Annotated in this window: 58 protein-coding genes (2 of these 58 running past the window's edge); 24 read left to right on the top strand and 34 right to left on the bottom strand. The window is 69.1% G+C overall.

Annotated features, from left to right (window positions below; all coding sequences use genetic code 11):
* The 6 genes from AC1HFH_RS05970 to AC1HFH_RS05995 form a co-directional block, all read right to left on the bottom strand.
* Positions 1-312, bottom strand: partial view of a methylated-DNA--[protein]-cysteine S-methyltransferase gene (locus AC1HFH_RS05970; protein ID WP_480246429.1) — the 5' portion only. 219 nt of this gene lie to the left of the window's left edge; the window shows 312 of its 531 coding nt (coding positions 1-312); the start codon lies at positions 310-312; the stop codon falls past the left edge of the window.
* Positions 313-353: 41 nt separating this feature from the next.
* Entirely contained in the window at positions 354-1841 is a 1488-nt protein-coding gene (locus AC1HFH_RS05975; RefSeq protein ID WP_480246430.1) for an AlkA N-terminal domain-containing protein, read from the bottom strand.
* A 35-nt stretch (positions 1842-1876) separates the two neighbouring features.
* Positions 1877-2299 (bottom strand): VOC family protein, encoded by a 423-nt coding sequence (locus AC1HFH_RS05980; protein ID WP_480246431.1) that lies wholly within the window; start codon positions 2297-2299, stop codon positions 1877-1879.
* A gap of 59 nt (positions 2300-2358) precedes the next feature.
* Positions 2359-3162 carry a hypothetical protein gene (locus AC1HFH_RS05985; RefSeq protein ID WP_480246432.1) on the bottom strand — a complete coding sequence of 268 codons (804 nt, stop codon included), beginning with the start codon at positions 3160-3162 and terminating at the stop codon, positions 2359-2361.
* A gap of 94 nt (positions 3163-3256) precedes the next feature.
* Positions 3257-4096 carry an AraC family transcriptional regulator gene (locus tag AC1HFH_RS05990; RefSeq protein ID WP_480246433.1) on the bottom strand — a complete coding sequence of 280 codons (840 nt, stop codon included), beginning with the start codon at positions 4094-4096 and terminating at the stop codon, positions 3257-3259.
* A gap of 10 nt (positions 4097-4106) precedes the next feature.
* Positions 4107-5258 carry a serine hydrolase domain-containing protein gene (locus tag AC1HFH_RS05995; RefSeq protein WP_480246434.1) on the bottom strand — a complete coding sequence of 384 codons (1152 nt, stop codon included), beginning with the start codon at positions 5256-5258 and terminating at the stop codon, positions 4107-4109.
* Between the two features lie 238 nt (positions 5259-5496).
* Here AC1HFH_RS05995 and AC1HFH_RS06000 point away from each other — a divergent pair, with 238 nt between their 5' ends.
* Positions 5497-6420 carry a quinone oxidoreductase family protein gene (locus tag AC1HFH_RS06000; RefSeq protein ID WP_480246435.1) on the top strand — a complete coding sequence of 308 codons (924 nt, stop codon included), beginning with the start codon at positions 5497-5499 and terminating at the stop codon, positions 6418-6420.
* Positions 6421-6449: 29 nt separating this feature from the next.
* Positions 6450-7529, top strand: coding sequence for a redox-regulated ATPase YchF (gene ychF, locus AC1HFH_RS06005; protein WP_480246436.1), 1080 nt, complete (start codon positions 6450-6452; stop codon positions 7527-7529).
* 13 nt (positions 7530-7542) lie between these two features.
* On the opposite strand, the gene AC1HFH_RS06010 is transcribed toward ychF, so the two are convergent.
* Positions 7543-8397 carry an NAD(P)H-binding protein gene (locus tag AC1HFH_RS06010; protein ID WP_480246437.1) on the bottom strand — a complete coding sequence of 285 codons (855 nt, stop codon included), beginning with the start codon at positions 8395-8397 and terminating at the stop codon, positions 7543-7545.
* 172 nt (positions 8398-8569) lie between these two features.
* Here AC1HFH_RS06010 and AC1HFH_RS06015 point away from each other — a divergent pair, with 172 nt between their 5' ends.
* A complete protein-coding gene (locus AC1HFH_RS06015) occupies positions 8570-9154 on the top strand; it encodes a TetR/AcrR family transcriptional regulator (protein WP_480246438.1) in 585 nt (194 codons plus the stop codon).
* Between the two features lie 10 nt (positions 9155-9164).
* On the top strand, positions 9165-9506 hold the full coding sequence (locus AC1HFH_RS06020) for a DUF2200 domain-containing protein (protein ID WP_480246439.1): 342 nt from the start codon (positions 9165-9167) through the stop codon (positions 9504-9506).
* Positions 9507-9766: 260 nt separating this feature from the next.
* On the opposite strand, the gene AC1HFH_RS06025 is transcribed toward AC1HFH_RS06020, so the two are convergent.
* The 4 genes from AC1HFH_RS06025 to AC1HFH_RS06040 all read right to left on the bottom strand — a co-directional run bounded on the left by AC1HFH_RS06025 (position 9767) and on the right by AC1HFH_RS06040 (position 11882).
* Positions 9767-10207, bottom strand: a complete 441-nt coding sequence (locus tag AC1HFH_RS06025) for an iron chaperone (protein WP_480246440.1) — start codon at positions 10205-10207, stop codon at positions 9767-9769.
* A gap of 136 nt (positions 10208-10343) precedes the next feature.
* On the bottom strand, positions 10344-10805 hold the full coding sequence (locus tag AC1HFH_RS06030; RefSeq protein WP_480246441.1) for an NUDIX domain-containing protein: 462 nt from the start codon (positions 10803-10805) through the stop codon (positions 10344-10346).
* Positions 10802-11125 carry a hypothetical protein gene (locus tag AC1HFH_RS06035; RefSeq protein WP_480246442.1) on the bottom strand — a complete coding sequence of 108 codons (324 nt, stop codon included), beginning with the start codon at positions 11123-11125 and terminating at the stop codon, positions 10802-10804. The genes AC1HFH_RS06030 and AC1HFH_RS06035 overlap by 4 nt, the downstream gene beginning before the upstream one ends.
* Positions 11126-11135: 10 nt before the next feature.
* Positions 11136-11882: a helix-turn-helix domain-containing protein gene (locus AC1HFH_RS06040; RefSeq protein WP_480246443.1), complete on the bottom strand. Its 747-nt coding sequence runs from the start codon at positions 11880-11882 to the stop codon at positions 11136-11138.
* Positions 11883-12474: 592 nt separating this feature from the next.
* Here AC1HFH_RS06040 and AC1HFH_RS06045 point away from each other — a divergent pair.
* Both AC1HFH_RS06045 and AC1HFH_RS06050 read left to right on the top strand, forming a co-directional pair.
* Positions 12475-13614 (top strand): hypothetical protein, encoded by a 1140-nt coding sequence (locus tag AC1HFH_RS06045; protein WP_480246444.1) that lies wholly within the window; start codon positions 12475-12477, stop codon positions 13612-13614.
* A gap of 155 nt (positions 13615-13769) precedes the next feature.
* On the top strand, positions 13770-14483 hold the full coding sequence (locus AC1HFH_RS06050) for a DUF1906 domain-containing protein (protein WP_480246445.1): 714 nt from the start codon (positions 13770-13772) through the stop codon (positions 14481-14483).
* Positions 14484-14499: 16 nt separating this feature from the next.
* On the opposite strand, the gene AC1HFH_RS06055 is transcribed toward AC1HFH_RS06050, so the two are convergent.
* Together AC1HFH_RS06055 and AC1HFH_RS06060 are read right to left on the bottom strand one after the other, a co-directional pair.
* Positions 14500-14871: a hypothetical protein gene (locus AC1HFH_RS06055; protein ID WP_480246446.1), complete on the bottom strand. Its 372-nt coding sequence runs from the start codon at positions 14869-14871 to the stop codon at positions 14500-14502.
* Between the two features lie 35 nt (positions 14872-14906).
* Positions 14907-15695, bottom strand: coding sequence for an Rv1157c family protein (locus AC1HFH_RS06060; RefSeq protein ID WP_480246447.1), 789 nt, complete (start codon positions 15693-15695; stop codon positions 14907-14909).
* Positions 15696-15963: 268 nt separating this feature from the next.
* Here AC1HFH_RS06060 and AC1HFH_RS06065 point away from each other — a divergent pair, with 268 nt between their 5' ends.
* A complete protein-coding gene (locus tag AC1HFH_RS06065) occupies positions 15964-17181 on the top strand; it encodes a mannosyltransferase (protein WP_480246448.1) in 1218 nt (405 codons plus the stop codon).
* On the opposite strand, the gene AC1HFH_RS06070 is transcribed toward AC1HFH_RS06065, so the two are convergent.
* Together AC1HFH_RS06070 and AC1HFH_RS06075 are read right to left on the bottom strand one after the other, a co-directional pair.
* On the bottom strand, positions 17163-17450 hold the full coding sequence (locus AC1HFH_RS06070) for a 4a-hydroxytetrahydrobiopterin dehydratase (RefSeq protein ID WP_480246449.1): 288 nt from the start codon (positions 17448-17450) through the stop codon (positions 17163-17165). The two genes, AC1HFH_RS06065 and AC1HFH_RS06070, sit on opposite strands and share 19 nt — an antisense overlap.
* A 66-nt stretch (positions 17451-17516) precedes the next feature.
* Complete coding sequence (locus AC1HFH_RS06075; RefSeq protein WP_480246450.1) at positions 17517-17693, bottom strand: hypothetical protein; 177 nt, start codon at positions 17691-17693, stop codon at positions 17517-17519.
* Positions 17694-17826: 133 nt separating this feature from the next.
* Here AC1HFH_RS06075 and typA point away from each other — a divergent pair, with 133 nt between their 5' ends.
* Complete coding sequence (typA, locus tag AC1HFH_RS06080; protein ID WP_480246451.1) at positions 17827-19734, top strand: translational GTPase TypA; 1908 nt, start codon at positions 17827-17829, stop codon at positions 19732-19734.
* A gap of 147 nt (positions 19735-19881) precedes the next feature.
* On the opposite strand, the gene AC1HFH_RS06085 is transcribed toward typA, so the two are convergent.
* A complete protein-coding gene (locus AC1HFH_RS06085) occupies positions 19882-20037 on the bottom strand; it encodes a hypothetical protein (RefSeq protein WP_480246452.1) in 156 nt (51 codons plus the stop codon).
* Here AC1HFH_RS06085 and AC1HFH_RS06090 point away from each other — a divergent pair.
* The 3 genes from AC1HFH_RS06090 to AC1HFH_RS06100 all read left to right on the top strand — a co-directional run bounded on the left by AC1HFH_RS06090 (position 20018) and on the right by AC1HFH_RS06100 (position 23044).
* On the top strand, positions 20018-21625 hold the full coding sequence (locus AC1HFH_RS06090; RefSeq protein ID WP_480246453.1) for an ABC transporter family substrate-binding protein: 1608 nt from the start codon (positions 20018-20020) through the stop codon (positions 21623-21625). The two genes, AC1HFH_RS06085 and AC1HFH_RS06090, sit on opposite strands and share 20 nt — an antisense overlap.
* A complete protein-coding gene (mshB, locus tag AC1HFH_RS06095) occupies positions 21622-22500 on the top strand; it encodes an N-acetyl-1-D-myo-inositol-2-amino-2-deoxy-alpha-D-glucopyranoside deacetylase (protein WP_480246454.1) in 879 nt (292 codons plus the stop codon). Before AC1HFH_RS06090 ends, mshB begins: the two co-directional genes overlap by 4 nt.
* 103 nt (positions 22501-22603) lie before the next feature.
* Entirely contained in the window at positions 22604-23044 is a 441-nt protein-coding gene (locus AC1HFH_RS06100; protein ID WP_480246455.1) for a hypothetical protein, read from the top strand.
* Positions 23045-23101: 57 nt separating this feature from the next.
* On the opposite strand, the gene AC1HFH_RS06105 is transcribed toward AC1HFH_RS06100, so the two are convergent.
* The 3 genes from AC1HFH_RS06105 to AC1HFH_RS06115 all read right to left on the bottom strand — a co-directional run bounded on the left by AC1HFH_RS06105 (position 23102) and on the right by AC1HFH_RS06115 (position 25945).
* Positions 23102-23683 carry a TerD family protein gene (locus AC1HFH_RS06105; RefSeq protein WP_480246456.1) on the bottom strand — a complete coding sequence of 194 codons (582 nt, stop codon included), beginning with the start codon at positions 23681-23683 and terminating at the stop codon, positions 23102-23104.
* 160 nt (positions 23684-23843) lie between these two features.
* Positions 23844-25451, bottom strand: a complete 1608-nt coding sequence (locus tag AC1HFH_RS06110) for a PH domain-containing protein (protein ID WP_480246457.1) — start codon at positions 25449-25451, stop codon at positions 23844-23846.
* The gene (locus tag AC1HFH_RS06115; RefSeq protein WP_480246458.1) at positions 25448-25945 is read right to left on the bottom strand and encodes a PH domain-containing protein; all 498 of its coding nucleotides are present in this window, start codon (positions 25943-25945) and stop codon (positions 25448-25450) included. The genes AC1HFH_RS06110 and AC1HFH_RS06115 overlap by 4 nt, the downstream gene beginning before the upstream one ends.
* A 160-nt stretch (positions 25946-26105) precedes the next feature.
* Here AC1HFH_RS06115 and AC1HFH_RS06120 point away from each other — a divergent pair, with 160 nt between their 5' ends.
* The 4 genes from AC1HFH_RS06120 to pruA all read left to right on the top strand — a co-directional run bounded on the left by AC1HFH_RS06120 (position 26106) and on the right by pruA (position 32015).
* Positions 26106-28706, top strand: coding sequence for a bifunctional FO biosynthesis protein CofGH (locus AC1HFH_RS06120; RefSeq protein WP_480246459.1), 2601 nt, complete (start codon positions 26106-26108; stop codon positions 28704-28706).
* Between the two features lie 90 nt (positions 28707-28796).
* Positions 28797-29120, top strand: coding sequence for a ferredoxin (gene fdxA / locus AC1HFH_RS06125; protein WP_480246460.1), 324 nt, complete (start codon positions 28797-28799; stop codon positions 29118-29120).
* A complete protein-coding gene (gene dapC, locus AC1HFH_RS06130; RefSeq protein ID WP_480246461.1) occupies positions 29117-30214 on the top strand; it encodes a succinyldiaminopimelate transaminase in 1098 nt (365 codons plus the stop codon). Before fdxA ends, dapC begins: the two co-directional genes overlap by 4 nt.
* A gap of 169 nt (positions 30215-30383) precedes the next feature.
* Positions 30384-32015 carry an L-glutamate gamma-semialdehyde dehydrogenase gene (gene pruA, locus AC1HFH_RS06135; protein ID WP_480246462.1) on the top strand — a complete coding sequence of 544 codons (1632 nt, stop codon included), beginning with the start codon at positions 30384-30386 and terminating at the stop codon, positions 32013-32015.
* Here the strand turns inward: pruA and AC1HFH_RS06140 are convergent.
* Entirely contained in the window at positions 32012-32863 is an 852-nt protein-coding gene (locus tag AC1HFH_RS06140; protein WP_480246463.1) for an oxygenase MpaB family protein, read from the bottom strand. The genes pruA and AC1HFH_RS06140 overlap by 4 nt on opposite strands.
* A gap of 148 nt (positions 32864-33011) precedes the next feature.
* Here AC1HFH_RS06140 and AC1HFH_RS06145 point away from each other — a divergent pair, with 148 nt between their 5' ends.
* A complete protein-coding gene (locus tag AC1HFH_RS06145; protein WP_480246464.1) occupies positions 33012-34445 on the top strand; it encodes an acyl-CoA synthetase in 1434 nt (477 codons plus the stop codon).
* An 88-nt stretch (positions 34446-34533) separates the two neighbouring features.
* Here the strand turns inward: AC1HFH_RS06145 and AC1HFH_RS06150 are convergent, their stop codons facing one another.
* Positions 34534-35976 carry an MFS transporter gene (locus tag AC1HFH_RS06150; RefSeq protein WP_480246465.1) on the bottom strand — a complete coding sequence of 481 codons (1443 nt, stop codon included), beginning with the start codon at positions 35974-35976 and terminating at the stop codon, positions 34534-34536.
* Positions 35977-36061: 85 nt separating this feature from the next.
* Here AC1HFH_RS06150 and AC1HFH_RS06155 point away from each other — a divergent pair, with 85 nt between their 5' ends.
* A complete protein-coding gene (locus AC1HFH_RS06155; RefSeq protein WP_480246466.1) occupies positions 36062-36451 on the top strand; it encodes a MarR family winged helix-turn-helix transcriptional regulator in 390 nt (129 codons plus the stop codon).
* A gap of 25 nt (positions 36452-36476) precedes the next feature.
* Here AC1HFH_RS06155 and dapD read toward each other — a convergent pair whose 3' ends face one another.
* Positions 36477-37424, bottom strand: a complete 948-nt coding sequence (dapD, locus tag AC1HFH_RS06160; protein WP_480246467.1) for a 2,3,4,5-tetrahydropyridine-2,6-dicarboxylate N-succinyltransferase — start codon at positions 37422-37424, stop codon at positions 36477-36479.
* An 85-nt stretch (positions 37425-37509) separates the two neighbouring features.
* Between dapD and dapE the strand changes: the two genes are divergently transcribed.
* The 6 genes from dapE to AC1HFH_RS06190 all read left to right on the top strand — a co-directional run bounded on the left by dapE (position 37510) and on the right by AC1HFH_RS06190 (position 43704).
* A complete protein-coding gene (gene dapE, locus AC1HFH_RS06165; RefSeq protein WP_480246468.1) occupies positions 37510-38604 on the top strand; it encodes a succinyl-diaminopimelate desuccinylase in 1095 nt (364 codons plus the stop codon).
* Positions 38605-38674: 70 nt separating this feature from the next.
* Complete coding sequence (locus AC1HFH_RS06170) at positions 38675-39475, top strand: LOG family protein (RefSeq protein WP_480246469.1); 801 nt, start codon at positions 38675-38677, stop codon at positions 39473-39475.
* Positions 39469-40089, top strand: a complete 621-nt coding sequence (locus tag AC1HFH_RS06175) for an LOG family protein (protein ID WP_480246470.1) — start codon at positions 39469-39471, stop codon at positions 40087-40089. Before AC1HFH_RS06170 ends, AC1HFH_RS06175 begins: the two co-directional genes overlap by 7 nt.
* Before the next feature lie 47 nt (positions 40090-40136).
* Positions 40137-41843: a long-chain-acyl-CoA synthetase gene (locus AC1HFH_RS06180; protein ID WP_480247730.1), complete on the top strand. Its 1707-nt coding sequence runs from the start codon at positions 40137-40139 to the stop codon at positions 41841-41843.
* 47 nt (positions 41844-41890) lie between these two features.
* A complete protein-coding gene (gene folP, locus AC1HFH_RS06185) occupies positions 41891-42769 on the top strand; it encodes a dihydropteroate synthase (protein WP_480246471.1) in 879 nt (292 codons plus the stop codon).
* The gene (locus AC1HFH_RS06190; RefSeq protein WP_480246472.1) at positions 42766-43704 is read left to right on the top strand and encodes a glucosyl-3-phosphoglycerate synthase; all 939 of its coding nucleotides are present in this window, start codon (positions 42766-42768) and stop codon (positions 43702-43704) included. Before folP ends, AC1HFH_RS06190 begins: the two co-directional genes overlap by 4 nt.
* Positions 43705-44428: 724 nt before the next feature.
* Here the strand turns inward: AC1HFH_RS06190 and AC1HFH_RS06195 are convergent.
* The 11 genes from AC1HFH_RS06195 to sigE form a co-directional block, all read right to left on the bottom strand.
* Entirely contained in the window at positions 44429-45205 is a 777-nt protein-coding gene (locus tag AC1HFH_RS06195) for an ESX secretion-associated protein EspG (protein ID WP_480246473.1), read from the bottom strand.
* Positions 45205-46434, bottom strand: coding sequence for a WXG100 family type VII secretion target (locus tag AC1HFH_RS06200; protein WP_480246474.1), 1230 nt, complete (start codon positions 46432-46434; stop codon positions 45205-45207). Before AC1HFH_RS06200 ends, AC1HFH_RS06195 begins: the two co-directional genes overlap by 1 nt.
* A gap of 4 nt (positions 46435-46438) precedes the next feature.
* Positions 46439-46915 carry a hypothetical protein gene (locus AC1HFH_RS06205; RefSeq protein ID WP_480246475.1) on the bottom strand — a complete coding sequence of 159 codons (477 nt, stop codon included), beginning with the start codon at positions 46913-46915 and terminating at the stop codon, positions 46439-46441.
* Between the two features lie 39 nt (positions 46916-46954).
* Positions 46955-47536 (bottom strand): DUF3558 domain-containing protein, encoded by a 582-nt coding sequence (locus AC1HFH_RS06210; protein ID WP_480246476.1) that lies wholly within the window; start codon positions 47534-47536, stop codon positions 46955-46957.
* Between the two features lie 1570 nt (positions 47537-49106).
* Positions 49107-49262 carry a hypothetical protein gene (locus AC1HFH_RS06215; RefSeq protein ID WP_480246477.1) on the bottom strand — a complete coding sequence of 52 codons (156 nt, stop codon included), beginning with the start codon at positions 49260-49262 and terminating at the stop codon, positions 49107-49109.
* 121 nt (positions 49263-49383) lie between these two features.
* Entirely contained in the window at positions 49384-49929 is a 546-nt protein-coding gene (locus AC1HFH_RS06220; RefSeq protein WP_480246478.1) for a hypothetical protein, read from the bottom strand.
* A gap of 122 nt (positions 49930-50051) precedes the next feature.
* The gene (locus AC1HFH_RS06225) at positions 50052-50909 is read right to left on the bottom strand and encodes a hypothetical protein (protein WP_480246479.1); all 858 of its coding nucleotides are present in this window, start codon (positions 50907-50909) and stop codon (positions 50052-50054) included.
* A gap of 183 nt (positions 50910-51092) precedes the next feature.
* Positions 51093-51512, bottom strand: coding sequence for a Sec-independent protein translocase protein TatB (tatB, locus tag AC1HFH_RS06230; protein WP_480246480.1), 420 nt, complete (start codon positions 51510-51512; stop codon positions 51093-51095).
* A 21-nt stretch (positions 51513-51533) separates the two neighbouring features.
* Positions 51534-53063: a S1C family serine protease gene (locus AC1HFH_RS06235; RefSeq protein WP_480246481.1), complete on the bottom strand. Its 1530-nt coding sequence runs from the start codon at positions 53061-53063 to the stop codon at positions 51534-51536.
* 10 nt (positions 53064-53073) lie between these two features.
* Positions 53074-53448 carry a zf-HC2 domain-containing protein gene (locus AC1HFH_RS06240; RefSeq protein WP_480246482.1) on the bottom strand — a complete coding sequence of 125 codons (375 nt, stop codon included), beginning with the start codon at positions 53446-53448 and terminating at the stop codon, positions 53074-53076.
* Positions 53449-53507: 59 nt separating this feature from the next.
* A complete protein-coding gene (sigE, locus tag AC1HFH_RS06245) occupies positions 53508-54161 on the bottom strand; it encodes an RNA polymerase sigma factor SigE (protein WP_480246483.1) in 654 nt (217 codons plus the stop codon).
* Between the two features lie 277 nt (positions 54162-54438).
* Here sigE and AC1HFH_RS06250 point away from each other — a divergent pair, with 277 nt between their 5' ends.
* The gene (locus tag AC1HFH_RS06250) at positions 54439-55071 is read left to right on the top strand and encodes an O-methyltransferase (protein ID WP_480247731.1); all 633 of its coding nucleotides are present in this window, start codon (positions 54439-54441) and stop codon (positions 55069-55071) included.
* A gap of 37 nt (positions 55072-55108) precedes the next feature.
* Here AC1HFH_RS06250 and glgC read toward each other — a convergent pair whose 3' ends face one another.
* Positions 55109-56233: the 3' portion of a glucose-1-phosphate adenylyltransferase gene (gene glgC, locus AC1HFH_RS06255; protein WP_480246484.1), read on the bottom strand. The gene runs 90 nt beyond the window's last position; the window shows 1125 of its 1215 coding nt (coding positions 91-1215); the start codon falls outside the window, past its right edge — the gene reads right to left on this strand; the stop codon is at positions 55109-55111.

Consider the following 56233-nt stretch of genomic DNA (forward strand, 5'->3'; position numbering starts at 1 on the left):
CAGCACATCCCAGGCGTGCCGGAGGAATTCGCCGGACTGCTGCCGGACCGGGATGTCGTCGATGGCGGTGAGGACACCCGCGTGGTAGTCGCGGACGGCCCGCGTGACAGCGCCCAGTTCGGCCCGGGCGCGCAGGCCGCCCGGGCGCAGGCCGGGATGGATCAGCCCGCGGAGTTCTTCGGCATCGGCGGTCCAGCCGGCGGCGAGAACCACGCCGTCGTCGTCGACCACGGCGGTGAACGGGCCGATCGGTGTATCGAGCGTCGCGGTGTCGGCAGTGCGGTCGGTGGGGGAGGAGGCGTTCCGGGACACGAGGATTCGCTTTCGTCGCAGGTCGGTCGGGGTGGGTGGGATCAGCCGGTGGCTCGGTGCGCGATGGCGGTCTTCCACAGATGCATGGACAGGTAGGAGCGCCATGGCGCCCAGCGCCCGGCGTCGCGGAGGTCGATATCGAGCAGTTCCGCACCGCGTCGGACCACCAGATCGGTGCCGAGCAGGATGTCCGGGTCGGCGAGCAGCCGCATGGTCACGTAGTCGGCCGTCCACGGGCCGACACCGCCGAGGGCGAGCAGGTCGCGGCGCAGTTCGGCGGCGGTCCGGCCCGGATGCAGGACCAGTTCACCACCGGCGAGGGCGGCCGCGGCCCCGACGATTGCCCGGATCCGGCGGGCCGGGCCGGTGAGTACTTCGGCACCTCGTTCGGCGATCACCTCCGGTGTCGGGAACAGGTAGGGGATGGGGCCGGGAATCGGTTCGCCGAGCTCGGCGACCAGGCGGCCGGTGTGTGTGGTGGCCGCCGCGACCGAGATCTGCTGGCCGATCATGGTGCGCAACAGCAGCTCCGGACCGTCTACCGCACCGGGCACCCGGATTCCGGGGGTGAACGGAGGTGGTCCGGTGACCGGCCGGGCGTCGTCGAGGGCTGCGTCGATGCCGTGCGGGTCGGCGTCGAGGTCGAGCAGATGCCGCAGCCGGGCGACCGTGGGGGCGAGGTCGCGCATATCGTGCAGGGACAGCTGGGCGCGGATATGGCCGGGGCCGAAGGCGAGCCGGGCGATCGCGTATCCGTGCGGGGTGCGCAGGCTCCGGGCGTATCCCGCATCGTCGGCCACCTCGATTCCGGGGACCGCATGTGCGCCGAGAAACCAGTCCAGCCAGGCGGTGTCCAGGGGTTCGCGGTACGGCAGGCGCAGCGTGAGGGCGCCGTTGCCGGCGGGCGCCCCGGTATCGCCGCGGGCCCGGCGGGCTTCGGTACGCAGGATGCTCGGGCTGACGGCGAAGACATCGCGCACGGTGTCGTTGAACTGCCGGATGCTGGCGAAACCGGCCGCGAAGGCGATATCGGACATCGGCATCGTGGTGGTCTGAATCAGCAACCGGGCGGTGTGTGCCCGGTGTGCCCGGGCCAGGGCCAGCGGGCCGGCGCCGAGTTCGGTGGTGAGTACCCGGGTCAGCTGGCGCTGGGAGTAACCGAGACCGGAGGCCAGTGCCGGGACCCCGCCGCGTTCCACCAGTCCGTCACCGATCAGGCGCATCGCGCGGGCGGCCAGGTCGGCGCGGGTGTTCCACAGTGGTGAACCCGGTGTCGCATCCGGCAGGCAGCGCCGGCAGGCGCGATACCCGGCCTGCTGGGCGGCCGCCGCCGTCGGCAGGAAGGTCACGTTGACCCGCTTCGGGGTGATGGCCGGGCAGGATGGCCGGCAGTAGATGCCGGTGGTGCGCACGGCGGTGAAGAACTGTCCGTCGAAGCGGGCGTCACGGGTGGATACGGCCCGGTAGCAGCGGTCGAAGTCCAGGGTGGAAGCGGTCACGCTGTCCACGATGGCAGCAGCCGACCGCATCCGCTAGCGGAAATCGGACACGACTGCGGGGTTGTTCACTGTCCCCGGTAGGTGCCGAAACTCCACAGGTTGCCCTCGGGGTCCCGGGCCGTGAAACCGCGCGAACCGTAGTCCTCGTCGCGCAGTTCGGTGACGATCTGTGCGCCGGCGGCGACCGCGCGGGTGTGCAAGGTGTCGGGGTCGTCGCACACCAGGTAGGTGCAGTCGTTGCCGGGGATGCGGCTGCCGAACGGGCCGTCGTCCTTACCGGCCGAGCCGAACATCACCCCGCCGCCGGCCGGCCAGCTCAACTGACCGTGTTCCACGATCGCCGGGTCGCTGTCTCGGGTGTAGAGCGCGGCCTGTTCGAAGCCGAATGCCTCGGTGAGAAATCGCACCGCGGCGTGCGCATCCCGGAAGGCCAGGCACGGCCAGACCGCATTGCTGATACGAGTGGGATCATCGACTGTTTCGCTCATGAACCCAGCCTGCGCGGTCCGGCCGTGCCGGTCTTGGACGGATGGAACCTGTCGGCGATTCAGCAGGACTCGAAGTACCTGGTGAGCCTGTCCGGTACGCCGTCGGCGGCCGCCTCCGACCAGCAGATCGTGTGCGGGAAGGTCGTGTAGGTCTCCCAGTCGTCGCTGCCGTCGTTGCGGATCAGGCGCTGATTGTCGCCGGGCGACTCGGGCCAGCTGATCACGCCCCAGGCGCCGTCGCATTCGCGTACCTGGGCAGGCGTAGCAGCCAGATGGGCGTCGACATCGAGGGAGCCGACGACGGTATCGGTCGCACACGACTCGGGCAGCGGTTCGGTGGGCTCGAACTGGATCACCACGGTCTCCGGATCATCGAACAGGAAGAATCGGCGCAGCGAGACCTGGAGGGGGACAGCGTCGGCCGAATCGGTGATGCTGTACTCGTAGCAGCCGCGCGGCAGTGTCTCGTGGGTCTGCCCGTCGTCCCCGGTGTGCAGCTCGAAGTCCTCGACCGGCAGGGCGCCGGCGGGGATGCCGGCCTGTGGATTCGTCCCGTCGCAGTCGGCGAACCGTCGGGCGAACACGCTCACGCCCGGTACCGGCATCCGGGTGGTGGTTTCGGTTCGGATGGTGACCGGAATCATCGGCAGGTCCCCGCTGTCGGCGGACCGGTCGGGTGCCGGGCCGTCCGATGCCCGGTCCGTGGCCGGCTGCTCGGCCGCCGACGAGGCCCCGGTAGGGGCCGCCTCGACGGTGTTCGTGGAGCCCCCGTCCGGTGCCGGCTCGGTCTCGGGATCTGTGCAGGCTGCAGTGAGGCTCAGTGCCGCCGCGGCGATCACGAATACTGCACGGACATTGCGCATGATGGTCCTTCCCCTCGCGCGGCGCGCGAAATCGGTCGCGGTGCAGACGAAATCAGCTCGTCGTCAGGACCTTCGCGGGGCGCGGGCGGAACCGTTAACGATCTTGAACAACAGATCGGTCACGGCCGCCGGGACCTTCCTCGGCCAGCCAGGTGCTCGGCGGGCAGCCGGCCAGCTCGGCGAAATCCCGGTCGAGATGGGCCTGGTCGTAGTATCCGCAGGCCGCGGCCACCTCGGCGATGCCGACGAAGGGCGGGGTGGCGGCCAGCATGTGCCGCGCCCGGTCGAAGCGGGCGATCCGGGCGGCGAGTTTGGGGCCGAGTCCGAATTCGGCGGTGAAGCGCCGGGTCAGGTGCTGTCGGCTCCAGCCGATCCGGTCGGTCAGCTCGCGGACCGTCACCGTGCCGGAGCTGTCGAGCACCGTCCGCCAGGCGCCGGTGAGTTCGGGGGCGATTTCGGGCCCGGGCTGCACGATCCGGCTCAGAATCTCGTCGCAGACGGCGAAGCGCCGTGCCCAGGATGCCGGGCCCTGGAGTCGTTCCCAGAGTTCGTCGCCGATCGGCCCGGCCAGTTCGGCGCATTCCAGCGAGGTGTTCCACAGGGCGGCGGCCGGTGCGTCCAGCAGTGCCCGGCAGCCGAGCGGCGTCAGACCGATCCCGACACCCTCCTGGAATCCGGTGTGCCGGATCGTGGCCGGGCTCGCCTGCAGGCCGCTGAGCACACACCGGTAAGCATCGGGTGACTGTCGCGGATCCGTCTGGGCGACGACATCGATTGCGGGGCCGATCGAGACGATGAAGGTGAGATACGGCGACGGCAGCCCGCGATGCCGGCCGGGCGGGTACCCGGCCAGGCGGTATCCGGTGTAGTGGTCCACGATTCCGGCGAGGACCGGTGCGGGACGGGCCCGCACCTGCTCCGCGGTGGGCGCCATGCCGTCGACGTTACCCGGTGGGTGCGCCGGTTTCGACGACCGCGGCGGCCGCCTTACTGAACAGCTCGGCGTTGTGCGGGTTGCTGGTCCCGGTCAGGAAGCTGGTCGGCTCGGCCGGATCGAACGTATCCGGGACACCGAGCCGCACGATCACCATGTCCAGGCTGGGGATCATCACGGCGAACTGGCCCAGGGCCCCGGAGAAGGCGTACGCGTCGGCAGGCAGCCCGGGCAGTACCGGCCGGTCGTGCAGTTCGGCCGGGACCTCCACGCCCCGGTAGCTGCCGCCGGCATTGAGCCACCACAGGAATCCGTAACCACCGTTGGCGGCGCTGGGCGTGGTGCCGGCGCGGATGTAGGCCGGATCGATCAGCGCGCGCTCACCCCACCGGCCGTCCTGCACCAGCAGCCGGCCGATTCGGGCCAGGTCGCCCGCGCGCATCGACAATCCGCCGCTGACCATCGCATTGCCCGAGGCGTCACGATTCCATCGCCAGGCATTCCGCTCGATGCCGATCGGCGCCATCACCTCACGCTGGACGAAATCCAGGAAATCGGTTCCGGTGGTTTTCTCGACGATCTCCGCCAGCAGCACCAACACGTTCTGGGCATAGAGGAAAGTGGTGCCCGGTTCGGCGACGACGGGCGCGGTCAGCGCGTCCCGGACCGAATCGCCGGCCAGGATGGTTTCGATGTCATCCGGCCAGGTGAAGTGCAGGCCGCTGGTCTGATTCAGGATCTGACGCACGGTGATCCGGGCGTGTTCGGCATCGGCCGACGGGAAGAACTCGCCGATCGGGTCGTCGAGCCCGAAGTATCCGAGCGTCACCGCCCGGCCCACCGCCACCGCGGCCACGCCCTTGCTGCCGCTGGCCAACGGCATCGGCAGCTCCCCGGTCGCAATGTGCTCGCCGACCAGGCAGCCGTGCCGATAGATCTGCACGGCATGGGCCAGGTGCCGGGCACCGAATGCGACCGCGGCATCCACCGCAGCCGGATCCATGCCGACCGTCTCGGCGGCCCGCCGTTCGGGGGCGGCGCCCGGCGCCGGTTCGGCGCAGCCGGATTGCGGTGCCGCGGCCGCGACCGGTGCGAGCAGGGCGGCCGTCGCCAGCAGCGCCGTGCCGGCGCTGACGGACCAGGTGAAACGGCGAGAAAGCATGCGGTGCTCCGAGGGAGGGGACTGTGATCGACCCCACGGTACGACAGAGCCGCCCGGAATCCCCGAGTTCGGCGTGGTCGACCGGGATGAACCACGATCGTTTCGCCGCAACTCCGATGAACTGTCACCGAACCACGCCTCGGCCGGTTGGTGACATTGCGCACAAGTGCCGACTTCGGGATGTGAGAAGAGGTTACCGGGCGGTAACTTTGCGCCTTCCGAGAACGATGGAGGTGTGATGCGGCGGGTTCGATACGTGCACCAGGGCGGTGCCGCGGCGCTCGAGGCGGAGTCGGTGGAGGTTCCGGTCCCCGGCCCGGGCGAACTGCTCGTGCGGGTGGAGGCCGTCGGGGTGACCCGGCCGGTCGTCCGGGCGGTCCGGGAATCCGGTGCGGCCGCGCCGCTCGCCGGTGAAGTGGCCGGTGAGGTCGTCGCGGTCGGTGACGGTGTCGAGACCTATGCGCCCGGATACCGGGTGACCGGACTGTGCACCGGCCCCGGGTACGCCGAGTATGCCCTGCTCGCCGCCGAGGTCGCCTCTCCGATCCCGGACGGTGCGGCCGCCGTCGATGCCGTCGCTCTGGTGCACAGCGGCCTGGTGGCACTCGGTGCACTCGACGCCGCCCGGGCCGCCGAAGGCGAGATCGCCCTGATCACCTCCGCCGCCGGAGGCGTCGGTCATCTCGCGGTGCAGCTGGCCCGCATCCGGGGCGCCGCCTGGGTGGTCGGCGCGGTATCCGATCCGGCGAAGCTCGACTTCGTGCGGGAACTCGGTGCCGACGAGGCCGTCACCTACGACCGCGACTCCTGGGGCAAGCCCGCCGACTACTGCCTCGAAGGGGGCGGCGGTGACCTGCTGACCGCAGCGGCCACGGCCGTCGCGCCCGGCGGCCGGCTGGTCGCCTACGGTGCGGGCGGCGGGGCGGTCGCCACCGACGCGCTGCTCGCCGCCGCCTTGACCGTGACCGGCTTCCAGGCGCAGCACATCGCGCAGACCGATCCGCAACGGTACGAGCACTGGCGGCAGGAACTGTGGCAGTACTTCGCCTCCGGCCTGCTGCGCCCGATGGTGCATGCCGAACTGCCGCTCGACGAAGCCGCCCGGGCCCACGCCCTGCTCGCCGAGCGGAGCAACCTCGGCAAGGTGGTGCTCGTTCCGTGACCTGTGCCGCCGCGTAGACTTCCGTACTCGTGAGTCTCACCCTCGGAATCGTCGGCCTGCCCAACGTCGGAAAATCGACGCTGTTCAACGCGCTGACCCGCAACGACGTGCTGGCCGCGAACTACCCGTTCGCGACCATCGAACCCAACGTCGGCGTGGTGCCGCTGCCGGATCCCCGGCTGGCGAAGCTGGCCGAGATCTTCGGTTCCGAACGGATCCTGCCCGCGACGGTGTCGTTCGTCGATATCGCCGGCATCGTCAAGGGCGCCTCCGAGGGGGCCGGCCTGGGTAACAAGTTCCTCGCCAACATTCGCGAAGCCGACGCCATCTGCCAGGTGGTGCGGGTGTTCGCCGACGACGATGTGGTGCACGTCGACGGACAGGTCGACCCGGCTTCCGATATCGAGGTCATCGAGACCGAGCTGATCCTCGCCGACCTGCAGACCTTGGAGAAGGCCGTCCCGCGGCTGGAGAAGGAAGCCAAGGTCAAGAAGGACCGCAAGCCGGTCGCCGATGCCGCCAAGGCCGCCCAGGAGATCCTCAACAACGGCACCACCCTGTTCGCCGCCGGTGACGCCGTCGACACCGAGCTGCTGAAGGAAATGTCGCTGCTCACGACGAAACCCTTCCTCTACGTCTTCAACGCCGACGAATCCGTGCTCACCGACGAGGCCAAAGTCGCCGAACTGAAAGCCTCGGTCGCCCCCGCCGACGCCGTCTTCCTGGACGCCAAGGTGGAAGCCGAACTCCTCGAACTCGACGACGAATCCGCCCTCGAGCTCCTCGAATCCATCGGCCAGACCGAACCCGGCCTGCACGCCCTGGCCCGCGCCGGCTTCCACACCCTCGGCCTGCAGACCTACCTCACCGCCGGCCCCAAGGAGGCCCGCGCCTGGACCATCCATCAGGGCGACACCGCCCCCCAGGCCGCCGGCGTCATCCACACCGATTTCGAACGCGGGTTCATCAAGGCCGAGGTCGTCTCCTACGACGATCTGGTCGAAGCCGGGTCGATGGCGGCCGCCAAGTCCGCGGGGAAGGTGCGGATGGAGGGGAAGGACTACGTCATGGCCGATGGGGACGTGGTCGAGTTCCGCTTCAACGTGTAGCCGGGCAGCCGATTCAATCGGCGATCCGATCTGCCAGCTGGTCGGCGAGGCTGCGTGGCTCGCGTCCGAGGAGCTGCGCGAGCATGCGACCGGGCTGCGCGAAATGGCCGCTCCGGGTGGCCTGGAACATCGAGAGGGTGAAGCGGGCGGCCGGTTCCGGAATGCCGTCCGCCACCTGGTCGGCAACCCACTTCTCGTCGTCGACGACGATGCGCTCGATGTGGCGGCCGGTGAGCTCGGATGCCGTGTGGGCGAAGTCCGCGAGGGTGACCGGTGCCGGGAGTGTCAGGTCGACGGGGCCCTCGAACGGGGAGCCGCCGGTGAGGACGGCTGCGGCAGCTTCCGCGGCATCACGCCGATCGACCCAGGAGAACGGGCCGTCGGCGGGCATGGCGATGGCGCCGGTTGTCTGCCACGGGCCGAGTAGCTGACCGAGGTCTCCGTAGAAGCCGTTGCGCAGCGAGGTCCAGGCGACTCCGGACGTGGCCAGATGCTCCTCGGTTGCCGCGTGGATGGCGAGTGGCGGGTAGGGCGTCTCGACGCCGGTGCCGTGAGCACCGGTGTACAGGACCCGTTGCGCCCCGGCGTCGACGGCTGCATCGATGGCTGTCCGGTGCTGTGTGACGACGTCGGCGGTGATGTCGTTGGAAGAGACCAGCAGTACCTGTTCGGCACCGGCGAACGAGTGGCGCAGGGCGGCGGGTTCGTCGTAGCTGCCCTGCCGCACGCGGACGCCGCGGTCGGCCAGATGCTTCGCCCGTTCGGGATTGCGGACGCTGACGCCGATTCGTTCGGGTGGCATCCGCTTCAGGAGGTGGTCGACCGTTGCTCCGTTGAGAGCGCCGGTTGCTCCGGTCACGATGATCATGCTGGTGTCCTTCTCGTAGGGGTGCCCATGGTTGTGTGCTGGTCAGAGACCTGCTCGGCGACGTGAGGGCCGATGCGGAAAAGTTGACTCGCTTGGTCAACTTGTTGTCGGCTACCATCGTGCAGGAAGTTGACTCAGTTGGTCAAGTTTTTGTAGAGCAAGGAGGCTGCTGGTGACCGGGGCCCGCTCCTCGCCGACACTGCGCACCGACGCCCGCCGCAACGTGGACCGGATTCGTCTCGCCGCGGCGGAGGTCTTCCGAGAGCACGGCCTGTCCGTGCCGCTCGAGGAGGTCGCTGCGGCGGCCCAGGTGAGCAAGGCGACGATCTTCAACCGATTCGGCGGAAGGGTCGGATTGATCGACGCCGTCATCGACGATGTCGTCGCGGCCGAGTTGGCCGGCGTCATCGCCGATGCGCGGGCGATCCCCGAGGTTCGCGAGCGAATCCGCTACTACGTCGGCGCGATCCGGGATCTCCAGTACCGGCTACCGGCGGTCAACGACGTCCTCCTGCAAGAGTTCCCCGACTCCGAGCAGCTCATGGCCCTGTGTCGGATCGGCGGAACCTTCCACGACGACCTGGTAGCCGAAGGGCATGCCGCCGGTGTCCTGGTCGACGGATTCACGCCCGGCGACTTCCAGGCATTGACCCTCGACAACGCCCTCGCCCTGAAGTACGGCAGCCGACCGTCCCGGGCCGACTACGACCGTCGAACTGCGTTCGTTCTCGGCGGGATCTGCCGGTCGCAAAGCTAGCCTGGACCGCATGAGCCGGATCTTCACCACCAGCTTCGCTTCGGTGTACCCGCACTATGTGACGAAGGTGGAGAAGAAGGGGCGCACCACGGCGGAGCTCGACCAGGTGATCGAGTGGCTGACCGGATTCGATGCGGCGGCGCTGGCTGCGCACCTCGAGGCCGGCACCACCTTCGAGGAATTCTTCGCCCAGGCGGAGCTGAACCCGAATGCCGAGTTGATCACCGGGACGGTATGCGGTATTCGGGTGGAGAACATCGAGGATCCGCTGATGCAGCAGATTCGCTACCTCGACAAGCTGGTCGACGAGCTTGCCAAGGGGAAGGCGATGGACAAGATCCTGCGCGGGTGAGTTGCAGCGGACCGGCCGTCAGGCAGCCGTTGCCGGACGTCTCGACCACTCGATGGTGGAGCGCTGGAAGGCGGTTTCGAAACCCACCCATGCGGAGATGCTGCAGGCGGTGGGATGGACACCGCAGCCCGACTTCGAGCACCTGCGGGTACCACCACACTATGCGGATGCGGTATTGGCTGGATGGCGTGAGCGACTGGTCACGCGAGAGCGAGCGCTCGAAATGATGCATGGCCAGGAGGCCCTCGCGCCGACCGGGCTCAGCTCGCGGCGCGCGTGACCAGGTCGGTAATCAGCTGCTCGTTCGCGGGGGTCAGTTCGGTCAGGGCGAAGGCGGTGGGCCACATGGTGCCGTCGTCGAGGGCGGCGGTGTCGTTGAAGCCGAGGGTCGCGTAGCGGGCCTTGAATTTGTCGGCGGACTGGAAGAAGCAGAGGACCTTGCCGTCCTTGGCGTAGGCGGGCATGCCGTACCAGGTCTTGACCTGGAGGTCGGGGGCAGCGGCGGTGACGAGTTCGTGCACCCGGGTGGCCAGGGCGCGGTCCGGTTCCGGCATGTCGGCGATTTTGGCGAGGACGTCGGCGGTGCCGTCCTTCTTGGCGCGTGAACCGCGGCGCGCCTCTTTCTTCAGCTCCTCGGCGTGCTCCTTCATGGCAGCGCGCTCTTCTGCGCTGAACTTCACGGACTTGGTCTCGGCGGCCATGCGAGCGCCTTTCGTTCGGAATTCGGACACTTCACATACTAGGGAGCGGTCGCGGTGAAAACTTCTCGAAAACTGATCGGTTTGCCGGTGCCGCCGGTCGAGCTCCCCGGCGCCCGGGCCTCGCGCAGCTGGTCGGTCACCGTGCCGGATCGGGCCACCCGTACTCGGTGAACGAGGTGGTGGCGCCGGTGCGGAACGCGGTGATGCCGAGCGCCGCGTACTCGATGATGTCGTCGGGCAGCCCGGTCAGCGGAAACCAGGCGACGGCCTGGCATTTGTCGGGTTCCCGGTTCACCGGCACGCCCCGCCAACGGGTTGCGTGGAAGAAGATGCCGAGGCGCGATTCCCGGCCGGAGCCGGTGACATGGGCGAGATGGACGGCGCGGAGGTCGGCCGGGTCGATGGTGAGGCCGACCTCTTCCCGGGCTTCGCGGGCGGCGGCCGCGGTCAGCGATTCGCCGGGTTCGAGTTTGCCCGCGGGCAGATGCCAGCGTCCGGTGAATTCGTCGGCGCCGCCGCGGCGGCTCAGCAGCAGCCGGTCACCGTCGGTGACGAGGATGTGCACATCGACGAGATGCCGTCCGGGCGGTCCGTTCACGACCAGATCCGGCCCCAGATATCGTGCGCCCGGTCGCGGGCGTCCGCGCTGACCAGCAGCACCGGCAACAGGACGATCCCGGCGACCAGCAGCGCCGCCAGCCGGACGTAGACGCCCAGCTCCCCGAGCGCCTGCACGAGCGCGGGCAGCACACACAGCACGGCGAGGGCACCCAGTACCAGTGGCAGGGTCTGCTGCCCGGTTTCGGCGACGAGGGCGGCGGCGACCCCGAAGCACAACGCCAGGACCAGACCGAATACGCCGAGGAAGTACCGCAGCCAGGTGCGCCGATTCGAGTGGGTAGACCGTCGGGTGACCACGGCGGTCACCCTAGTCCGCCGACCCGGGCCACAGGCTCGTATCGGTCAATGCCGGGGCCAACGTGGTGAGGTTCCATTCCCGCCGCGGCATGTCGAAGCGCATGGTGAGCATCTGCATCGGCTGCAGCCGGCCGGTTTTCGGATCGCGGATACGGATCAGGGTGTGGTCCTGATCGGCGGCGGGCACCTCGTTGTGCCACATCTCGTCCCACTCGGGCGCCCGGGAGCAGCGGTCGATCAGTTCGTCCAGCCGATCGGGGGCGATCAGCCCGGGGCCCATCACCCGGAAGCCGTAGATCGTCAGATGTGTCTGCCGCCGCCATTCGACCACGATCTCGCGGGACACCGGGTGCAGCAGCAGCCATTCCAGCAGCGTCACGCCCGGGGTCAATCCGGGAAAGGCGTCCCGCCAGGCGGCATTGGCCGCGACGACGTCGAATGCGGGCCGCAGTTGCAGGGCAGCCGGGTGCGGGTAGGCGTGCAGGAATGCGTACTCGGCTTCGGTCGGCCGGGTGGGCAGATAGTCGCCGTAGGTGGCCGAGCCGAACGGCAGGGTGGCCGAGACGATGTGCTCCCGGAAGACCGGGGGCACGTCGAGTGCCTCGAACAAGGCTGCGAGCGCTTCGGGAGTGGGCGTCCGGGTGCCCTGTTCGATCTTCTGGATGAGGGAAGGGGAGATCCCGGCTCGGCTGCCCAGCGCAGTGCGGGTCAGTCCCGCCGCCGAACGGCGTTCCTGGAGGTACTGGGCAATCGACATCCGCCGGAGCACGTGTGCGGCCTTCCTGGCTCGTAGGACAGATTGGGACAGTCGTCTAGCTTGACCGACACTGCAGGTTTCGCAAAACTGCTTGCAGCCGGGCGGAGGTGCCCGGCCGTCGGAACAGGTCATCGATGCAGATTCTGCACCGATGCGCGCCGATCGGGTGCGGTGTTCCGGAGTTGGGAGTGTTCGATAGCGCGGTCACGCCATGGCGGGCTCGGTGGAGGGGACGACACGAGGCCCCCGCCGTGTGGCGGTGGGTGCGCGTGGCGAGAGGGTGCCGCCGGAGATCGCCGGCTCCCGGGTGGTGCAGGGGTCCATCCGGTGGCTGTGTCGCAAACCGGCTCCGGACACCGCACCGGCCGACCGGCCCGAATGCGTCCGTTTCCGAAATCTCTTGTGACCCATACGATCATGGGAATCCGTCCGGGCGGATCCGGGTGCGGAGCCGTACCATGGAGCTGCGGTGCCCGGCAGCACCGCATCCGGCTCCTGCCCTGCTTCCCCCTCATCGGCAGGGCAGGAGCCCGCGCGGGGATGTCATCCGGGTCGCGTACCGTGGTTCCGTCCGGGTGAAGGTGAGGGAGAGATGCGCAGCGAACCCGTGTGGATCGACTATGCGGATTTCGGTGAACGGTTCGTCACCCATGCGGTGAACGAGGAGCGGATTACCACCGCGGTCGCGGGGATGGCGGGTCGTGGGGTGACGATCGGGCCGTTCTCCATCGGCCCGGCGGGGCTGGCGAGTTTCGTCGCCGAAGGTGCTCTCGGTGCGCCGACGGTGCGCCCGTGCCCGGGTGCCGGTGACGATCTGACCTTCCAGGTGCGGGTTCCGCTCACCTTGGCGGTCGAGCTGGTACTGGGCGGGCGGAGCCTGAAGCTGGCCGCGGTCGTCGATATCGGGCTGACCCTGCATGCGCGCACCGCGGAACCGCTGCTGATCGTGATCGATGTGGCCCCGGTGGCGGCCCGCGACGTGAGCTTCACCCTGCGGGCCGAGGCCGTCGACGCGGCCTGGGAGATGCTGCTCGACCCGATCGCCGGGCTGGTCAAGAAGGAGGTGGCCGGCCGGGTCAACGCGATCGTCGCCGATCCGCAGGCCCGCGCCGCCCGGGTCTTCGATGTGGCGGCGATCCTGGACGGCTACGACTCACCGCACCGCAACGCCACCGTGTTCGACTGGATCGACTACCGCACCTTCGGCCTGCGCTTCTTCACCACCATCGTCACCCGGGAGCGGGTGTACGACGTGGTCGGGCAGATGGCCGGGCAGCCGGTCGAGGTCGGCCCGATGGCCGCCGGGCCACGCGGGTCGGCGAAGGTGACGGTGCGTGGGGCCTTGGAGCACCCGCGGGTCACCGAACGGGCCGCGCCACCCGGGCGGCCGGAGCTGCGCACCTTCGATATGACCCTGCCGGTCGGCCTGGACATCACCGTCGATGTGCTCAAGTCCAACCACTATCGCGCGGACTTGCAGATTCCGCTGCTGCTGGTGGCCCGGGCGGCCGAGCCGCTGCAGATCGTGATCGATGTGCGCCCGCCCGCGGTGGAGGACATCGAGCTGGAGTTCACCGCGAAGGGGATGCGGGCAGCGACACTCGCGGTGCTCGCCGGAATCCGGAAACAGGTGGTCGCCCAGGTGGCCGCGGTGGTAGGCGCCGAACTGGCCGATTCGACCGGCCGCACCATCGATGTGGGCGCCGCAATCGATGGGAAGAGCTCCGTCTGACCGGGCCCGCCCCTGTGACGCATGTGAATCATGGTTCTGATGATCCTGGCGGTTCCGGTGTGATTGTGGTGAAATGAGCCTTGTTCGAGGCTCCCGGCGTGCGGATTCGGGGTTGGCGCGCCGGGCATGCTGTCCAGCGCGAAGGAGTGCCTACGATGCATGCTGGTTCGGTGTCCCGGCGGGGGTTCTTCGGTTGTGCGGCAGTGGCTGCCGCGGTCGGCGCCGGCTTGTCGGCGGTTCGTCCCGCTGCTGCCGCCGGGATGGGCACATTGGTCGACTATTCCGCCGGGGTGCCCAGCGCCGAGGCGATCCGCGCGGCCGGGCATATCGGTGTCATCCGCTACGTCTCGGACCGTCGTCCGGGAGCGGAATGGATGCACGGTAAACCGTTGCGCGCGGCCGAGGTCGATGCCCTGCAGGCGGCCGGGCTCACCATCGTGTCCAACTACCAGTTCGGCAAGGGGCCGACCGCCGACTGGCGGGGCGGCCTGGAAGCCGGCAAGCGGCATGCCGAACGGGGGCTGGAACTGCACCGCGCCGCCGGCGGCCCGGACGGGGTGCCGATCTACGCCTCGATCGACGACAACCCCACGGCTGCCGATTTCGAATCGATGATCGCGCCCTACCTGCAGGGCTGGGAATCGGTGCTGGGCGCGGCCGCCGTCGGGGTCTATGCGAACACTCCGACCATCGACCGGGCCATCGATGCCGGGCTGGGTTCGTGGTTCTGGCAGCACGACTGGGGGACCCCGGAAGGCTATGTGCACCCGAGTGCCCATCTGCATCAGTTCGAGATCGACGAGCGCGCGATCGACGGTATCGGTGTCGATCTCAACTCGGCGCTACGCACCGAATACGGGCAGTGGTGACCGGTCCGGCGGCGGCTCAGGTCTGGCAGTGACAGGTCGGCGCGACCCGGAGCTCCGGTTCGTCGTCGGGCACCACGCGCAGTTCGGGCCGGACGTCCGGGGTCGCATGATCGCCGAGCCAGGACAGCAGTGACCAGCGGGACAGGCCGGACAGAGCCGAACCGAGGCTGACGAACGACCCAGACGACAGTGCGGAACCGAACGAGCCGACCGATCCGATCGACAGTACCGATCCGACACTGCCGATGGACAGCACCGAATACGCGGAGCCGATGCAGAGAATGGAACCCTCGGACCGGATCGACAGAATGGACCGGCGGGATCGCCGACTCCGAATCACCCGGCCGGAGCGGCTCGAATCATGGACGTGCACCTCGGCAGTCGCCATGTACTCGGTCTACCACATCCGGCCGGAATTCGGCGTCACGCCACGGTGAAGAATCCCAGCGTCGGCATGAAGGAGCAGGTCCGCGGGGCCTCACCCTCGGGCTGCGTGGTCAGCGAGCCGTCGATCACGGCGACCACCCGGCCGGGGCCGGTGTCCGCGATGGCCGACAGCGTCGCCGGGCCGTCCGGGTTGATCCGGGCCTCGTCGGTCAGCGTCTGCACCGCGGACCTGCGGTTGTCCAGGTTCAGCCACTGCACGGTCATCGGCGGGTTCTGTTCCGCGGTCGGCGACTCGGTGCCCAGCGCGGTGAACACGAAACCGGCCTGACCGGCGGCGGGGCCGGGCGGTGGCAGCTGCGCGGGGCCGGGGACGGCCAGCGCGGTGCCGACGGAATCGGATCCGTCACCGATGCAGTCCTTGCCGATCGTCGGGTACAGGAACTGCGCGATCACCGGGCCGTCCTCGGGGATCTCCGGCCCGCCACCGCCACTGCCGTCCAGGAAGGTGATGATCCGTTCCAGCGTCGACTCGATCTCCGGCGGCAGGTTCAGCGTCGCCAGCAGCGTACGGGCCTGATCGAGCAGGGCGGCCTGCGGGCCGGGGCCGGCGATATCGGCCGGGCCGGCGATGAGGCCGGTGACGGCGGGCGCGAAGGCGGCCAGCGCATCCACCGGGACGCCTTCGGGAACCATCGGAACGCTGATGGGTGCGGCCTCGGGGGCGGGCGCCGGTGCGGCGACCGTGGTCGCCGGCGCGGCCAGCACGGCAGCCGCCGCGGTGGCGATTGCGGTCGTCACGATCCGCGATCCTCGGGTGCGAAGCACTGGTCTAGCCGTCCTTAACCTCGGAGTGCATATGGTCGAGGGGTGCAAGCCCATCTATGTCGGGGGCCACTCTAGGGACAAGATCGGCTGGTTGTACAGCCGCCCCGGCCCTGCTTGTGCCGCGGGACGAATCGGTGTGCACCGAAGGTAGACCGGTCCGCTGTGACATCTGGGGATGTTGATGCAAATGTTATCGGTGGTGTCGGGGTGTGCCGATGCGTTTCCGGCGCGCGGCTAGAGTTGTCCGGGCCGCCGATCCGACGCACGAGTGGAAGCCTGCGAATTGAACCGATACCTGCGATGGGCGCTGCTGCTGCTCGGGCTCTCGGTGCTCGTGCGGCTGGCCTGGATGCTGTTCGCCGAGAACGGGCTCAATGTCGTCGACCTACACGTGTATGTCGACGGATCCGCATCGCTGCTCACCGATCGGCTCTACGACTTCACCTATGCGGAGGTCACTCCCGACTTTCCGCTGCCGTTCACCTATCCGCCGTTCGCCGCACTCGTCTTCTACCCGCTGCACTTCCTGCCGTTCACCCTGGTGGCGGTCGGCTGGATGCTGGCCACGGTGGCCGCACTGTACGGCGTGGTCCGGATCGGCCTGGAGTTGTTGCTCGGCACACAGCAGGTGCGGGAGGGGAACTGGCCGGCGATCGCGGTGGCCTGGACCGCCGTCGGGATCTGGCTCGAGCCGGTGCGCACCACCATCGACTACGGACAGGTCAATGTCTTCCTGGTGTTCCTGGCGATGCTCGCGGTGTGCAGTGCCCGCTGGTGGGTCTCCGGCACCCTGGTCGGGGTGATCGCCGGGATCAAACTCACCCCGGCGATCACCGGTCTGTACTTCCTGGCCCGGCGGCGCTGGGCCACTGCGGCGTGGTCGGCGGCGGTGTTCGGGCTGACCGTGGCGGTGAGCTTCCTGATCAATTCCGCCGAGACCCGGCGCTACTTCGGCACCCTGCTCGGTGACGCCGACCGGATCGGCCCGGTCGGCTCGGTGTGGAATCAGTCGCTGCGCGGCACGCTCAGCCGGATCCTCGGATACGACGTGCAGACCGGGCCGATCTGGCTGGTGGCGGTGCTGGTCACGGCGGTGCTGGCCTGGTTCGCGTGGCGGGCCCTGGAGCCCGACGACCGGCTGGGCACACTGCTGGTGGTCCAGCTCTTCGGCCTGATGATCTCGCCGATCTCCTGGTCGCATCACTGGGTGTGGCTGGTGCCGGTGCTGCTGTGGCTGCTGTACGGCCCGATGTGCGAGGCATTGGGTGCCCGCCTGCTGGCCGGCTACTGGCTGGTGACCACCCTGGTCGGGGTCCCCTGGGTGCTGTCGTTCGCCCAGCCGACCATCTGGACCATCCCGCGGCCGTGGCTGCTGTCCTGGCTGGGCGCCGTGGACGCGATCGGCGTGTTCCTGATGTTCGGCTGGATGATCCGGCAGGGGCGGCTGCGGGCGGCGCGCCCGCAGGTTCAGAAGATCGCCAGCTGATCGATGGTGCGCGCGAGCGCGAAGTCGTTCTCGGTGAGGCCGCCGGCCGAATGGGTGGTCAGCGAGAACCGCACGGTGCGCCAGCGGATATCGATATCGGGGTGATGTCCGGCGGCCTCGGCGGCCACCGCCACCCGGTCGACGAGTGCGATACCGGCCGGGAACGAGGGCGCGCGCACGTCCCGGACGATCGCGTCACCGGACCTGGACCAGTCGGGCAGGTCGGTCAGCGCGGCAGTGATTTGGGAATCGGACAGCAGGTCGGTCATGAGCCCACGATCCTCTCGACGGTGATCGACGCGCCTGCCCGGGTGCTCCGTCGTGGCTGTCCCGGGTCAGGCTGCGCGTGCTTCCTTCAACGCTTTCTTCAGCTTCTTCCCGGACGCTCCGGCCGCCTCGGCCTTCTTCATCCGCATGATCACGACGGGGCATTTCAGGCAGCGCGTCTTCTTCCGACAGCACTTCTTCTTCGGCTTCAGGCCCGAGACCTGCTTTGCCTTGACCTTGCCCACGCGAGTTAGCTTACCCTTACCGCTAGTGATGTCCATCGCCTGGTACCAGGTCTGCCGACCGGTACCGGTACGGTGTAATCGGCCGCAATGGGGGACGGCGCGCCACCAACACCAACAGCAGGAGGATTGAGGCGTGTCGTCTGCACGCGATTTTCGCAACGTCGCCATCGTGGCCCACGTCGACCACGGCAAGACGACATTGGTCGACGCCATGCTGCGTCAGTCGGGCGCTTTTGCCGAGCGCGCCGAACCGGTCGACCGGGTGATGGACTCCGGTGACCTGGAACGCGAGAAGGGCATCACCATTCTCGCCAAGAACACCGCCGTGCACCGGCATCACCCGGATGGTTCGGTCACCGTCATCAACGTCATCGACACGCCCGGGCACGCCGACTTCGGCGGTGAGGTCGAACGCGGCCTGTCCATGGTCGACGGTGTCGTGCTGCTGGTCGACGCCTCCGAAGGGCCGTTGCCGCAGACCCGGTTCGTGCTGCGCAAGGCGCTGGCCGCCAAGCTCCCGGTGATCCTGGTGGTGAACAAGACCGACCGTCCCGACGCCCGGATCGCCGAGGTCGTCGAAGAGAGCCACGATCTGCTCCTCGATCTGGCCTCCGACCTGGACGACGAGGCCGCCGAGGCCGCCGAGATGGCCCTCGACCTGCCGGTGCTGTATGCCTCCGGTCGCGAGGGCAAGGCCTCGACCGAGGCGCCGGAGAACGGTTCCGCACCCGATGCGGAGAACCTCGACGCACTGTTCGACGTGCTGCTGAACAACATCCCGGCACCCAAGGGCGATGCCTCGGCGCCGCTGCAGGCCCATGTCACCAACCTCGACGCCTCCGCCTTCCTGGGCCGGCTGGCCCTGGTCCGCATCCACAACGGTGAGTTGCGCAAGGGGCAGAACGTGGCCTGGATGCACGCCGACGGGGTCAAGCAGGTCAAGATCACCGAGCTGCTGCAGACCGTCGGCGTGGAGCGGCAGCCCGGTGAGGTCGCCGTCGCGGGCGATATCGTCGCGATCGCCGGCATCCCGGAGATCATGATCGGGGACACCCTGGCCGATCCGGACGAACCCGTGGCGCTGCCGCGGATCACCGTGGACGAGCCGGCCATCTCCGTGGTGATCGGCACCAACACCTCGCCGCTGGTCGGCCGGGTGCAGGGGCACAAGCTCACCGCCCGGATGCTGAAGTCCCGGCTGGACTCCGAGCTGATCGGCAACGTGTCGCTGCGGGTGCTCGACATCGGCCGGCCGGACGCCTGGGAGGTGCAGGGCCGCGGCGAGCTGGCCCTGGCGATCCTGGTCGAGACCATGCGCCGGGAGGGTTTCGAACTGACCGTCGGCAAGCCGCAGGTGGTCACCCGGCAGGTGGACGGCAAGGTGCACGAGCCGTTCGAGGAACTCACCATCGACTGCCCGGAGGAGTATCTGGGCGCCATCACCCAGCTGCTGGCGGCCCGCAAGGGCAAGATGGTGCAGATGAACAACCACGCCGCCGGCTGGGTGCGGATGGAGTTCATCGTGCCGTCGCGCGGGTTGATCGGTTTCCGCACCGACTTCCTCACCGAGACCCGCGGCACCGGTATCGCCAACGCCGTTTCGCACGGATACGCGCCGTGGGCCGGTGAGATCCGGGCCCGGCACACCGGTTCGCTGGTGTCGGACCGGGCCGGTTCGGTCACCCCGTTCGCCATGATCCAGCTGGCCGACCGCGGGCAGTTCTTCGTCGAGCCGGGCGCCGAGACCTACGAGGGTCATGTCGTCGGGATCAACCCGCGGGCCGAGGATCTCGATATCAACGTCACCCGGGAGAAGAAGCTGACCAATATGCGCAGCTCGACCGCCGACGTGATCGAGACGCTGGCCAAGCCGCTGCAGCTCGACCTCGAAGGCGCCATGGAGTTCTGTGCCGCCGACGAGTGCGTCGAGGTGACCCCGGAGGTGGTCCGGGTCCGCAAGGTGACTCTGGCGGCCAACGAGCGGGCGCGGGAGCTGTCCCGGCGCAAGGCCCGGGATCGCGCGGCTGCCGGACAGAGCTGATACTGGAGGATGGTCGGTCACGTTCCGCGGACGTGATCGGCCCGCCTCGATTTTGGACTGACGGAGTGAAGGAGCGAAGCGACTGAACGGAGGAGGGAAAAATCGAGGCTTCGGGGGCCGATCACCGCGGCGGCGGAGCCGACGCAGTCAGACACTGCGCGCGGCGGTGGCTTTGGCGGCATCGGTGATGGTGCTCGCCGGATGCACGGCGGATCCGCCACCACCGATCGAGAGCACGGATTCGCCGAGCACCACTCCGGCGCAGCCGACGAAGAACACCGTCGTGGTTGCGATCGACGACATCGGGATCGGATTCAATCCGCATCTGCGGTCCGATCAGTCGCCGGCGACCAGCGCGGTGAGTTCGATGGTGCTGCCGAGCCCGTTCCGCCCGGTGCCGGACCCCGCTCAGCCCGGAGTGGCGCAGTGGGTTCCGGATTCGGCGTTGATCGACAGCGCCGAGGTGACTGCGCAGGAGCCGTTCACCATCACCTATCGGCTGCGGAACCGGGCGAACTGGTCCGATGGTGCGCCGATCGCCGCCGAGGACTTCCGGTTCCTCTGGGAACAGATGATCGCCCGGCCCGGTGTCGTAGATCCGGCGGGTTATCGGCTGATCTCCGATGTCGGGTCCTCCGACGGCGGCAAGACCGTCACCGTGGTGATGCGCCAGCCGTATCCGGCCTGGCGGCAGCTGTTCACCAACCTGCTGCCCTCCCATCTGGTGAAGGATCTCCCCGGCGGTTTCGACGACGGGCTGACCGGTGAGATCCCGGTCTCCGGTGGCCCGTTCGCGATCGAGAACGTCGATCGGGGCCGGGAAGAGATCCTGCTGGAACGCAACGACCGGTACTGGGACGCTCCGGCCGAACCCGACCAGATCCTGTTGCGCCGCGGCGGGACCACCTCGCAGCTGGCCGATTCGCTGCGTACCGGGGATGCGCAGATGGCGCTGGTGCACGGTGGCGTCGCCACCCAGGCCCAGCTCGGCGCGATCCCGTCGATGCGGACCGCGATCATGCCGCAGGCGCGGGAGATGCAACTGACCCTGAATGCCCGCAGCGATGCGCTCGCCGATGTGCGGGTGCGCCGGGCGCTGCTGGCCCTGCTGGATCCGGCCCTGCTGGCCACGGTGGGCGTGCAGTCCGGTGGCTGGGTGGAGCCGGCCCGGGCGCAGGTGCTGGCACCGTCGAGCCCCGGCTATGTGCCGACCGCGCCGCCGCCGTTGCCGCCGGATGTCGCCTTCGAGCTGCTCGCCGAGGCCGGCTACGGCCGGGCCCCGGAAGCGGAGAATGCCGATTCGCCGACCTCGCCTGCCCCGCAGCCGCGCTCCCTGGTCCGGGACGGTGAGGTGCTGGCGGTCCGGATCGGTGCGGTGGCCGGTGACGCAACCACGCTGGGGGTGGCGCACACTGCGGCCGACCAGCTGCGCAGCGCCGGGATCGACGCCACGGTGCGCGAGATACCCGGCACCGATCTGTACGGAACCGCACTGGTCGAGGGCACCGTCGACGCGATCGTCGGATGGGAACTGGCCGGCGCCGATCCGGCCACCGTGCTCGACTCGCGGTACGGCTGCCCGCCGGTGGTCGGTCCCGACGATCCCGAAGCCGAAGAGCTGGTCGAGGGATACCGGGTCGCGCCCAGCAATCTGGGTGGCGTCTGCGATCCGGAACTGCAGCCGGAGATCGACCGGGCCCTGCGCGGCGACGAGGTGGGCGAGGTACTCGCCGGGGCCGAACCGAAACTGTGGGAGATGGCGACGGTGCTGCCGATCGTTCAGGACAATGTGGTGGCCGCGGCCGGGCCACGCCTCGACGGTGCCTCACTGAGCGGCGCCATCCAGGTCGGGATCTTCGGTGATGCCGCGCAGTGGCGGAAGTTGCCGTGAGTACCGGGGGGCTGGTGCTGGTGCATGCGCACCCGGACGACGAATCCATCACCACCGGTGGCACGATCGCGCACTACCGGCGCCGCGGTATCCCGGTGACGGTGGTGACCTGCACCCTCGGTGAAGAGGGTGAGGTGATCGGCGAGCGATGGGCGGGTCTGGTGGCCGACCGGGCCGACCAGCTCGGCGGCTACCGGATCGGTGAACTGTCCGCCGCGCTGCAGGCATTGGACGCCGGTGCTCCCCGTTTCCTCGGCGGTGCCGGGCGGTGGCGCGATTCCGGAATGGCCGGGACCCCCGCTGCCGGGCATCCGCGGGCCTTCGTCGGGTCCGGTCCGGCGGCGGTGGCGGAACTGACCGCGCTGCTGCTGGAACTGCGGCCGCGGGTCGTGGTGGGCTACGACCCGCTGGGCGGTTACGGGCATCCGGACCATATCCGCGCCTACGAAATCACCGCCGCGGCCGTTGCCGCCGCGGCCGAACAGGGGTGGGACACCCCGAAGCACTACTGGACCGTCACCGACGCCGATCTGCTGAACGCGCACACTGCGGCGCTGGCCCGGCGCACCGTCGACGGCCTGCCCGGTGCCCTGCCGGCCGGTTGGCGGCTGCCGGCGAACGGCGAACTGGCGAGTGTGCCCAGTGCTTCGGTCACCGCCGCCGTCGATGTGTCCGATGTGCTGGGGGCGAAGCGGGCGGCGCTGCGCGCCCACGCGACCCAGGTGTCGGTCGCACCGAGCGGCCGGGAGTTCGCGTTGTCCAACAACATCGCCCAGCCTGTCCTCCCGGTCGAGCATTTCGTGCTGGCCCGTGGCGTGCCGGGCCCGGTCGGTCCGGACGGCCGGGAGCACGATCTGTTCGCCGGGCTGGACTGAATCCGCCGCCGGTGGTCCCGGCCGGACCTGTGGCGCCGCCGCCTAGACTCGGCGGTATGTGCGGTCGAGTGCGGGTGACGGTCGGTTCCGGTGAGGTGTCTCGGTGACGGCCGTCGACGAGGACGCAGGAAAGGTGCGGCTGCCCGGACCGGCGGTGACGTTGCTGGGGCCGGTGACCATCGGGGTGCTGCTCTTCGACACCGTGCTGACGCTGGTGCTGGAGGTCCTGTACCTGCCGCTGTACCTCGGTTCGGTGCCGATGCCGGTCGGTGCGCTGCTGGCGGCGCCGATCAATGTCGCTTTGGTGTACGGCATGACTACGGTGACCGCGCGCACCGCATGGCATTTCGCCCCGATTGCCGTGTGGATCGTGGGATTTCTGATCCTGGCCGGTACCGGTCCGGGCGGTGATTCGATGCTGCTCGGTGACTGGCCGAGCATGCTGCTGTTGTTCTGCGGCCTGCTGCCGCCGCTGGGCTACCTGTACCACCGGATGAACGGGGAGATGTTCGGCGGGCCGGGTACCGCGGCCGGTCGCAACTGAGACCGAGGGCGGTGCGCCCGGCCGCGCCGATGGGTACCGGCGGGGCGGCTGCGCCGGTTACTGGAGGGCGAAACGCAGCAGCGCCTGCTTGTCGCCCTGCTTGATCTTGCCCTTGCGGTCCAGGACCTCGAGCTGCCAGGACGGGCCGTTGCGGAAGGCCCGGGCGATCGCATTCGCATTGTCCGAGCCCAGCAGCGACGGCCAGATGTCGGCGACCTGCTGGGTGTCGCCCCCGCTGGCGTCGTAGATCTTGAACGAGACGTTGTTGGCCTTGTCGAACGAGGAACCCTTCTTGAACGCGGCCGCAACGAAGACGATCGAGTCGATACCGCCGGGCACATCGGCGAAGGTGACGTGGACAGTCTCGTCGTCGCCGGAGGCGGCGCCGGTCTGCTCGTCACCGGAGTGCACGACCGAACCGTTGCCGAGCGGGTCCAGGGAGTCGAGTCCGGCGAACCGCACCGGGTCACCGCCCTGCATCAGGATGGCGACCAGGTCGAGATCGACACCCTTCTTGCGCCGGGCCATACCCAGCAGGCCGCCGCTGGATCCGGCCGAGGGGTCCCAGCTGACGCCGACACTCATCTTCGTGACGCCGGTGAGATCGTTGGCGCCGTCTTCTTTCTTGAGGGTGATCACCGTTCCAGGCTACCAACGCAGGCCGATGCCGTTGGGGTACAGAAAGTTTCCGACGGGTGACCACGAAACCGCAGTTGGGCTGCGGGTTTCGGGCAGGGGTCCGCCCGATTACGGTCGGCCGACACCGAAATCGGCCGACGTGCCAGTGCGTCGCGACATTTCAGCGGGGGCCGGTTCGACCCGGTGTGACCTCCTCGATCACGTCCCAAGCTCGGCCGATCGGGACATCCACCACCTGGTAGGCCTTCTTTCCCGCGGCGGTCGCGGCGACCAGCGTGGCCAGCCCGGCCCGGCGCTGCCAGAACGTCTGCCGGACGGTCCAGCCGATGATGCCCGGTGCCTCCAGGCAGTCCCGGTTGCGGTCCAGGCTGCCGTGCCGGGTGATCAGCCAGGTGGGCCCGGTGCCGCCGGACAGCACGCGGTGTCCCAGGCCCCGGTAGCGGTCCTCGGCCAGGGCGGCCATCGCCACGGTGAGAACCACCGGAATCAGCCACCACCACGGCGAATCCGCCGGGCCTGCGGCCGCGCCGACGACGAGCAGCCCAGCCACGACTGCGACCGGAGCCAACGCCCGGAAGTAGCGCCGGCGGCGGGCTATCGGGCCGTGCCGGACCAGGTCGACGGTACCGAGCATGCTGCCGGTGATCGGGGGGCCGGCCGATCCGGGCCCAGCGCTGGGCTCCGATTCCGTATTCGGCAACCCGGGCGGCTCGCTCGCGAACGCCGCGGCGATGTGCTGCGCCGGTCCGGGGCGGCGCCGGGTGGCCAGGAGTTCACCGAGGGTGCGTTCGACGGCGCTGCGCGGTGCCTGCGGGAGAATCTTCTGCCGGGGGTTCTCCCCGGTCATGATCATCTCCAGTTCGGCGGCTGTGGCCAGGCGCAGCAGCAGGGGCTCGCTGAGTGTGGCACCGCGGAACCGGGCCAGATCTACGGTGATCTGCCGCCTGGTGAACAGGCCGTGCCGGACCTGCAGGGTGTGCCCGTCGTCGCGGACCTGCAATCCGTGATAGGTGGCCAGGTAGTAACCGCAGGCCGCCAGGCTGACCACCGCGGCGATCACCGCGACCAGTCCGGCGCCGACCCCGAGGACCAGCGGCCAATCGATACCCGGGCCGACGGTCAGCGACATCGAACCGTCCAGCCAGAACTGGGCAGCGAAACCGACGATCGGCGCCACCACCGCGAACCCGGTCAGCGAGAGCGGGGCGTAGCGCACCCAGCCCGGTTCCCAGTGCCCGATTTCGCGGCCGCGGACCGGTTCCCCGGACTCCGCGGTGCCGGCCCCGGCATCGGCCGGGCCGCCGTGCGTGTGTGCGAGCAGTTCGGTTCGCAACGCCGGAACCAGATCCCGGTCCAGTGCGTCGAGTTCGAAACCTTCGCCCTTCCCGGCCTGCTGGCCGGTGCCGATCACCACCACCGCCAGGCCGAGCGCCCGGTGCAGCAGATCGGCCTGTACGTCGACGGACCGGATCCGGGTGCGCGGCACCGCGAGCCGCCGCCGTTGCAGTACTCCGGTGCGCAGCTCCACCTCGGTCGGGCCGATCCGGTAGGTGGTGGTCACCCAGCGCAGCAGCGCATAGCCCACCACACCGGCGACCGCCATGATCGGCACCAGCGGATTTCCGCTGCTGCCGCCGACGAACACCGTGGCGATCAGCACCGGAATGAACTTCACCGCTTCGACCACCGGATACACCAGCAGCATGCGTGGATCGAGTCGCTGCCAGGGCAGTTCGGTGCCGGGCGGTGCCGTGGGATCCGCGGTCATGTCGCATCGCCCCGGTGCCGGGCCGCGATCGTGGACAGCCGGGCCACCGTCTGTTCGGCGACCGGCAGATCCAGCGCGGTGATGGTGACCGCGCCCGCCGACGATGCGGTGGTCACGGTAACGGTGGCCAGGCCGAGCAGCCGCTCCAGCGGTCCGCGTTCGGTGTCGACCGTCTGCACCCGCGAGATCGGCGCCACCCGGCTCTCCTGGGTGAACCAGCCGACCCGGGTGTAGACGGCCTCATCGGTGATCTCCCAGCGGTGCACGGCATAGCGCCACAGCGGGACCACCACGATGCCGACGAGCGCTGCGAGCAGCACCAGCCCGAAGGCGGCCAACTGCCAGCCCCGCCGCTCGGCATCGAAGGCTGCCCATACTGCGACCGCGACCAGCGTGAACACCGCACCGATGGCGTTCTCACCGGCCCACAGCAGTTTCGCCCTCGGACTGGGCCGCCATGCGGGCTCGGACATGATGGAAGCGGGGGGAGCCATACCGCCATGCTTGCACGACATCGCAGGCTGCGGCCGCCGATGTGGCCGAGGCGGCGCGGTCGGGAATACGGTGGCCGCAACGCCGGGTTGTGCGGGCGAGGGACGGCGATGTCCCCGGCCGCCACCCACCCGAGATGCACATTGCGGAGGTAAGTAGCGCATGATCGACGGGGTGACCCACCTTCCTGACCCGAGCGTCCCGCTGCCGCCGCCGACACCTGCCGCGATGCGCCGGGCCCTGCGCCGGGCCCGGGACGGGGTCACGCTCAACGTCGACGAGGCGACGGTGTTGTTGCACGCCACCGGCGACGACCTGGCGGACCTGTGCCGCAGTGCCGCCCGGGTGCGCGACGCCGGACTCGCCTCGGCCGGGCGGCCCGGCACGATCAGCTACTCCCGCAACGTGTTCATCCCGCTGACGCGCTTGTGCCGGGACCGCTGTCACTACTGCACCTTCGTGACCGTGCCGGGCAAGTTGCGTGCCGAGGGGCACGGCATGTTCCTGGAACCGGACGAGGTGCTCGACATCGCCCGCCGCGGCGCCGCGCTGGGCTGCAAAGAAGCGCTGTTCACGCTGGGCGACCGGCCGGAGGACCGCTGGCCCGAGGCCGCGCAGTGGCTGGACGAACGCGGCTACGACTCCACCCTGGACTATCTGCGTGCGGTCTCGATCCTGGTGCTGGAGGAGACCGGGCTGCTGCCGCATCTGAACCCGGGGGTACTCGGCTGGGCCGAGATCGCCCGGCTCAAGCCGGTGGCCCAGTCGATGGGGATGATGCTGGAGACCACCTCGGCGCGGCTGTTCACCGAGAAGGGACAGTGTCACTACGGCAGCCCGGACAAGGATCCGGAGGTGCGTTTGCGGGCCATCACCGATGCCGGCCGGCTCTCGGTGCCCTACACCACCGGCATCCTGGTCGGAATCGGTGAGACGCTCACCGAGCGCGCCGAGTCGATCATGGCCATTCGCAAGCAGCACAAGGCGTTCGGGCACATCCAGGAAGTGATCGTGCAGAATTTCCGGGCCAAGGGCGATACCGCGATGCGCGACACACCGGATGCCGATATGGCCGAATTCCTCGCCACTGTCGCGGTGACCCGGCTGCTGCTCGGCCCCGATGTGCCGGTGCAGGCGCCGCCGAATCTGGTCTCGCACGTCGAGTGCCGAGCTCTCATCGATGCGGGCATCGACGATTGGGGCGGTGTCTCCCCGGTCACGCCCGACCATGTCAATCCGGAACGGCCCTGGCCGAATCTGGACACCCTGCGCGAGATCACCGCCGCCGCCGGCTTCGAACTGGTCGAGCGCACCTCCGCACATCCCAAATATGTGCAGGCCGGAAATCCGTGGACCGACCCGCGGATCGGTGCGCACGTCGCCGCCCTGACCGATCCGGAGACCGGGCTGGCCCGCCCGGAGGCGATCCCGGCCGGGCTGCCCTGGCAGGAACCGGACGAATCCTGGGATTCCGCGGGCCGGGTGGACCTGGATACCGCGATCGACACAGAGGGGCGGCGCACCGTGAGCCGCAGCGATGCCGGTCTCGGTGACGACCTGCTGGGTGCCTTCGGCGACTGGGACACCGTCCGTGAACAGGCGCGCGATCTGGCGGCGGCACCCGCTCGGCTCGATGCCGATGTGGCCGCCGCGCTACGGGCCGCCGAGCGCGATCCGGCCGGGCTGACCGACGATCAGTATCTGGCGCTGGCCACTGCCGACGGCGCCGAACTGGACGCGGTGGCGGCCCTGGCCGATGCGCTGCGCCGGGATGCGGTCGGCGACGAGGTCACCTACGTGGTGAACCGGAACATCAACTTCACCAATATCTGCTATACCGGCTGCCGGTTCTGCGCGTTCGCCCAGCGTAAGGGCGACGCCGACGCCTTCACCCTGAGCACCGACGAGGTCGCGGACCGGGCCTGGGAGGCGCATGTCGACGGCGCCACCGAGGTGTGCATGCAGGGCGGTATCGACCCGGATCTGCCGGTCACCGGCTACGCCGATCTGGTGCGGGCGGTCAAGCGCCGGGTGCCGTCGATGCATGTGCACGCGTTCAGCCCGATGGAAGTGGTCAACGGGGCATCCCGCGGCGGGGAGAGCATCCGGGACTGGCTGGCGGCGTTGCGGGAGGCCGGGCTGGACACCATCCCGGGTACCGCGGCCGAGATCCTCGACGACGAGGTGCGGTGGGTGCTGACCAAGGGCAAACTGCCCGCCGCGGCGTGGATCGAGGTGATCACCACCGCGCACGAGCTGGGGATCCGGTCCAGTTCGACGATGATGTACGGGCATGTCGACAACCCGAGCCATTGGGTCGGGCATCTGCGGGTGCTGCGCGATATCCAGGACCGCACCGGCGGCTTCACCGAGTTCGTGCCGCTGCCGTTCGTGCACCAGAGCGCGCCGTTGTACCTGGCCGGGGCGGCCCGGCCGGGGCCGACCAATCGGGACAATCGCGCCGTCCATGCGCTGGCCCGGATCATGCTGCACGGCCGGATCGCCAATATCCAGACCAGCTGGGTGAAACTGGGCGTCACCGGCACCCGGGTGATGCTCACCGGTGGTGCCAACGACCTGGGTGGCACGCTGATGGAGGAGACCATCTCCCGGATGGCCGGCTCCCAGCACGGTTCCGCCAAAACCGTGGCGGAACTGACCGAGATCGCCGCCGGAATCGGCCGGCCGGTCGCCGAACGTACGACGGTGTACGCCGAAGTGGACCGGGTGAATCGCCCGCTACCGGTGAGCGCTTCAGGTTAGGTCAGGCTGACCTGTGAGTATCGTGGATCGAGGGATAGGGTTCTCAGTGGCGGAGTGACCCGCAGGTGAGGACAGACTAGGAGAACGGCAGTGCCGTACATCATCGCTGAACCGTGCGTTGACGTGAAGGACAAGGCGTGCATCGAGGAATGCCCCGTGGATTGCATCTACGAGGGTGGCCGCATGCTGTACATCCAACCCGACGAATGCGTGGACTGTGGTGCGTGTGAGCCGGTCTGCCCGGTGGAGGCGATCTTCTACGAGGACGACACCCCGGACCAGTGGAGCGGTTACATCAACGCCAACGTCGACTTCTTCGATGAGCTGGGTTCGCCCGGTGGCGCCACCAAGGTCGGCAAGGTCGATTACGACCCGCCGTTCATCAAGGGCCTGCCGCCGATGGCGGACGAATGAGGGTCAGCAGTCTGCTGCCGGAGTTCCCCTGGGACACCATCGCCGCGGTCAAGGAGAAGGCGGCGGCGCATCCCGGGGGGCTCGTGGACCTTTCGGTCGGGACCCCGGTCGATCCGGTTGATCCGCTGATCCGGCAGGCGCTCGCATCGGTCGCGGAGGTACCCGGGTACCCGACCACGCACGGCACTCCGGCGCTGCGCACCGCCGCGGTCGAGGCGATGGCGCGCCGGTTCGGGGTCACCGGGCTCGATCCGGCGGCGGTGCTGCCGGTGATCGGCACCAAGGAACTGATCGCCGGACTGCCCCGGCTGCTCGGTATCGGCGCCGACGATACGGTCGTCATCCCCGAGATCGCGTACCCGACCTACGAGGTCGGCGCCCTGCTGGCCGGTGCGAAGCCGTGGCGGGCCGACGGGCTCACCCAGATCGGCCCGGTCAACCCGGCGTTGATCTACATCAACTCGCCGTCCAACCCGACCGGCAAGGTGCTCGGCGTGGACCACCTGCGCAAGGTGGTCGCATTCGCCCGGGAACGCGGTGCGATCGTCGCCTCCGACGAGTGCTACCTGGGCCTGACCTGGGAGGGTAAGGCCCATTCGATTCTCGATCCGGAGGTCTGCGGCGGCGATCACACCGGACTGCTGGCCATCCATTCGCTGTCCAAGACATCGAATCTGGCCAGCTACCGGGCCGGTTTCGTCACCGGCGATCCCGCTCTGGTGGCAGAACTGCTGGCGGTGCGCAAACACTCCGGCATGATGGTGCCGCTGCCGATCCAGGCCGCCATGACCGCGGCCCTCGGTGACGATGCGCACGAGAACGCCCAGCGGGAGAAGTACCGCGCCCGCCGCGAGACCCTGCGTTCGGCCCTGCTGGCCGCCGGTTTCCGCATCGACCATTCGGAAGCCGGTCTGTACCTGTGGGTGACCCGCGGTGAGAGCTGCCGCGCCACCCTCGACCGGCTGGCCGACCGGGGCATCCTGGCCGCTCCGGGCGACTTCTACGGCCCGCGCTCCCCGGAACACGTCCGGATCGCGCTGACCGCAACCGACGAGCGGGTGGCGACCGCTGCCGAGCGGTTGCGGGCAGACTGACCAGGTCGCGCACCGGCTCGGCGGGTGCCACGCGGAAATCGGGCGCTCGCCACGCCCGGCGCAGGCACAGGGGGTGTCCACGGGTGGATGTCGGCATCCGTCGGGCTGTCGGTGCAACTCGCCTCGGGCGGCGCAACCGAGACTCGCTGATTCAGCGCTAGCCTGGGGTATGGATGCTGTCACGGTTGTGCCGAAACCCGTCAACGAGCCGGTGCACAGCTATGCACCGGGTACTCCGGAGCGGGGGCGGCTGGAGAAGAAACTTGCCGAGCTGAGTTCCGAGACGCTCGATATTCCGCTGGTGATCGGCGGTAAGCATCGGGTGGGGGCGGGGGAACGGCGCTCGATCGTCGCCCCGCACCGGCACGAACTGGTGTTGGGCACCTATGCGAATGCCGGGCATGAGGAGGCGCGGGCCGCGATCGATGCCGCGACCGCCGCGGCGCCGGAATGGCGGGCGATGCCGTTCGATGCCCGGGCCGCCATTCTGTTGCGGGCGGCCGATCTGATGTCGGGGCCGTGGCGGGAGACCGTCGCCGCGGCGACCATGCTGGGGCAGTCGAAATCGGCGATGCAGGCCGAGATCGATGCGCCGTGCGAGCTGATCGACTTCTGGCGGTTCAATGTCGCCTACGCCCGCGACATCCTCGCCGAGCAACCGAATTCCGGCGCGGGGGCTTGGAATCGTGCCGACTACCGGCCGCTGGAGGGGTTCGTCTACGCGATCACTCCGTTCAACTTCACCGCCATCGCCGGAAACCTCCCGACCGCGCCCGCCCTGATGGGCAATACCGTCATCTGGAAGCCGGCCCCGACGCAGACGCTGGCCGCCTACTACGTGCTGCAGGTGCTGGAGGCGGCCGGTTTGCCGCCCGGGGTGATCAACCTGCTCACCGGCGACGGGGTCGAACTGTCCGAGGTCGCGCTCACCGATCCGCGGTTGGCCGGTATCCACTTCACCGGCTCCACCCGCACGTTCCAGTACCTGTGGCGCGAGGTCGGCACCAACCTGCAGACCTACCGCGGCTATCCCCGCCTGGTCGGGGAGACCGGCGGGAAGGACTTCATCGTGGCGCATCCGTCGGCGGATCCGGCGGCATTGCGCACGGCGATGATCCGGGGCGCCTACGAATACCAGGGACAGAAGTGTTCGGCGGCTTCCAGGGCGTATCTGCCCAGGTCGTTGTGGCGGCGGATGCGGGAGGACTTCCTCGGACAGGTCGAGAACATCGGCTACGGCGATATCGCCGATCTGTCGAACTTCGGTGGTGCCGTGATCGACCGGCGGGCCTACGACAAGGCGATGACCGCCTTGGAGCGGGCCCGGTCGGCCGGGCTGGAGATCCCGGTCGGCGGTACCGGCGACGATTCGGTCGGCTGGTTCGTCCGCCCGACGGTGCTGTTGGCCGACGATCCGCACGACGACGCCTTCCGCACCGAATACTTCGCTCCGATCCTGTCGGTGTTCGTCTACGACGATTCGATGCCCGGCGCCTTCGACGCGGTACTGGCCGAGGTGGATTCCGCGGCCCCGTATGCCCTGACCGGCGCGGTGTTCGCCGAGGACCGGCAGGCGATCGAACAGGCCGCCACCGCCCTGCGTTTCACCGCGGGCAACTTCTACATCAACGACAAGCCCACCGGTGCGGTCGTCGGTCAGCAGCCGTTCGGCGGCGCCCGCGCCTCGGGCACCGACGACAAGGCCGGGTCGCCGCAGAACCTGCTGCGCTGGGTGGCCGCCCGGATCATCAAGGAGACCTTCGTCCCGCCGACCGACTACCGGTATCCGCACATGGGCTAGACCAGCGGGATGCCGCGGCGGTGGCGGCGGCGCATGTCCAGCAGCAGGGCGTTGAACGGGAAGCTGCGGATCGGGCGGGGGAGTGCGCCGGATATGCGGCCGGTGGTGCGCAGCAGCCGGTTCAGGCGCTGTTCGTCGCGGGCGGTCCAGGTGAGGCCGAGTTCGTCGCGGAGGTGTTCGGGGAGCAGGCCGGTGGTGAACCAGCGGTGAAACGGGGCGAACAGCTGCCGCAGCGGTGGCCGCACCATCTTCAGGTCCAGCAGGGCCTCGAAGTAGGCGGCGATGGTCGGGTCGACGGTCGCCTTCGCGAGGTTGGTTTCCCAGTACTCGTCGAAGGCGGCGCGGTCGGCCGGCCACAGGTCCGGCGGTACCTGGAGGGTGGTGCCCATCCGGGCGGCGTAGGCGTACCAGGCATCGGCGGTGGCGTCGTCGTTCGGGCCCATCATCCGGGTCACGATGTCGACCGTGCCCCAGTACAGGCAGGCGGCGACCCACAGCTGCAGGCGCGGATCGAAGGCGTTGTACTTCACCGGGCTGTCGGGGCGGGACCGGACGAACTTGTGCACGCTGTCCACCGCAGCCCGGAACGCCGCCCGGTCCGTGTCGTCGCCCAGCAGCGCGACCGAGAGGTAGGTGAGCGTGGTTCGGGTGCGCTTGACCGGGTGTTTCATGATGCTGCCGCTGTGCACGGTGGATTCCGCGACCCCGTACCCGACCGGCGGGTTGCTCAGCTGCATGATCACATTGGCGGTGGCGCCGAAGAAGGCGGCGGCACCGTTGAGATCGTCGCGGATATCGAAGTCGGTGATCCCGGCCTCGCCGGACCGGGCATTCGCAGAGCTGGTCATCGCCGTCCCGTCTCGCCATTGAGATAGTGCTACATAAAAGTTCTCACTGCATCGGCGGGGTGTCAACGGGTCCGGCACCGGAATCCCTTCCGCCCGCTGCGCCGGACCGGTGCGGTATCGCGTCCGCGCGTCCGGCTAGCGTGGACGGATGCCGTACGGTCAGCCGCTGCTCTCCTCGCTGAACCCGATCGCCGTCGCGAACGGCGCCGATATCCCGGACGCCGTCACCATCGACGGGGTCACGTTGTCGCGCAGCGATCTTCTGGGTGCCGCGACCTCGGTCGCCGAGCGGATCGCCCGCGCCGACCGGGTCGCCGTGCTCGCCGAACCGACGGTGTCGACGGTGCTGGCGGTGGTCGGCTGCCTGATCGCCGGGGTCACCGTGGTGCCGGTGCCACCGGATTCCGGTAGCGCCGAACTCGACCACATCCTGCGCGATTCCGGCGCCCAGGCCTGGCTCGGTGCCGCACCGGAAGGCACCGGCCTGCCGGTGGTGCCGGTGCGCCGGCATGCCCGCTCCTGGCATACCTATCCCGAACCCGATTCCGCCGCCACGGCTTTCATCCTGTACACCTCGGGTACCACCGGCTCACCGAAGGGAGTGCTGCTCAGTCGGCGCGCGATCGCGGCCGGGCTGGATGCGCTCGCCGACGCCTGGGCCTGGACCGCGGCGGATGTGCTGGTCCACGGGCTGCCGCTGTTCCATGTGCACGGCTTGATCCTGGGCATCCTCGGTCCGCTGCGGGTCGGCAGTCCGGTGATCCACACCGGTAGGCCGACGCCGCAGGCCTATGCCGAGGCGCCCGGCACCCTGTACTTCGGGGTGCCGACGGTGTGGTCCCGGATCGTCGACGACCCCGCCGCCGCCCGGGAACTGCGGCGGGCCCGGCTGCTGGTCTCCGGCAGTGCCCCGCTGCCGGTGCCGGTGTTCGACCGGCTGGCCGAACTGACCGGCGCGCCGCCGGTGGAGCGGTACGGGATGAGCGAAACCATGATCACCGTGTCCACCCGAGCCGATGGGGAACGTCGGCCGGGCATGGTCGGATTGCCGGTGGCGGGCGTCGAGACCCGGCTGCGCGACGAGAACGGGGCGGAGGTGCCGCACGACGGGACGAGCATCGGCGGCCTGCAGGTGCGCGGCCCGATGCTGTTCGACGGGTACCTGAACCGGCCCGAGGCGACCGCGGCGAGCTGGACCGAGGACGGCTGGTTCGTCACCGGCGATGTCGCCGTGATCGAACCGGACGGGCAGCACCGTATCGTCGGCCGCGAATCCGTCGATCTGATCAAGACCGGCGGATTCCGGGTGGGGGCCGGCGAAGTGGAAACCGCGCTGCTCGGACATCCGGAGGTGGCCGAGGTCGCCGTGGCGGGCCTGCCGGACGCCGATCTGGGCCAGCGCATCGTCGCCTTCGTGGTGCCCCGGAACACGTCCGGCGACGACTTGCCCGAGCGGCTGATCGACCACGTCGCCACCCAGCTCTCGGTGCACAAGCGGCCCCGTGAGGTGCGCATCGTCGACTCGCTGCCCCGCAATGCCATGGGCAAGGTGCAGAAGAAGCAGCTGCCGGTGCAGCCCTGATTCGACGGCGCGACCCGGTGCCGCCGAGTGGTACAGCGAATGGGGCCGCCGGACGGCGACCCCATTCGCGGGTGTTTCGACCCCGGTATCAGGCGGCTTCGGCGAGCGGCTGCCGGCGGGCCAGGAAGGCCGAGGCCGAGGCGAGCAGGCCGACCACCGCGACCGCGGTCACCAGGTAGAGGCCGGGCCGGTAGCCGGCGATCCCGTCCGAGGTCACCTCGCCGATCAGTCCGGTGACCACGGCCAGCACCACCGCGCCGCCGATTTGGAACGAGGTCTGCACCAGGCCGGACGCCAGGCCCTGCTCATGGTCGGCGATGCCCTCGGTGGCCTGCACCATCACGGCCGAGAAGCCCAGTGCGAAGCCGAGGCCGAGCAGCAGGAACGCGGGCAGGTAGTCCAGCACGTAGGCCGGTTCCGGGTTACCGCCGCGGGCCAGGAACCACAGGTAGCCGGTGACGAACGAGCCCATCGCGGCGACGATCATCGGGGTGGTGCCGAAGCGGTCGATGAACCGGCCGGCGATCGGTGAGACGATGGCCACCAGGATGCCGGTCGGTGCCAGCGCCAGAGCCAGCTGCATCGGTTCCCAGCCCATGGTGTTCTGCAGGTACAGCGACACGATGGTCTGGAAGCTCAGGTAGGAGCCGAAGATCGCCATCGCGGCCAGGTTGGCCCGCACGATCGAACGCACCTTGAAGATGCTCAGCCGCACCAGCGGATGGCTCACCCGGTTCTCCACCACAAAGAAGGTGCCCAGCAGCACGACGGCCAGCAGTGCGGTCGCGGTGACGGTGGCGGTGAAGCCGGTCTCGGGTGCGGTGACGATGGTATAGACGGCGGCGAGCATGCCACCGGTCAGCAGGACGGCGCCGGTGAGATCGATCCGGCCTTCTTCCCGTTCGATATTGCGCGGCACCACGAACCAGGCGGTGATCAGCACACCGGTGACCACGACCACCGGCAGGTAGAAGGTGAGCCGCCAATCGATCCCGGTCAGCAGGCCGGACATGATCAGGCCGGAGGCGTACCCGGTGGCGCCGAAGATGGTGAAGATCGACAGGGCGCGGTTGCGGTCCGGGCCTTCCTTGAAGGTGGTGGTGATGATCGACAGGGCGGCCGGGGCGGTGAAGGCGGCGGCGACGCCCTTGATGATGCGGGTCGCGATCAGTAGGCCGCCGGAGTCGACGAGTCCGCCGACCAGTGAGGCGATCCCGAAGACCACCAGTGCGGTGAGGAACACCTGCCGGCGGCCGAGTAGATCGGCGGCCCGGCCACCGAGCAGCAGCAGGCCGCCGTAGCCGAGGATGTAGCCGTTCACGATCCACTGCAGTGCGGCGGTGTCCAGGCCCAGATCTGCGCCGATGGACGGCAGGGCCACGCCGACCATGGAGACGTCGAGGGCGTCGAGGAACATCGCCAGTCCGGCGACGAACAGGATGGCCCACAGCTTGGGCCCCCAACGACCTGCGGTTTGTTCGGCAGATGTGGCGACGGTCGGGTTCTCGGGTGCGGATGCTGTCAGGGTCACGAGAGGTAACTTAAATGCGTATGCATTGAATGTCAACACATGTAATGACGGTGCATTAAATGACTTGACATGCTATCCTCGGATCATGTACCACGACTCCGACAACGATGTCTGTGCGAAGTGGTCCGAAACCCTGCGCCTCTACCACGACACGTCCTGCGAACTGGAGAACACCCTGCAGTCGCAGCACCGGCTCGGGCTCAGCGAATTCGAACTACTGCAGGTCCTGGGCGGCCGCTGCGGTCAGGCCCAGGTGGAGAAGGTGAAGATGAAGGACATCGAAGCCGAGATGTACCTGAGTCAGAGCGCCCTGTCGCGCACGGTGACCCGGTTGGAGAAGGCCGGCCTGGTCCAGCGGGCGGCCTGTGAGAACGATCGTCGCGCCAATTTCCTGGCGCTCACCGAGGCGGGCCGGGAGCGGCTGCAGGCCGCCCGCCCGACCCACCTCGAGGTACTGCGCAAACACCTGATGTGAGGGTGTCCCCCCTCGAACCAGGCGGTCAGTCGTTGGCGTGCAGGTCGGCGTTGAGTTCGATGCCGGTGCCCTTGCGGGAGACGACCTCGATGGCGCCGGTGGTCGAGTTGCGGCGGAACAGCAGGTTGTTCTGCCCGGCCAGTTCGGCGGCCTTGACGGTCTTGCCGTCCGGCAGGGTGATCTTGCTGCCGCCGGTGAGGTACAGGCCGGCTTCGATGACGCAGTCGTCGCCGAGCGGGATGCCCAGGCCGGAGTTGGCGCCCAGCAGCGAACGCTCGCCCACCGAGATGATCGTCTTGTTGCCGCCCGACAGGGTGCCCATCGTGGAGGCGCCGCCACCGATGTCGGAGCCGTCGCCGACCACCACACCGGCCGAGATGCGGCCCTCGATCATCGAGTTGCCCAGGGTGCCGGCGTTGAAGTTCACGAATCCTTCGTGCATGACCGTGGTGCCCGAGGCCAGGTGCGCGCCGAGCCGGATCCGATCGGCGTCACCGATCCGCACGCCGGTGGGCAGCACGTAGTCGACCATCCGCGGGAACTTGTCCACGCTGTACACCGTCACCGGACCGCGGGCTCGCAGCTTCAACCGGGTCGACTCGAAATCCGCCACCGCGCACGGCCCGTGATTCGTCCACACCACATTGCTGAGCAGGCCGAACTGGCCCTCCAGGCTGAGGCCGTGCGGCTGAACCAGGCGATGCGAGAGCAGATGCAGCCGCAGGTACACGTCGTGGGCATCGACCGGCGCGGCCGACAGGTCCGCGATGGTGGTGCGCACCGCGACCACCTCGACGCCGCGCGCTTCGTCCTTCCCGGTGAGTGCCGCGAACTCGGCGGGCGCCTCGGTCAGGACCTGGGTACCGGTCTCGGTGAATTCGCCCAGTTCCGGGCTCGGGTACCAGGTGTCCAGAATCGTGCCGTCCGAGGTCACGTTCGCGATGCCGACTGCAGTTGCTCCCTGAATGCTCACGGCTCCCATTCTGCCTGTTCGCCGCCGCGAACTGTGTCCGCCCCCGGGAGACCGCGCGGCGGGGCCGGGGTCCTACGCTGATCCGGTGACTCTCGATCTGCGCGCCGACCCGATTGCGTTGACCGCCGCCCTCGTCGACATCCCCAGTGTGTCGCGGGACGAGGTGGTGATCACCGATGCCGTGGAAGCCGCGCTGCGGGAGCAGACCAGCGAATTCGAGATCGTCCGGGACGGCAATGTGGTGCTGGCCCGCACCGACCGTGGCCTGCCGACCCGGGTGGTGCTGGCCGGGCACCTGGACACCGTGCCGATCGCCGACAATGTGCCGGGCAGGTTCACCACCGAGAACGATGCCGACGTGCTGTACGGCTGCGGCACCGTGGACATGAAGTCCGGTGATGCGGTGTTCCTGCATCTGGCGGCCACCATCGCCGAACCGGCCCACGACCTCACGCTGATCTTCTACGACTGCGAGGAGATCGCCGCCGAGTTCAACGGCCTGGCCCGGATCGAACGGGAGCGGCCGGCCTGGCTCGACGGCGATCTGGCGATTCTGGGCGAACCGTCCGGCGGGTGGATCGAGGCCGGCTGTCAGGGCACCATCCGGGTGCGGCTCACCAGCACCGGGGTGCGGGCGCATTCGGCGCGGTCCTGGCTCGGCACCAATGCCGTGCACGGGTTGGCGCCGGTGCTGACCCGGCTGTCCGAGTACCGGGCGCGTGCGGTCGACATCGACGGCTGCGGGTACCGCGAGGGACTCTCGGCGGTCCGAATCTCCGGCGGTGTGGCAGGCAATGTGGTGCCCGATGTCGCCGAGGTGGACGTCAACTTCCGGTTCGCGCCGGACCGCACCGTGGCGCAGGCGGTCGAGCATGTGCGCGAGGTGTTCGCCGGGCTCGATGTCGGCTTCGAGGTGACCGATGCTGCGCCGGGCGCACTGCCCGGGCTGGCCGCGCCCGCCGCGCGCGGCCTGATCGATTCGGTGAACTCGCACGGCGGTGGCGGTGTCCGCGCCAAATACGGCTGGACCGATGTCTCCCGCTTCGCGGCCCGCGGCGTCCCGGCCGTGAACTTCGGCCCCGGCGACCCGAACCTCGCCCACAAGCGCGATGAGCACGTCCCGCTGGCCCAGATCACCGCGGTCACCGCCATGCTGCGGAGCTACCTCACGCAGGGCTGAGCCGGCTGCCCCGGGGCAGGGCAGGCGTGGCCGGGTCTCGCCGGTCGGTTCCGCCCGGTAGTTTGAGCACATGTCCGCTGCTCACGATGGTGCCGAGAAACCGAAGAACACCGCCAAGTTCCGGGGGCCGATCATGTTCCGCCGCAGCCGCAAACCGGGCAGCCGGACCGCCGACCGCAACCTGCTGGATCAGCGCGGCGACAGCAACTGGGTGCATACGGACCCATGGCGGGTGCTGCGCATCCAGGCCGAGTTCGTCGAGGGTTTCGGTGCCCTCGCCGAGGTGCCGCATGCGGTGAGCGTGTTCGGGTCGGCCCGGACCGGCGAGGAAGACGCGGAGTACCGAACCGGCCTGGCGATCGGTGCGGCGCTGGCCGATGCCGGTTTCGCGGTGATCACCGGCGGCGGGCCGGGTGCGATGGAGGCCGCCAACCGGGGCGCGTCCGAGGCGGGTGGCTACTCGATCGGCCTGGGTATCGAGCTGCCGTTCGAGCAGGGGCTCAACGACTGGGTGGACCTGGGGATCAACTTCCGGTACTTCTTCGTCCGCAAGACGATGTTCGTCAAGTACTCGCAGGCCTTCGTCTGTCTGCCCGGCGGGTTCGGCACCCTGGACGAACTCTTCGAAGCGCTCACCCTGGTGCAGACCCGCAAGATCACCCGGTTCCCGATCATCCTGTTCGGCCGCGACTACTGGTCCGGACTGGTGCAGTGGCTGCGCGACTCGCTCGCCGCCTCCGGCAAGATCTCCCCGGGGGATCTGGATCTGATCCACATCACCGACAGCATCGACGAGGTGGTCGAGATCGTCGGACAGGCCGCCCAGGAGCAGAGCAACCTGGAGACGCTGGGCACCGAGGACGAATGGTGACCGCACCGTTCTCGCTGTGCGTGTACTGCTCGGCCTCGACGACCGAACCCGAGCTGATCTCCCTCGCCGCCCGGGTGGGCAGCGAGATCGCCCGGCGCGGCTGGCGGTTGGTCTCCGGCGGTGGGCACGTGTCGATGATGGGCGCCGTCGCCACCGCGGCCCGGGCCGGTGGCGCCCCGACCGTCGGAGTGATCCCGAAGCACCTGATCCACACCGAGGTCGCCGATATCGCCTCCGACGAGCTGATCGTCACCGACACCATGCGGCAGCGCAAACAGCTGATGGACGAGCACGCCGACGCCTTCCTCACCCTGCCCGGCGGCGCGGGCACCCTGGAAGAGTTCTTCGAGACCTGGACCGGCGGATACCTTGGTGAACACGGCAAACCGGTGGTGCTGCTCGACTATGACGGCTACTACACCGGATTGCTCGGCTGGCTCGACGGACTCCGTGCCCGCAGGATGGTTTCGGCGGGTGCCTGGAACCGCCTGACCGTGGTGCCCGATGTGCCCGCCGCGTTCGCGGCCCTGCAACCGGGCGCGGATACCGAGCGGTCCGGCCGGTCCCGGTCCGCGCAGCGACCCGACCCACGATCCGAGGAGACCGATCGGTGAGCAAGAATTCCGTGAGCCTGTTCGACCTGGCCAAGGCGCTGCCCGGGATGGCCCTCGATTCGCCGTCGATGCTGCGCAATGCCGTCGGCATGCTGGCCAAACCCGCCGACAAGGTGTCGATCGGCAAGTACTTCCAGCGCACGGCACACAAGCATCCGGATCGGGTGTTCCTGCGGTTCGAGGGCCGCAGCTACACCTATCGGGCGGCGAACCGGGAGGTGAACCGGTACGCAGCGGTGCTGTCCGCGCGCGGCGTCTCCCGCGGCCAGGTGGTCGGGGTGCTGATGACGAACCGGCCGGAGACACTGTTCACCGTGCTCGCCGTGCTGAAGCTGGGCGGCACCGTCGGGCTGCTCAACCACCATCAGCGTGATCAGGTGCTGGCGCACAGCTTCGGGCTGCTCGACAGCGTGCTCGACGTGGTCGGCGAAGAATGCCGCGAGGCCCTCGACTCGCTGCCGGAACTGCCGGCGAACCTGTTGCCCGCCGAGGAACTGGCGGCCGCGGCGCACACCGCGCCGGACACCGACCCGCCGGTGTGCACCGAGGTGACCGCGGGCGAGCGGGCCTTCCTGATCTTCACCTCCGGCACCACCGGCATGCCGAAGGCCAGCGTCATGACCCATCACCGCTGGAACAAGAGCATGTCCGGCCTCGGTGGGCTCGGCATCCGGCTGCGCGGCGACGATGCCCTGTACTGCTGCCTGCCGCTGTATCACAACAACGCTCTGACGGTCGCGCTATCCGCGGTGCTCTCCGGCGAGGCCACCTATGTGCTCGGCCGCAAGTTCTCCGCATCCGGCTTCTGGGACGAAATCGTCCGAGAGGACGCCACCGCCTTCATCTACATCGGGGAACTCTGCCGGTACCTGCTCAACCAGCCGGAACGCCCCGTCGAACGGGAACATCGGGTGCGGCTGGTGGTCGGCAACGGCCTGCGCCCGGACCTGTGGGACGAGTTCCGTACCCGTTTCCGGATCGACCGGATCGTGGAGTTCTACGGGTCCAGTGAAGCCCCCCTCGCCTTCGTGAACGCCTTCGGGGTCGACCGCACGGCCGGTGTCGGCGCGCTGCCGTACGCCATCGTCGAATACGACGACGACACCGGCAAACCGCGCCGCGGCCCCGACGGGAAGCTGCGCCGGGTGCGTTCCGGCGGTGTCGGCCTGCTGCTGGCCAAGGTCTCCGACCGGCAGCCCTTCGACGGTTACACCGACAAGGCGGCATCGGAAGCCAAACTGGTCCGCGACGGCTTCAAATCCGGCGACTGCTGGTTCGATACCGGCGACCTCGTCCGCGACCAGCGGTTCCGGCACATCGCCTTCGTCGACCGGCTCGGCGACACCTTCCGCTGGAAGGGCGAGAACGTCGCCACCACCGAGGTGGAGGCCGCGGTGAACCAGGCGCCGGACGTCCGCGAGTCGGTGGTCTTCGGCGTCGAGGTCCCCGGCGCCGACGGGAAGGCCGGGATGGCCGCGATCACCCTGCGGGACGGTCACGAATTCGACGGCCGGGCACTGGCCGCCGCCGTCGGCGACCGGCTCCCGTTCTATGCCGTCCCGCTGTTCATCCGGGTGGTCGACGAACTGGAGACCACCTCCACCTTCAAGAGCCGCAAGGTGGAACTGCGCAAACAGGGCTTCACGCCGGACCAGGAGACGCCGTTGTACGTCCTCTCGGCCCGGGACGAAGGCTATGTGCCGTTCTACCCTGAGTACCCGGACGAGGTGGCCGCCGGCAAGCGTCCCCGCTGACGAGACGGACATCTCGGGCACCGGACCCGCTCTGTAGAGTCGGGTGCATGGTTCGACCTGCGTCCGGTGACACGCTGTGCGGTCGTGCCGTCCCCAACGACCGGGCGCTGGTGATGGCGATCGTCAACCGCACCCCGGATTCCTTCTACGACCGGGGGGCGACGTTCGGCGATACGGCCGCCATGGAACGGGTGGCCCGGGTCGTCGACGAGGGCGCCGACCTGGTGGACATCGGGGGTGTGAAGGCCGGACCCGGCCGCACCGTGGACGCCGCGGAGGAGACCGAACGGGTGGTGCCGTTCGTGGCTGCCATCCGCGGCAAATACCCCGAGTTGCTGATCAGCGTGGACACCTGGCGAGCCGGGGTCGCGCGGGCCGCGGTGGCCGAGGGCGCCGACCTGATCAACGACACCTGGGCGGGGGCCGATCCGGACCTGGTCCACGTCGCCGCCGAGACCGGTGCCGGCATCGTGTGCAGCCATACCGGCGGTGCGGTGCCGCGCACCCGGCCGCATCGGGTGCGCTATGCCGATGTGGTCGCCGAGGTGACCGGCACGCTCGTCACGGCGGCCGAGAAAGCTTCCGAGGCCGGGGTGCGATCCGACGGAATCATCATCGACCCGACACACGATTTCGGGAAGAACACCTATCACGGGCTCGAGTTGTTGCGCAGAGTGGACGTTCTTGTAAAAACCGGGTGGCCCCTGTTGATGGCGCTGAGCAACAAGGATTTCATTGGGGAGACACTCGGTGTCGGACTATCCGAGAGATTGGAGGGAACCCTGGCGGCCACCGCCTGGTCGGCCGCCGCAGGAGCTCGGATATTCCGGGTCCACGAAGTCGCCGAAACCCGGCGGGTCGTGGACATGATCGCCGCCATCCAGGGCATCCGGCCCCCCGCACGAACTCTGCGAGGTCTGGTATGAAATTCCACCACCGCGAGCCCGCCTGGGCACTGACACACACCTGGGACGATCCCGGCTGGCCGGTCGCCGACCTGGTCGCCGCCAAAGCCGGCCGCACCGTCTCGGTCGTGCTGCCCGCCCTGAACGAAGAAGCCACCGTCGCTGCCGTCGTCGCCAGCATCCGGCCACTGCTGGGCACCCTGGTCGACGAACTCATCGTCGTCGACTCCGGTTCCACCGACGCCACCGCCGCCCGTGCCCGCGCCGCCGGCGCCGAGGTGGTCACCCGCGAGGAGGCCGTCCCCGAACTCGACCCCGTCCCCGGCAAGGGCGAGGTGCTGTGGCGGTCACTGGCCTGCACCACCGGCGATCTGATCGCCTTCGTCGACTCCGACCTCATCGATCCGGATCCGATGTTCGTGCCGAAACTGCTCGGCCCGCTGCTGACCACCCCGGACACCCACCTGTCCAAGGCCTACTACCGGCGCCCGCTGCGGCAGGGGCAGGCGGTGGACGCCAACGGCGGCGGCCGGGTCACCGAACTCGTCGCCCGCCCCCTGCTGGCCGCCCTGCGTCCGGAGCTGGCCCAGGTGCTGCAGCCGCTCGGCGGCGAATACGCCGGGACCCGGGAATTGCTCACCGCGGTCCCGTTCGCCCCCGGCTACGGTGTCGAGATCGGCCTGCTGCTGGACACCTACGACCGCCTCGGCATGCACGCCATCACCCAGGTGAACCTGGGTGTCCGCACCCACCGCAACCGCCCGCTGTCGGACCTCGGCGTGATGAGCCGCCAGATCCTGGGCACCGCACTGGGCCGCAGCGGAATCACCGACTCCGGCGCCGCCCTCACCCAGTTCCCCCTGGTCGACGGCGAATTCGTCGCCCACCGCACCGACATCTCGCTCGAGGACCGGCCACCCATGGCCACCCTGCGACCGGCCGAAGTGGCTGCCTGAGAAACGGCCCCGACCTCCGGGGTACCTATTCGTAAACCGCCCACCTCTGAGCGACAAATACCGGGTCAGCCGTCCAGGACGCCGGTTTGTCGCTCGGAGGTGGGCGTTTCGGGAAACGGGTCCCGCTTCGTCGGCCCTGCTCGTTGTCGGGCGGGTGCCGGCAGCTCAGGTTCGTCCCAGGGGCGCTCTGGTCCGCACCGCCTGAAACGGTGGGCCACGACCCGGCCGTATGGCACGGATTGCCCCGGTTCGGGAACTGGTGCCCGCTGGGCGCCGGGGTTCGGCTTCGTGGCTCTGCCCGCTCACGGGTGCGGTCATCCGGTCCGTGGTCCACACCGGTGCGGACGGGACTGGTGACCGAGAGCCAGCTGTCTCTGTCCGGGCGTATGGCGCGGATGCCCGGTGTTGGTGCTGCGCTCGGTGGTGGTCGGCGGTATCGGAGTGGGTGGCTTGTCTCGGTTGAACCGGCCGAGTCTCGCACATCCGAACCGATCGGTGCCGGACATGAATCCTCGAGCGAGGACAAGCGGCTCGGTCCGGGGCGGCGAGCTCGTTGTCCCAAGTCGGGAAGGCACCGGCAGACCGGATGGGGTTCGGTCGAGGGCTGGGGCGCCAGGAGGCAGGGTCGACCGTATGGTGCGTGCCCGGCGCGCACCGGATCTGGTTGCAGTGAGTGGATTTCGGATGTGGCTCGGGCGGAGTCAGCAGTGCGCGGGCCGCCGGGCTACCAGCGGGCGGACTGCGTCTGGTGGCGGTGCCGTGCGGCGCGGTCCATCCAGTTCCCGAAGCGGTCGGTGAGATCGGGGCGGGTGGCGGGGCGGACATTGATGTGGGTGCCGCGGGTTTCGGTGTAGCGGCCGTCGGCGGTGATGTCGTACCAGCGGAGCAGGGCGGCGGGGTCGGGGCGGGTGTGCAGGGCGCCGATGAGCAGCCGGGCGGAACCGGCGCCGTCGCTGGGGCGGTGGACCAGGCGGCGGTAGCGTTCGCGCGGGGTGTTGTGCGCGATATCGACGAGGTAGCCGTCGCGCCGGGATTCGAGGTCGGCGGGGTCGAAGGTGGCGGGGCGTTCGGTGCCGGGGCGGCAGTCCGGGACGGCCCGCGCCACGGCTTCGGGCAGGCTGTCGGCCTTCAGCAGGGCCAAGCGGATATCGCCGTGTTCGTCACCGCGGACGCCCTGGACGGCGACCGCAGCCCGGTGCAGATTGCGGGCACCGACGATGCGGTACTCCTTGATGTCGCCGGGGCCGGTGCTGGCATGGTGCCGGCAGGTGGCGCCGAACACCTCGATCCGCGCCTGCGAGGCCGCCAGGGTGTGCATGGCCAGCTCGACGGCTTCGAGTTCGTCCCGGTCGTAGCCGGCCCGGACCGCGGTGCGGAACCGGGCGAATTCGCCTTCGAAGGCGAAGCGGCTCAGGTATTTCAGCGGCCGCGGGAAACGGTCGACGGCGTCGCTGTACCAGAGCGCGGCGAAGGTTTCGGTGTCGAGTTTCCAGGACGGCATCAGCGGTGGTCCTCGGGCTCGGGGTCGGCGCCGATCAGCCCGCCGGGCAGGGTCTTGGGCAGGTCGCCGATCAGCTCGTCGGCGTTCTCCTGGTTGATCAGGTAGTCGGGGGTCGTCCGCGACGTTTCCTCGTCCCGGCCGCCCGGGCGGGCACCGGCACCCATCGGCATGCCACCCATCCCGGGCATGCCGCGGCCGGGTCGTGTGCCGCCCGGTGCGGCCGTAACCGGGGTTCCGCCGCCGGGGCTGCCCGGCACGTTGCGTCCGGCCCCGGGCATCCCGGCCCCGGGCATCCCGGCTCCGGGCGCGCCGGAACCGGGCGTACCGGAACCGGGGCCACCGCCGCCGGGGCCGCCCGGAGTACCCGGGCCCGGGGTTCCCGAGCCGGGTGTGCCCGAACTCGGGGTGCCGGGCATCCCGGCCGGGTCGGTACTCGCCGGGGTGGTGGACACCGGAGTGTCCTCGTCCGTGCTGCTGCTCGGGTCCGTGGACTGCTCGGCGTCCCACGGGGATTGCGCCGTCGAGTCGTCGTCGGTGGAATCCGGCTCCTCGGTCGGGCCGCCGGACCCGGGATCCTCGGTCGTATCGCCGGTGCTCGGGATCCCGGTTCCGCCTGGACCGTCGCCGTCGCCCGGATCGGTACCGGGGCCGACCGGACGTCCGGTGGTCGGTGCGTCGATGTCGTACGGTGCGGTCGGGTCCAGCGCTTTCGGCAATACCGGCACTTTCTCGTCGAAGTCGATGAACTGCGACACGTAGTGATCGGACATCACCTGCTGGGCTTCCTCCTGGGCCTCCTCGATCTTGTTGCCCGAATGGCTGCCGTCGATGATGTTCCACGACCGTGGATCCCAGCCGGGTAGTTCCTCGATCGCTTCCGGGAGCCGGTTCTTCGTCTCCTGAATGGCGTTCGCGGCGTCGAACACCCGGCTGCCGAGTTCGGTGAGCGGGTCGGTCAGCGCGTGCGCGGCCTCGGCATAGCGAGTGATCGCGTCGAGCGAGGCGTCGGCGGCCTCGCCGGACCAGGCACCGGCGATGGACTTGCGGATACTGGCGGTGAACACTTCCACCCCGGCTTCCCAGTTCGCCGACAGGTCGCTGTATCGCCCTGAAATTCCCCAGGACTCGGTCGGCTGGGTCGGTTCGAACGAATTGTTGATATCGACATGCTTGAAACTCTTCGGCCGTTCCCCGCCATCGATGATCTGCGGATCCTCGTACTCGGCCATCGGGTTATCCCTGCGAAAGCGGTTCGGGCTGGCCGACCCCCGGCTCGGAAAGCAACGGATCGATCGGCGTCGGCGACTCCGGCAGCCGGGCCAGCAGTGCATTCACCCGACCGGCGAATTCGGCATCGGTATCCAGGTACCGCTGCATGATGACCTTGTGCAGGGTCTGGATATCGTCGACGATCCGGTAGTGCTCCTCGAGCACGGCGTGGACACTGTTGTCGGACCCCTTGGCCTTCTCCCGGAACCGGGAGACCAGGGTCTGAGCGGAGGTGAGGCGCTCGTTGTCGGCGCCGATACCCCATTGGGCTGCTTCGATTTGGGAGATGTCCTGAGCTTCCCGCTGCAGGTTGCGGATCAGGGTCTTGAAACGTTCGCAGTCCCGGTCGATGTAGACAAAGTCTTCCGGCTCGATCGACACGCTCAAGCGTCCCTCCTGGGCGTCCGCTATCAGGTTCGCCATCGGAGTCTTCTCGGTCACAGGTAGTCCCCCTTCAACTCACGTGGAAGCCGTAGTTGCTCACAAACCAGCTGGGATGGTCGGTACGACCTTTTCGGCGAGTGGTATCGCCAGGTCGCAGGTGTCGAGATGTCCGGTCTTGTCATTCGACGGCGGGTTGTCCAGCTGGAATTCTAGAGTTCCGCCTTGCATCTCGACGTTGACCGTACAAATCTCGGTTCCCCGGCTCTCGTCACGGCGAGCCAGAATTGCCGGGCGTCCGTCGACGGTGAACTCGCGCTGATCGATCTTCCACTGCTCGCGGAGGAATGGAATGGTGAGGTTGGTTGCCCGGATAGATACGGCGTATCCATCCGGCTGAACCCAGGCGCATCCACGCCACTTGGTACCACCAGGACCATCCGCATTCGCAGTGTTGTCCGCGAGGGCCTTCACGAGCTGCTCCGAATCCAGCACCTCCTGCGGCACATCCACACAGGGGTCGTACCCGGCCGGCACATTCAACTCCAGCCCGGTCGATGTCAACGTACTGGTCGGCGTCCCGGACGAGTCCTCCGATTCGCCCCCGGACCCGCACCCGGCCACCAGCAGCCCGGCCGATATCACCGCCCCGGCCAGCCGTACGACAGCGTTCATCCGCATATTCGCCCCCCTCGGTCCGACGGCTCGACTGCCCGGCAGATTACCAGAGACCCCCGACCCCGATCGGCCCGCAGCGCGCCACCCCGCCGTTGGTCGACCCCGCCGAACACCCCTGGTCCGGCCGCGTAAACCGGCCCCAGCGCGCCGCCCGATACGCGCGGCGTGCGCAGCCGGTGCGGATGGCGTATGCGGCGCCACCCGCCGTTGGTCGATCCCGCCGATCACCTTTGGTCCGGCCGCGAAAACGGCCCCAGCGCGCCGCCCGATACGCACGGCATACGAGGCCGGCGGGATGGCGTATGCGGCGCGACCCCGCCGTTGGTCGATTCCGCCGATCACCTTTGGTCCGGCCGCGTAAACCGGCCCCAGTGCGCCGCTCGATACGCGCGGCGTGCGCAGCCGGTGCGGATGGCGTATGCGGCGCGACCCCGCCGTTGGTCGATTCCGCCGATCACCTTTGGTCCGGCCGCGTAAACCGGCCCCAGCGCGCCGCTCGATACGCGCGGCATACGAGGCCGGCGGGATGGCGTATGCGGCGCCCCGGCCCGCATCGGCGGCACGGCGCACGATCCCCCGGTACGGCGCCCAGCCTCACCCTGGTGATCCGCACCCCGTGGGCCCTGCTCGGCTTGCGCGCCCGCACCCCGATCACACCTATCCATGACCGCCGCCTTCACTCACGTACCCCACCGGCACGCGCGCCGCGACCTGCCACCTCGTCGTGGTCCGACCGTCGTATCGTTCGCCCACACCATCGGCCGGGGCGGCGACGAGTTCGGCTGAGGGGCGCCCCGCCCGGGCCGACGGCGCGCCCGGGCGGGGCGCCCCGGGACTCGGTGTCGTCGCGCATCGAACAGGTCGCAGTGCGGCGAGAATCCGGTGGTGACGGCCACTTACCAGCGGTGACTCCCGGATGCCCGTGGTCGTCCCGGCGCTGTCACGACCTCGCGGCACGATGGGGCCGATCGAGGCTGATCTCGGACGCCGCTCGATACGCACGGCGTACGAGGCCGACGCGGATGGCGTATGCGGCGCCACCCGGCCCGCATCGGCGGCACCGCGCACGATTCCCGGTACGGCGCCCAGCCCCGTCCCGGTGATCCGCACGCCGTGGGCTCCGGTCGGCTTGCTCGCCCGCGGGCCGACCGTCGTATCGCTCGCCCACACCATCGGCCGGGGCGGCGACGAGTCCGGTGGTGACAGCCACCTACCGGCGGTGACTCCCGGATGGCCGTGGTGGTTTTGTCGCTGTCGCGACCTCGTAGCACGGTTCGGCCGATTGCGGCTGAGCTCGGACGCCGCTCCGCCATCTGGGGTGACCGATCCGGGAAGCCGGTGCATCCCGGTCGAAGGCGGCCCGGTTCGATTCGGCCTCGAAGTTTCCGACCGCAGCAGCCCCGAGCCGACCGGAGCATTCGTGCGGCCCCCTTGCATCGAACAGTGCGGTCGTGCATCGCCGGTGGTGCACGACCGCGCAATTCGATGCAAGGTCCGGGCTGGGCACTCAGCGGTGCGCCCGACGGTGACGGTGAATGTGGTGCCGTCGGATTCGATGCGGCCGGGCGAACGGTCAGCGGTCCCGGTGTCCGCCGGTGGTGGTCGGGTCTTCGGCCCAGGTGCGGACGGCGTCGGCTACGCGGGCGATGTGTTCCTTGGGTGGGCGGGCGTCGTCGCGCCGTTCGGTATCGCGCTTGCCGGCGGTCCGCCGGGGCAGGGGTGCGGGCATGGGATCACCGTCCGCCGGTACGGGTGGCCGGTGGCCACGGGGAGCATTGTCCGGCGGTAGTTTTCCGGACACGTCTGAACAGCGGGCGACCTGCGGGTGACGGTGGCACGGCGGGTGGAATTCAGACGAACATTTCGCGGTGGTGCAGATCACCGGGGGCGGATCCGGTTTCGAAGTAGGTGCGGAAGACCCGGGCGGCGGCGCCGAAGTCGAAGACCTCGCCGGGGTAGATGTAGGTGTCCCGGTCGCCGTGTGGCAGGAAGACGGTCGGCAGGCCGGTGCGGTCGCCGGGGCGGCCCAGCGTGTAGTGGTGCGGTTCACCGTCCACCGTGGTGTGCAGCTGGACCAGCATGGCGTCGGCGGAACCGGCGCAGTGCAAGGCGTTCGTGCCCAGCGTGTAGTCGATGGTGGTGGTGATCTCGTCCGCCGGAACCGGTTCGGGGAGCCGGGTGAGGGTCAGCGAGAAACGGTGGTGGCCGTCCATGCGGCGCATCGGGCGGAGGAAGCTGCCGATGTCCTCGTGCGGTCCGAGGAAGACCTTCAGTCGGTCGCTGTAGGTGACCCGGTGCGTGGTGAGGCCGATTTCAGGGCGGTTGTCCAGTTCGTCGGTGGAGGTGGAGTACGTGGGGAGCAGCCGGCATGCGTCGCCGCCCGAGGACGAGAACATCAGGAGTTCACCTACCCTGCTTGCTAATGGTTACTCGCTGGCTACCCCGGACATCGGGCGTGGGTGGCCATCCATAACAGTGTAGTGACTCAGATCACAGGTATGGGTCACAAATGGGCATGTCACATACGAACGCGAGTGGGAGCAGACCTCGGGTCCGATTCGTGCCGGTAAATCGGAGTGAGCAGGTCGGCATCGAGTGGTTCTCCGGTCGCTCGGTCGTATCGGACCGCGATCAGGACCGAGAACGGGTGGGTGCCGGCCCGTTCGTGCAGGGTGGACAGCCGGGTCGCCAGCAAACGAACGGCACCCAGGGAGCCGGGCGGGCGCAGCCCGTCGATGAGCAGGACGGTGCCGCGCCGGTCCGGCCGGGGCAGCCGGGCCAGGTAGGCGATATCCCGGGGGTCGGTGCCGGTCGGCCGGTACAGCCGGCGTGCGGCGCGATCCTCGATACCGCGGCGGGTGTCGCCGTTGCGGGTGACGGTGCGCCGCAGGCGCGGGTCGGCGGAGCTGAGCTGACGCAGGGTCGGCGACAGTTCGGGGCCGCCGAGGATCACCAGGCCGTTGCGATTCAGGTCGATGGGCCGTCCGGGGCGGAAGGTTTCCACCGTCGCGGGGAAACCCAGCTGGCGCAGCAGATCTGCGAGTCGATGGGCGGCCGCCGGGTCGGGTGCGCCGAGTAGGCGCCCGGCGCGGACCTCCGGGGCGACAACGGTGAGCGACCCGTGGCCGAAGAACAGCCCTTCCGGGACCGGGCCCTGGGTGCTGACCTGATGGATCCGGGCCCGGGACAGTCCGGCGGCGGCGCCGATCCGGGCAAAGGTCCAGCCCTCGGCATGTAGTTCCCGGATCACCGCGCGGCGGATCCGGGTGAGTTCGTTGATGGTCTGCTGCGCTGCCGCCACCCCGTCGGTAGCCGCTTTGAGCCGCTCGACCTTGTCCTCGATCGCGAAGACTCGCGCCACGTCATCGGCCGACATGTGCGAAGTCTAGACACCTGACCGGGAATCCGTGTAAATCCCGGTTGACGCCGAACGGTGCTGTGCGGCAACGGCAGTCGGAGTGCCGTCCGCAGCAATTGGCGATCGGGTGAGGTGGCCGGGGTTCACGCGGGATGTGGGCGACCATCCGGCAAATCAGACCATACGGTGTGTTATCCCGGGTCAGGTGGCATCCGAATCGATCGGGGGCCGCTCGTTCGGCTGCAGCGGCCGCGGCGTCGGCGGGGTGCTGCCGCTGTCCGGCATGCCGCTGGCGGTGCCGAACAGTTCCTTCTTGTCGGGCACCGCCTTCTCCAGATCGCGCAGCACCGAATCGTCACCGTTCAGCAAGTGCTTGGTGACCGCGGCGCGCGGGCTCATGCTGCGCAGTTCGTTCAGTTCCGCGAGGGGCTTGCGCAGATCGTCGAATTCGGGTCCGAGTTCCTGCTTCAGCTGCGAGGTGGCGCCGGTGGCGTAGTCGCGCACCTGGCGCAGGGCCTGCGTGGTCCATCGGATGGCGCCGGGCAGCCGCTCCGGGCCGAGGATCACGAGGGCGGCGACGAGGAGGACCATCAGCTCGCCCCAGCCGATGTTGCTGAACACGGGTACCAGATTACCCGGGAATCAGTCGGAGGCCATGGTGACAGGTACCTCGACCTGACGACCCTGCCGGATCAGTACCACGATCGTCTCCTGTCCGATCTCCTGCATCTGCTCGGCCACCGTGAACTCCGGGGCACTGGTGACCGCACGGTCGCCGATCCGGATGACTACATCGCCTTCCACAATGCCGGCTGCCGCTGCGGGGCCATCGGCCGTCACATCGGCGATCTCGGCGCCGCTGAGCGCCTCGTTCCCGACGGTGGTGGACCGGGTCCGTGCACCCATCGTCGGATGATGCACCTCCCCGTCCCGGATCAGTGCCTGGGTCACCTCGGTCATCCGGTCCACCGGAATCGCGAAGCCCAGACCGTCGGAACCACCGGTCTGGCTCCGGATGGCGGTGTTGATGCCGATCACCCGGCCCTCGGCATCCACCAGAGCGCCACCGGAGTTGCCGGGGTTGATGGCCGCATCGGTCTGGACGGCATCGATCACCGCATCGGTGTCGGTGCCCTGCCCCTTCAACGGAACCGGGCGATGCAATGCCGACACGATCCCGGAGGTGACGGTTTCGCTCAATCCTTGCGGTGAGCCGACGGCGAGCACGCTGTCGCCGACCCGGACATCGTCGGACTGCCCGAGCTGGGCCACCGTGAGGTTCTCGACATCGACCTTCAGCACGGCCAGATCGGTCTTCTGGTCGCGGCCGACGATCTCGGCGGGTACCCGGGTGTGATCGGAGAACTGCACCCGGATCTTGGCGTTGCCGGAGGTGTCGGTGGCGGCCGGGGAGATCACGTGGTTGTTGGTGACGATGTAGCCGTCCTCGTGCAGTACGACACCCGACCCGGTGCCCGCACCGGCCTGAGCGCTCACCTGGATCGACACCACGGACGGCAACACCGCATTGGCGACCGCCGCGATCGGGCCGTGCTCGCCGACCGGCGCGTCCGACTGCTGCAGGGCTACCTTGCGGGAGGTCAGTGTCGAGGCGGTCTCCGCGGTGATGCGGCCCGCGAAACCACCGATCAGGCCGATGGCGAGCGCGATCGCGGTCAGCAGCGCCAGCGCCTTGGGCGACACCCGCCCACCGAACAGCACCTCGCGGGTGCTGAGCTTGTCCACCGGAGGCTTCGGGGCGGGCAGCGGAGTGTCGACCGCCGGCTTTCCGAGGGCCACCGGCGCGGTCGGGTCCCGCCACGGGTCGGCCGGTTCGGCGACCGGTGCATCGGCGTCGGCCTCAGGTTCCCGCTGCAGCAGTTCGTCCGAGCCGGCAGGCCGACCGAAAGCCTCGGCCAGCACCGTGTCCGGCGGCCGGTTGGCGACCAGGCCCTCGGCGGCGTCGCGCGGGGCCTGCGGCGATTGGTACGGAGCGAAGGAACCGCGCTGGTCTTTCGGGCGGCGGAAGGCGCGCGCGGTGTGCGAGTCGATATGCGGCCGGTGCACCGGACGAGGCGCCAGCACCGGTGCGTCCGGCGGCCGCAGGTTCCCCCTGTTGGCCGCCGAATCCGAGGTGTCGGCCGATCCGGAATTCGTCGATTCGGTGGTCACTCGGGAAACTCTACTTGCGCCACCAGGTGGTCCACCGGGCCACGGTGAACGAATCCGTCAGAAATCCGCGAACGGCCTCGTTGCGGCGCGGTTGTTCGCCGGGCCGGGGCATGCCCGGCAGCTCCGCGAGCGGAATCCGGGTCAGGCTGTCGTGCAGGCTGTGCGGGACCGAGACCTGCCCGGCATGCCGCAGTGCGATCCGGGCCTGCTGCTGGGCGTCGACCTCGGCGGCGCAGTCCGGGCAGGCGGCCAGATGCTCGGCGGCCCGCAGGTACGCGTTCATCCGCAGTTCGCCGTCGACATACGCGGCTACCGCCTCGGTGGCCAGATGTTCGGTGGGGCGAAACCGGGGGGACCGACCGGGCACATTGGCGTCGCCACTCATTTCCGCGTGCATCCTTCCGACCGACATCCGAGCGAATTGCCGCGGCGGTTCGCCGGAACTCACGCCGGAAGCGCGTCGTCGAACCGCTGCTGCACTCCATTATGCGCAAGGTAGTCGCGCAGCGCTTGCCGCCCGCGATGGATGCGGCTGCGCACGGTGCCCATCTTCACGCCCAGCGTGGCGCCGATCTCCTCGTACGACAGGCCCTCGATATCACAGAGGACGACGGCCGCACGGAACTCGGGAGCCAGCGAATCCAGGGCCGACTGCAGGTCGGGATCGAGCCGGGCGTCGTGGTAGACGTCCTCGGGAGTGGGCCCGGACGAGGGCACCCGGTCGTAGTCCTCGGGCAGCGCCTCCATCCGGATCCGGCTGCGGCGGCGGACCATGTCCAGGAAAAGGTTGGTGGTGATCCGGTGCAGCCAGCCCTCGAAGGTGCCCGGCTGGTAGTTGGACAGCGAGCGGAACACCCGGATGAAGGTGTCCTGGGTGAGGTCCTCGGCGTCCTGGGCGTTACCGGAGAGCCGGTAGGCCAGGCGGTAGACCCGGTCGGCGTGCTCGCGGACCAGTTCGTCCCAGGAGGGCATCACGGAGCGGTCGCCGGTCGCGTCGAAGGCGGCGGTACCGGCGAGTTCGGCGGGGTCCGAGCAGTCGGATGCGATGACGGAGTCCTCGGCGTCGGATGGGCGCGATGCAGACGTTCCCTTGACCATCTGGATGGGGACACCTCCTACTCGGGACCGCGACCTGCGGAGCCGGCCGGGTCCGGGTCTGCGAACCTGTGCACCGGTGACAACAAGCATCGGTTTGCCGTTGTTCCCGCTCCGGGTCGCCGCGGTCGGCTCCTCGTGCGTTGTGCCTACTATTTCCTGCGCCGGTGTGTGCCGGGTGTGGAGATCCTGAGGGACACCTGAGAATCGGTCACCTCATGGAGGCGGCCGGTGGCTTAGCCTCATAACCGTGGCATCGAACCCCGTGGCATCCAACCCCGTGGCACTGAACTGGGAGCGCAACCGCGCCTACGTCGAAGAATCCGTGGTCGAGGACGAAGTGCTCCTCGGTGCCCGGGAGCGCGCCGTGGAGCTGGGCGCGGCTCCCATTCCGTCCGCGGTCGGGGCGTTGCTCAGCATGTTCGCGCAGATGCTGCAGGCCCGCGCGGTGGTGGAGGTGGGCACCGGTGCCGGGATCAGTGGACTGTGGTTACTGGACGGCATGCGCGAGGACGGCACGCTGACCACCATCGATTCCGAACCCGAACACCAGCGGGCCGCCCGGGACGCGTTCCGGGCGGCCGAGATCCCGCCGGCCCGGACCCGGTTGATCAACGGCCGCGCCCTCGACGTGCTGCCGCGGCTCGCCGACGAGGCCTACGACCTGGTGTTCGTCGATGCGGTGCCGACCGAGCACCCGGAATACGTGGCCGAGGCCGTGCGGCTGCTGCGTCCCGGTGGCGCGATCCTGCTGCACAATGCCCTGCTCGGCGGCCGGGTGCCGGATCCGGCCCAGCGCGACCCCGCCACCCACGCGGTGCGCACCGCGACCCGGACGCTGGCCGAGGACCCGGACCTGACCAGTGTGCTCATCCCGGTGGGCGACGGACTGCTGTGCGCGTCCCGCTGCTGATTGCTATGTGGAAAATCACATAGGGTGTGGCGGCGGTTCACACCCAGACCCCCTTGCCGACCGTCACCACGCCGCCGTGGCTCACCGCGAATCGTTCCCGGTCGCGTTCGGTGTCCACACCGATGATCTCGCCCTCGCCGACCAGGACGTTCTTGTCCAGGATGGCGTGCCGTACCACCGCGCCGCGCCCGACCCGCACCCCGGGCATCAGCACGCTGCCCTCGACGGTCGCACCGTCGTCGATCACGACATTGCTGCTCAGAACGGAATTGCGGACGGTGGCCGCGGACAGGATGGAACCGGCGCCCACGATCGACTCCTGCGCCAGCCCGCCGTGGGCGAACTTGGCCGGCGGCAGATTCTCCGCCGCACCGCGGATCGGCCAATGCTTGTTGTAGAGGTTGAACACCGGATGCATCGACACCAGATCCATGTGCGCGTCGTAGAACGCATCGATCGTGCCGACGTCGCGCCAGTAGCCGCGGTCGCGTTCCGTGGCACCGGGCACATCGTTGTCGGCGAAGTCGTACACCGCGGCCTCACCGGCGGCCACCAGCGCCGGAATGATGTCGCCGCCCATATCGTGATCGGAATCGGAGTTCTCCGCATCTGCGCGAATGGCGTCCACCAGCACCTTGGTGGTGAAGACGTAGTTGCCCATCGACGCGAAGGTGGTGTTCGGATCATCGGGCGTCCCGGGCGGATGCGCGGGCTTCTCCAGGAACTGGGTGATCCGGCCGGACTCGTCGGAATCGATACAGCCGAATCCGCCGGCCTCGCTGCGCGGAACGCGGATACCCGCGACGGTGACACCGGCGCCGGAGGTGATGTGGTCGGCCACCATCTGCTCGGGATCCATCCGATAGACGTGGTCGGCGCCGAACACTACGATGTAATCGGGGTCCTCGTCGTAGATCAGGTTGAGCGATTGCATGATCGCATCGGCACTGCCGGTGTACCAGCGTGGGCCGAGCCGTTGCTGTGCCGGAACCGGCGTGATGTATTCACCGGTGAAACCGGACAGTCGCCAGGTCTGCGAGATGTGCCGGTCCAGCGAATGCGATTTGTACTGGGTGAGCACGCACAGCCGCAGATACCCGGCATTGACCAGATTGCTGAGCACGAAATCGATCAGGCGATAGGCCCCGCCGAACGGCACCGC

Source organism: Nocardia sp. KT25-26, from assembly GCF_056627695.1.

Coding starts and splice junctions, on each gene's coding strand:
- AC1HFH_RS05975 (WP_480246430.1), bottom strand. CDS start 1,841: ATGCGGTCGGCTGCTGCCATCGTGGACAGCGTGACCGCTTCCACCCTG.
- AC1HFH_RS05980 (WP_480246431.1), bottom strand. CDS start 2,299: ATGAGCGAAACAGTCGATGATCCCACTCGTATCAGCAATGCGGTCTGG.
- AC1HFH_RS05985 (WP_480246432.1), bottom strand. CDS start 3,162: ATGCGCAATGTCCGTGCAGTATTCGTGATCGCCGCGGCGGCACTGAGC.
- AC1HFH_RS05990 (WP_480246433.1), bottom strand. CDS start 4,096: ATGGCGCCCACCGCGGAGCAGGTGCGGGCCCGTCCCGCACCGGTCCTC.
- AC1HFH_RS05995 (WP_480246434.1), bottom strand. CDS start 5,258: ATGCTTTCTCGCCGTTTCACCTGGTCCGTCAGCGCCGGCACGGCGCTG.
- AC1HFH_RS06000 (WP_480246435.1), top strand. CDS start 5,497: ATGCGGCGGGTTCGATACGTGCACCAGGGCGGTGCCGCGGCGCTCGAG.
- AC1HFH_RS06010 (WP_480246437.1), bottom strand. CDS start 8,397: ATGATCATCGTGACCGGAGCAACCGGCGCTCTCAACGGAGCAACGGTC.
- AC1HFH_RS06020 (WP_480246439.1), top strand. CDS start 9,165: ATGAGCCGGATCTTCACCACCAGCTTCGCTTCGGTGTACCCGCACTAT.
- AC1HFH_RS06025 (WP_480246440.1), bottom strand. CDS start 10,207: ATGGCCGCCGAGACCAAGTCCGTGAAGTTCAGCGCAGAAGAGCGCGCT.
- AC1HFH_RS06040 (WP_480246443.1), bottom strand. CDS start 11,882: ATGTCGATTGCCCAGTACCTCCAGGAACGCCGTTCGGCGGCGGGACTG.
- AC1HFH_RS06045 (WP_480246444.1), top strand. CDS start 12,475: ATGCGCAGCGAACCCGTGTGGATCGACTATGCGGATTTCGGTGAACGG.
- AC1HFH_RS06050 (WP_480246445.1), top strand. CDS start 13,770: ATGCATGCTGGTTCGGTGTCCCGGCGGGGGTTCTTCGGTTGTGCGGCA.
- AC1HFH_RS06055 (WP_480246446.1), bottom strand. CDS start 14,871: ATGGCGACTGCCGAGGTGCACGTCCATGATTCGAGCCGCTCCGGCCGG.
- AC1HFH_RS06070 (WP_480246449.1), bottom strand. CDS start 17,450: ATGACCGACCTGCTGTCCGATTCCCAAATCACTGCCGCGCTGACCGAC.
- AC1HFH_RS06085 (WP_480246452.1), bottom strand. CDS start 20,037: ATGTCGTCGATCGCAACCACGACGGTGTTCTTCGTCGGCTGCGCCGGA.
- AC1HFH_RS06110 (WP_480246457.1), bottom strand. CDS start 25,451: ATGACCGCGGATCCCACGGCACCGCCCGGCACCGAACTGCCCTGGCAG.
- AC1HFH_RS06115 (WP_480246458.1), bottom strand. CDS start 25,945: ATGGCTCCCCCCGCTTCCATCATGTCCGAGCCCGCATGGCGGCCCAGT.
- AC1HFH_RS06120 (WP_480246459.1), top strand. CDS start 26,106: ATGATCGACGGGGTGACCCACCTTCCTGACCCGAGCGTCCCGCTGCCG.
- dapC (WP_480246461.1), top strand. CDS start 29,117: ATGAGGGTCAGCAGTCTGCTGCCGGAGTTCCCCTGGGACACCATCGCC.
- pruA (WP_480246462.1), top strand. CDS start 30,384: ATGGATGCTGTCACGGTTGTGCCGAAACCCGTCAACGAGCCGGTGCAC.
- AC1HFH_RS06140 (WP_480246463.1), bottom strand. CDS start 32,863: ATGACCAGCTCTGCGAATGCCCGGTCCGGCGAGGCCGGGATCACCGAC.
- AC1HFH_RS06145 (WP_480246464.1), top strand. CDS start 33,012: ATGCCGTACGGTCAGCCGCTGCTCTCCTCGCTGAACCCGATCGCCGTC.
- AC1HFH_RS06155 (WP_480246466.1), top strand. CDS start 36,062: ATGTACCACGACTCCGACAACGATGTCTGTGCGAAGTGGTCCGAAACC.
- AC1HFH_RS06170 (WP_480246469.1), top strand. CDS start 38,675: ATGTCCGCTGCTCACGATGGTGCCGAGAAACCGAAGAACACCGCCAAG.
- AC1HFH_RS06175 (WP_480246470.1), top strand. CDS start 39,469: ATGGTGACCGCACCGTTCTCGCTGTGCGTGTACTGCTCGGCCTCGACG.
- AC1HFH_RS06180 (WP_480247730.1), top strand. CDS start 40,137: ATGGCCCTCGATTCGCCGTCGATGCTGCGCAATGCCGTCGGCATGCTG.
- folP (WP_480246471.1), top strand. CDS start 41,891: ATGGTTCGACCTGCGTCCGGTGACACGCTGTGCGGTCGTGCCGTCCCC.
- AC1HFH_RS06190 (WP_480246472.1), top strand. CDS start 42,766: ATGAAATTCCACCACCGCGAGCCCGCCTGGGCACTGACACACACCTGG.
- AC1HFH_RS06195 (WP_480246473.1), bottom strand. CDS start 45,205: ATGCCGTCCTGGAAACTCGACACCGAAACCTTCGCCGCGCTCTGGTAC.
- AC1HFH_RS06200 (WP_480246474.1), bottom strand. CDS start 46,434: ATGGCCGAGTACGAGGATCCGCAGATCATCGATGGCGGGGAACGGCCG.
- AC1HFH_RS06210 (WP_480246476.1), bottom strand. CDS start 47,536: ATGCGGATGAACGCTGTCGTACGGCTGGCCGGGGCGGTGATATCGGCC.
- AC1HFH_RS06215 (WP_480246477.1), bottom strand. CDS start 49,262: ATGCCCGCACCCCTGCCCCGGCGGACCGCCGGCAAGCGCGATACCGAA.
- AC1HFH_RS06220 (WP_480246478.1), bottom strand. CDS start 49,929: ATGTTCTCGTCCTCGGGCGGCGACGCATGCCGGCTGCTCCCCACGTAC.
- AC1HFH_RS06225 (WP_480246479.1), bottom strand. CDS start 50,909: ATGTCGGCCGATGACGTGGCGCGAGTCTTCGCGATCGAGGACAAGGTC.
- AC1HFH_RS06240 (WP_480246482.1), bottom strand. CDS start 53,448: ATGAGTGGCGACGCCAATGTGCCCGGTCGGTCCCCCCGGTTTCGCCCC.
- sigE (WP_480246483.1), bottom strand. CDS start 54,161: ATGGTCAAGGGAACGTCTGCATCGCGCCCATCCGACGCCGAGGACTCC.